Here is a 57,671-nt window from a genome sequence, read left to right on the forward strand (position 1 = left end):
AAGTTACTTTGGAAGTTGAGGCTTAAGAAGAAGTTCAAATGTTGAGATAAAAGCCATTAGTTATTTCCTTGAAGAGGTGTATCTTTTTACATTAACAACGAGTAAAAGAGTTATACAGCACATTATGGTATTTTTAGATAAAAAATACTATGAAAATTATTAATGTTAATGTAATAGCGGGTCACAATATCCATTCCGAAGAACGTTCGCCTAAATCTAAAGGAATGCTCACAGCTTTGCCGAGTCGGGGGCGATCGCGGGTTTGAGCAATAAATGTTTGTACCTGTGTTGATCCACCCAAGGCATGAAGATAATTGGCAATGCTATCGAGATGTTCTTGGTACTCCGCCTCGCTCAAGGGAAAAGAAGCTTGCTCCAAATATTTCCACATTACTTGCAAAAATATCTTTCCCTGTGTCCGCCGAAACTGGACATCGTAAGAATATCCCCACTTATCAAGCAATATCTGGCGTAATTCCTGTCCTGTCATAGCTTTTCTCAATCAGATTTTACATTTAGTTATGATGTTAAGTTCCGTGACTCCAGTATGATAAGGATATAAAGAAATGTAATGCTAACAGAAAAGATGCTTTTTATATCTTGGAACAAAGAATTATGGCATCGTTGTGAGCGCTAGCATTTCGACTTAGACAAGAGTTGCTCAAGTACTAGTACTTTTGTCAAAATGCTTAACAAAATACACAAAGAGCGCGTAGATTATGGCTCAATTTTCTGAATCAGCAGACGTGCCCGATATGGGGCGTCGTCAGTTCATGAATCTGCTCACTTTTGGGACTGTCACCGGAGTGGCTCTGGGTGCATTGTATCCCGTTGTCAAGTACTTTATTCCTCCCGCTGCTGGTGGTGCTGGTGGCGGTGTAACGGCAAAAGACGAGCTAGGTAACGATGTTAGTGTCACTAAATTTCTAGAAAACCGGAATGCAGGCGATCGCAACCTAGTCCAAGGACTAAAGGGAGATCCTACCTATATTGTGGTAGACAGCAAAGAGGCGATCAAAGATTATGGCATTAACGCCATCTGCACCCACTTAGGTTGTGTCGTCCCCTGGAACATTGCTGAGAACAAATTCAAATGTCCTTGTCACGGTTCCCAGTATGACGAAACTGGTAAAGTTGTTCGGGGCCCAGCACCTCTGTCTCTAGCTTTAGCCCACACCAACGTCAACGACGACAAAATCGTTTTAACCCCTTGGACTGAAACTGACTTCCGCACAGGTGATGCACCTTGGTGGGGTTAATAATTTTGTCCTTAGTCCTTAGTCATTCGTCCTTTGTTCAAGGCTTAATGACTAATGACCCTCACGGGTTCGCCAGTCACTCATGGGGGAAACCCCCAAGACCGCGCTGGCTCACTAATGACCAATGACTAATGACTAAATTCAATCGTCGCCCTTATTAGAGATGAGAAATGTTTTCCTAACAGCGAGGTTAACTCGCAGTGCTAGAGCGATTGTAAAAACATTGCTCATAGCGATCGCTACTGTGACATTTTACTTCACCAGCGATTTAGCACTTCCCCAATCAGCTGCCGCCTATCCTTTTTGGGCACAGCAAACCTATCCCGAAACCCCCCGCGAACCAACAGGGCGAATTGTTTGTGCCAACTGTCACCTAGCAGCCAAGCCGACAGAAGTGGAAGTTCCTCAATCGGTGCTACCTGACACTGTATTCAAAGCTGTAGTGAAAATCCCCTACGATCTGAGCGCCCAGCAAGTTGGTGCTGATGGTTCCAAGGTTGGCTTGAACGTCGGTGCTGTACTGATGCTACCTGAAGGCTTTAAGATTGCTCCCGAAGACCGTATTTCCGAGGAACTTAAAGAAGAAATTGGCGACACTGCCTTCCAACCCTACAGCGAAGATAAAGAAAATGTCGTCATCGTCGGCCCTTTACCTGGCGAACAGTATCAAGAAATCATCTTCCCAGTTCTTTCTCCTAACCCCGCAACCGACAAAAACATCCACTTCGGTAAATATTCAGTTCACGTAGGTGGTAATCGGGGACGCGGACAAGTTTATCCCACTGGCGAAAAGAGCAATAACACCGTTTACAACGCTTCCGCTACTGGCACAATTACCAAGATTGCCAAAGAGGAAGATGAAGATGGCAACGTCAAATATCTAGTCAACATCCAACCTGAATCTGGTGATGTTGTCGTTGATACGATTCCTGTAGGGCCAGAATTGCTTGTTTCCGAAGGGCAAACAGTTAAAACTGGTGATGCTTTGACCAGCAATCCAAATGTTGGTGGATTCGGTCAAATAGATGCAGAAATCGTATTGCAAGACGCATCTAGAGTCAAATGGCTGATTGCGTTCATCGCTCTTGTCATGTTAGCTCAAGTTATGCTGGTGCTGAAGAAGAAGCAGGTTGAAAAAGTTCAAGCTGCTGAAATGAATTTCTAAATTCTTTGCTAAATCATTACTTATAGGACAGGCGAAATGCCTGTCTTTTTTATATGTTATTTGTACTAAGCTTGGAAATTTGGGGCTTAGGATATAGAAAATTTCCCTACTGGAGACACAACATGGATGGGACAGCCTTAGTTGTAGGCGCGAGCGGCATCATCGGCAGCAATCTTGCGAGAGAACTGATCGCGAATGGATGGACGACCTATGGGTTGGCCCGAAATCTTAAAAAAGGGGCGGAAGGGTTACGCCCTGTTGCTGCCGATCTGCTCGATCTAGCTAGCCTTAAAACTGCGCTGTCAGACATCGCCCCGACGCACATCTTCATCACGACGTGGATGCGTAATGCGACCGAGGCTGAGAATATCAGAGTCAACGGCACGATGGTTCGCAATCTGCTGGATGTTCTGTCACCGAAGGACTCAGTGCAGCACGTCGCCCTCGTCACCGGCCTCAAGCACTATCTCGGCCCATTCGATGCATACGCCAGAGGTGGATCGCTGCCAGAAACTCCATTGCGCGAGGAGCATCCCCGGCTCGATGTCGAAAATTTCTATTATGCTCAGGAAGATGAGGTCTATGCCGCCGCCGCCCGTGACGGTTTCACCTGGAGCATTCATCGCCCTCACACTGTCATTGGAAAGGCGGTCGGCAATTTGATGAACCTCGGCACGACGCTGGCCGTGTATGCCGCGATCTGCAAGGAAACCGATCGCCCCTTCCGCTGGCCGGGTTCGGAAGCGCAGTGGAAGGGCATCTCCGACATGACCGACGCGCGGGTGCTGGCAAAGCACCTAGTCTGGGCGGCAAAGACCGAAGCAGCCCACAACCAGGCGTTTAACGTCGTCAATGGCGACATCTTTCGCTGGATATGGTTGTGGGGGCGGCTAGCTGACTGGTTCGGCATCGATCCCATCGGCTTCGACGGCACAATCCACCCGCTCGAAGCCGAAATGGCGAATGAAGGTGCTGTCTGGCGCGAGATCGCAAAGCAGCATGGCCTCGCCGAGCCGGATCTGAGCCGTCTATCGTCTGCATGGCACACCGATCTCGATCTTGGGCGTCCGATTGAGGTTATGACCGATATGTCAAAGAGCCGCAAACTCGGCTTCTCCATATACCAGAAAACGGACGAGTCGTTTTTTGACCTGTTCGAGCAACTACGTGCAGATCGGTTGATTCCGTAGAACCTCGGTGGATGGCACTGGTAGTAGAGACGTAGGTTGGCTGGAGCGGAGCGGAACCCAACAAACATATATCAGTCTGTTGGCTTTGGCAAAGCCTCCAACGCCACTTGCGACAACGCGGGAACCCGCGCAACGCAGTGCATTGGTGTCAACTTAAGCTGAAACTCCTTTAAAACCTCGTTTCTAGCCTCCGGCTGGAACATCCCCAACCTACAACTTTTTTGCTAGCTTCCCTCTCCTTTATAAGGCTACGGTGTACACACAAGTCGTGAAATTCCACCTGACACTTAGTTTCGTCCTCTAGCAATAGGATTGTGCGATCGCAATGACAATTTATGGGGTCTATAACGCCTGAAACCTTTTCATATAGTACTTGTATGTACACCGTAGCCTTTATAAGGAGAGAGATTGAGGGTGAGGTAAACCAGAGACATAAATTGTATGTTATTTAATTCTTATTTCTTAGTTACACAAAGCCTGTAAATTTAGGACTTATACTAATTGCTGTACCTCTACCAATGTATTTGTATCATTATTGAAAGTGAAACGGTATTAACTGCGAGTAAACTTTATGAACTTAATCATGGTTATTCATCCCTATAAATTCGGTGAGATGTGGGTGTTTGACGATGAAAATGTAAGTTTAGTTCGGGAGCCTTTTGTGGCAGGAGCAGATGAAATTATTGAAAGAATGGTGGCACACATTCCAGATGCAGAATTAGGGTTCAGTTTGATATTTTCTGCATTTCCCTTTCCTGGCTATCAACTCAAGTTTGACTGGCGGCGTGAAGAATATCGAGGTAACTGGTATTATAGTGCAGATTTAGATCGGGAAGGATGGCTCTGCCCTGCTCTCTTTAAGTATTTTGATCAGGCTCCTAAAGAGTTTTACACTCAGTTTAAAGCGAAGATAAACCGATAATGTTAATGAAGCTTTTTCTCTATTGATTTAGATTAGGGTAACATTTGTCAATATTTTTCTCTTCTATCGACTAATGTAGCTAAACAAACTAGGCTGTGATTGGTTTATTATTCTCAGCTTTAGTTCTAATCATGATCAAAAAGACTACTCTAGATCCTTTAGTGAGCGATGTTCGGTGTGCAGAAATTTGTCAGATTTTGGGAGAGACTTACAACCAGGAACGCTGGAACGATTGGCGCTGGCAAATGCGGCATCGGTTGACTAAGCTGGAACACTTTCAGCGGTTACTAAGGCTGAGTGCTACTGAAGAACAGGGACTTTTAATCGCACCAGAAAAGTTTGCTGTCGCCGTAACACCATACTTTGCATCACTACTCGATCCAGAAGATCCCCTGTGCCCACTACGGTTACAAGTGATACCACGGCAAGAAGAACTAATCGTCAGTACAGCAGACATGGTAGATCCATGCGGTGAAGACAATGACACCCCAGTACCAGGACTTGTACACCGTTACCCCGATCGCGTGTTGCTCCTTGCTTTAGATACATGTGCTGCTTATTGCCGCTACTGCACCCGCTCTCGTTTGGTGAGCCAAGGTGAGATGTACCCAGTAACGCGGCGGTTGGATGCGATCGCCACTTACTTAGAAGAACACACCGAAATCCGTGATGTGCTAATTTCCGGTGGCGATCCTTTGTTGATGTCTGATGAACCTTTAGACAATTTGCTAGGGCGGCTGCGTGCTATTAAGCACATTGAATTTATCAGAATTGGTTCTCGTGTGCCGAGTTTTTTGCCGCAGCGAATTACACCAGAACTGGTTGCCTTGCTTCGGAAACATCGTGTGTGGCTGTCTTTGCATTTTTGTCATGTGCGGGAACTTACCCCAGAAGTGGCACAAGCTTGCGATCACCTCGCTGATGGTGGCATTCCTCTAGGTAGTCAAACCGTGCTGTTAAAAGGTGTGAATGATTCTGAAAAAGCCCTCAAAAATCTATTTCACGGTCTTCTCAAGCTGCGTGTGCGTCCCTATTATCTTTACCAATGCGACCCAGTTGTTGGCACTGCACATCTGCGAACAAGTGTTCAAACTGGACTGGATTTAATTTCTAAATTGCGCGGTCATACTACTGGGTACGCTGTACCAACCTATGTAATTGATGCTCCTGGTGGTGGTGGCAAAGTCCCCATTCAAGCCGAGACTCTACTTGCTTATGAGAAAGGCACAGCTACAGTGCAAAATTGGGCAGGTAAGAAGTACACATATATAGATCCAGTAGAGCAGGGATAACACTATATATTTGTATATGAGTTGATCGCCATGATCTAAAAGAGACAGTTGTAATGATTTTTTTAGATTATGGCAAACTAAAAAACTAAATAATCTCAGGAGATTAGTTGGAATGTTGATTGTTGCTAATACAAACATCAAAGGTCGAGGTGTCTTCGCACAAAAGCGCTTTTTAAAAGGAGAACTCATTGAAAGAGCGCCAGTTGTGGTTATACCCACAGAAGAGGTTAAATTGCTCGATCAAACAGTTTTGGGTAACTATTACTATGATTGGGAAGATAAAGCAGCAGCATTTGCCTTCGGTTTAGTCTCCCTGATTAATCATTCTTACTATCCCAATACTTATTATGTGAAAAAATTTGCTGAACGAGAAGTGGAGTATATTGCCTACCGAGATATCGAAGTAGGAGAAGAAATGACTGCCAACTACAACGGTTCTCCTGACGATAAATCTCCTATATGGTTTGATGTTATTGATGAGCTATCTTCAACTCAATTGAAGAATTAGTAGTTGAAATTATTTCAATTAAGATACCTGATTGGTACGTAGGTTGGGTGGAACGGAGCGCACCCCAACATATATCAATAGGGTGTGTTGTCGCAGAGCGCAACGCACCGTCAACAATCTCAGGTGCGTTAACCTACGGCATAACACGCCCTACGGGTGTGACAAGATTAAAATAGTGCATTAAATCTAGACGTAGGTTGGGTGGAGCGCAACCCAACATATATCAGGATGTTGGCTTTGGCAAAGCCTCCAACGCCACTTGCTACAACGAGGGGAACCCGCAAAGGCGCTGTGGCTCCCCAACCTACAATTTTTTTGCACCATTTTAGCCTTGATACGCCAGTAGGATGCACTCATTTGATAGTGAAGATGCGTCTATTTATTGAGTGTAAATCAGTTTTAAATCCATAATAAAGTTACCCAAGTTTTTATACCAACAATTCCATCAGCCTGCAATTTCTTAGATGTTTGAAAACTAACAACTGCATTTTTAACCGACTCAGAAAAATGCCCATCAATAGCATCAGTATATAATCCAATATCTTTTAATTGCTGTTGTAATTGTTTGACTCTTAGTCCAGAATCTCCTAGCTGCAATCCATTGAATCTATTCAAATCGGCTCGACCACTAACACCACTAACACCAGATATATCACCTTCATATTGATGAATTAAGTATTGCCCCTGCCAAGCACTAGGAATACTTGGATTTTTGACTCCATAGTGGGCAATCCATAACGGATAACTAGCAAAATCTGATGGATTACCTATTTCTGACCAGAAACTAGGGAAGGTATAAATAATTGGTTTGATTGGTTTTTTTGTTTGTTGTAAAAGGGCTTTTTCTACCTCTGCTAACCACAGCTTTGCTGCACTAATTACTGCTTGGCTACTTACTTTATCAGTTATCTCTACATCCAGAACTGGTGGTAAGTCTCCTGGTTCTAATTTTCCCAGCGTTTTTAAGAATTCCTTCGCTTGCTGAACTGGGTCAGATGTATGGGGGTGAAAGAAATGATAAGCACCCCGAATAATACCGGCAGCTTTCGTGGTTTGCCAGTGATGAGCAAAAGCAGAATCTTTAACGCTAACTCCTTCTGTAGCTTTGACAAAGGCAAAGGTTTTACCAGAGTTTTTTACTGCTGTCCAATCTACTCTGCCGTCTTGATCGGCAACATCAATTCCTTCCATAGAATTTCTTAACCTTTGTGATTAGTACAATAATGAACTTATCAGAGGCTTTGATTAAATTTATGCTTTTTCTGGGTATTTGAGTAAATTACAGAAATCTATTAGGGTTGAGTGTCAACAGAACGTACTGGAGTCACTCTAACTTTGCCTGTACAAGGCTTGATTTCTTCTGTAAGGGTAAGGTTTTGGGAGGTATTCGGAGGCGTGATTTCAATCTTACTCGATATTAGGCAGCGTTCCTGTGGGGAACTAACATGGTTATATGCTATCTGAAATGAGGCTTGTTTTCCAGGAGCTAGAGTTACTTGTTGTCGAGGTTGCTTACTCGAAAAGTAAGTGCCCTTGGAGCGAATAACTTTAATCCCCTGTAAAGGCTGATCTTTTGCATCCAGTAGTGCCAATCCCGGATAACCGTTGAGAGTGCAAGGGGATGAGCCGTTATTAGTGAAGGCGTAGGTGAGTGCAACATTCCCAACGCCAGCATCTTTAGAGACTTGGCGCACTGACAATTGGCTAGTTTCACAGCGCGTCGGATTCGTGGCAATAGTGGCTTCAGGGGTAGAATGCTCTATAGGTTTTGCAGTCGGTGTAGGTGTTGAAGACAACACAGCTTCTTTTGTCGGTTGTTCGGTGCTTGCTGGCAAGGCTTGCGGCTGTTTTGTAACAGAGGAAGAACCGACACAGCCAGTTGTCATTGCAGTTAGGAGCAACAACATACTGCTTTCCACAATTAGTATTCGCATATCTTCTTTTTTTGTAGTGAACTACTTACACTGATGCTTCATATACAGTATAAGTTTCCAATTTCACAAGGGTTATGTACGTCCGCTCCAATCACTTGTTCTGCTGCGTCATTACATAACGAATTCAACAGCTTATCCATCTTTTCGGGCAACGTGAACAGCAGAAAGAAACGAGAGGTTTACGCTGTCTCCAAAGTTCCTCAGCTTTTCCCGCAATCCTGCAAATAGCAACTCCTTCGCCTTTGGCTCCAGTCTGCTCATAGTACTTAATAGCTTAAGGTAGTCATCGATGCTGTATGTCACCTCACATACAACTTGCTCAGTCACCAACTCCTTAAAGTAACCAGAGTCTAGAATGTCTTGCTCAAACCCTCTCAAAATTTCCGCTTGAGTTTCTGCACCTTCATACCGGACAAGTGAGGGAGCATAGGCTTGATACACTTCAAAGATCCTTTGGTAAACTTCGTATTTCGGTTCAGGTCTCAGATTCCATAGCAGGATGAGAAACCCGTTCTCGTGTAATGCCGTCGCTGCCTTGGCATACCGAATTTCTGACGGTATCCAGTGAAAGGCATTAGCAGATAGAACGGCATTGAACTGTTTTGCTTCCAGTTCCCACTCCTCAAATGAAGTGTTATGGATTGCAACGTTTGAATAGGTCGTACAGTTGCGTTGTGCTAAACAATAAAAATCCTGGTTTGGCTCAATACACGTCATTGAAAAACCAAATTGAGCAAAAGCTACCGTCGCATTTCCTGGACCACAACCGACTTCAAGAATCGATGCATCTGAGTCAAGTTGGGCTAAAACGACAGACCGCTCGATCAGTTGCTTTGGATATTGTGGTCTGGCGTTGTAATAAATATCAGCAACGGGAGAATACCAATTTTTTCGCTGTTCTAAATCTATAGAACCTCTGGCATTTATTTCTTGTTTAGAGTCTTGCATAAGCTAGTTTTATCAGCTTTTGAGTCCAACTTCGTTTTTATGTTAAACCGAATTAAATATTATCTGTTGCTTCAATCAAAGCACTACGAATTCCTGGTTCACTCATCGAATGTCCGGCATCAGGAACTACTATAAATTCCGCTTCTGGCCAAGCCCGGTGTAATTCCCAAGCTGATATCATTGGGCAGACTACATCATAGCGTCCCTGAACAATTACAGCCGGAATATGGCGGATACGGTCTACATTTAAGAGTAATTGATCTTCTGTTTCCAAAAATCCCTTATTCATAAAGTAATGGCATTCAATCCGAGCAAAAGCTGAAGCAAATTCGCTTTCACCAAACTTTTGCATCAGTTCTGGGTCTAAGAACAGTCTACTGGTACTACCTTCCCAAATTGACCAAGCACGCGCTGCTGTTAATTGAATTTCTAAATCTGGACTAGTCAAGCGTTTGTAATATGCTGCAATCAGATTGTCACGTTCATCTATGGGAATTGGTTTGAGATATTCTTCCCAAGCATCAGGAAAAATATAGCTAGTACCCTCTTGGTAAAACCAGCGCAACTCTTTTTGCCTCAGCATGAAGATTCCACGGAGGATTAATGCCGTGCAGCGAGAGGGATGGGTTTGACTGTAGGCTAATGATAAAGTGCTACCCCAACTTCCACCGAAGACCGCCCACTTTTCTATACCTAAATGTTGGCGGAGTTTTTCGATATCACTGACTAAATCCCAAGTGGTGTTTTCTCGTAATTCTGCATGGGGCGTACTTTGACCACAACCACGCTGGTCAAACATCACTATCCGCCATTTTTCGGGGTGGAAATATTGCCGATAAAAAGCTGGACATCCACCACCAGGGCCCCCATGCAGCAAAACGATGGGTTGACCTTGGGGGTTTCCTGACTCTTCAAAATGAATGGTATGAAGGTCGGAAACCTGTAAGCTACCTTCTAAATAAGGCTCGATCGCTGGGTAAAGTTCTCGCATTTTGGATATTCTATCAGTAATATGTTGTCATGGCGATCGCTTGTCTTTGTGAAACAACTTCAGTCTTTTCACTTCAACACCTGGGTGCAGGTTCTAAGTTTTGCCTAATACTCTTTTCCACGCTTTTTTTGGGGCTGTTTCGGAAAAAGCTGGACTACCTCTGTTTTTGGCAAAGGTATGGGAATCTTAAGTGCAGGATTTAGATATTGATAGTATAGGACAGTAATTCAATGGCGTACTATTCTAATTCAGCCCCCTTCCGCTTGCGGATATATCTGAAACAGAATCGTAATTCTCAAGTTTTTATTGGTTATCCTTTAGCAAACCCTACCGAATGGATACAAATTTTCAATTTTAATAACACAGAATTAATTTGTGGAAAACAGAGATTTGATATAAATGATGTCCGTTCGTTTATTATTGCTTATCCTAGTGGTGAAATATTAGATGGAGAACTAGTATTTTACCCACTTCCTCAAGGAATGTATTATATTGAAAATGAAAAAAATATCAAATCAGAAATTCTTATTCCAGAAAATCTCAAGGAAGGAAACCAACTTTTAAAAGTAGTACATAAAAAATCAGTAGATGAAAAAAGAAATAATTATTATTCAACTAAATTAATAAATATATCTCCAGAAAAAATTAGAGTCATCAAATTTGCTGGCTATACACAATACCACGGAATGTATATTCTTAGTACTATTACTGGTGGTTATTTCAGCGAACAAAATTTTCGAGAGTGGTATGGTGTTGATGAAGACGGTTGGATAAAACCTGGACAAACAGTAGTAGACCCAAATAATTATGGTGGCTGCAAGGGTTATTGGGTTTACTTTTGTGTAAATGAGAGTGGTAAAGAATTCATTGCAGGAGCGCAATTTCAAGGAGTAAGTTTCTGGTGGAAGCTATGGTAATTATAGCTATTTTCAATAAATAGACATCTGGTGAAAACAGGGTATTCTTGATTTTGAGATGCCTACGGCTAGTAATTTGTCCCATTAATTATGACGGTTAGAGAGACGCGATAAATCGCCGTCTCTACAGGTAATTTATCCATCAATTATTTACAGGACTTAGGCAAACAATAGCCGAAAAGAGTGATTTTCTGGTAGGGGCAATTCATGAATTGCCCCTATACCGTGTGGTTTTGCATAAGTCCTAATTTATTGACAGACCACTAGCTACACCTACGCATTTTTGTAAAATTTTGAAGAGAGTATGTAGTTTTGCTGTAGTCGAAGATTCCAGCGATCAACTAAGGATACAATCACTATACAGATTTATTAGTGCTATTACTAGCACACAATTGTTATTTTGTAAAGTATTTAACTCAGAATAATTACGAATTATTTCAGAGGAGTCGTTGATGAGTACACAACAGCTAGAGCAAGTAAAGCAATTGCAAGCCATTGTGAACAAGATGGAAGTAACGCTGGGTGCGATCGCTGATGCTGTAGTCTGGGTAGGAGAAGACCGACTCATTCAATGGTGTAATTCTAGCTTTGAGTCTCTGGTAAACCAACCTCACAGCAATGTTTGTGGTGTAAAGTTAACTGACTTACTATCTCTCACACAAGTAGGACAACCAGTTGCTTTACCCTGTTATCCTGATGTACAGGTATTCAAGGGAGAGTATGAAACAACAAATTATCAGTTACAGCAAGATGGGCAGACTTTAACACTACAAATTTCCGGTAGCTGTACTGGATTGACTGGCGATCGCTGTGCAATACTAGTAATTCGGGATATTACACTGACTCAACGAACTCAAGAATCCTTACAAGAAATTGAGGAGCGGTTGCAGACATTAATTAACGCTACACCCGATATTATCTGTTTAAAAGACGGCGAGGGAAAATGGCTGCTGTCAAACCAGGCTAACCTAGAATTTTTAGAGCTACAAGGCGTTGATTATCAAGGCAAAACAGACTCAGAATTAGCAGAATTTAGCAATTTTTATCATGATGCTTTGGTCAACTGCAATCAAACAGATGAACAAGCTTGGCAATTGGGATGTGTGCATCGGGTAGAAGAGGCTGTTCCTCGCCCTGATGGGACACTAAGCAGTTTAGATATGATTAAAGCTCCCCTATTTCACCAAGATGGTAAACGCAAAGCTTTGGTAGTTTTAGGAAGGGATCTGAGTGAACGTAAACAAACTCAAGTAGCTTTAGAAAATTCTCTATCTTTGTTAAGCGCGATCTTTGAATCGATTCAAGATGGTATCTTAGTAGTCGATAGCTCAAGTAATATCACTAGTTATAACCAAAAGTTCTTAGAAATGTGGTCAATTCCACCAGAACTTTTGACAGAACCAGATCATCCTCAGCGACTAGCATATCTGGCAAACCAGCTAAAAGATCCTGATGTTTTTTTGCAACGAGTCCGAGAATTATATTCACAGCCGGAATTAGTTAGTTACGACTGGTTAGAACTAGAAGATGGCAGAGTATTTGAGCGCTACTCTTGTCCTCAGCGCATCGGCGAACAGATAATTGGTAGAGTGTGGAGTTTCCGCGACATCACCCAGCGCCAAAGGGCAGAAGCAGCACTACGACAAAGCGAATTACAATACCGCAGTATTTTTGAAGCAATTAATGATGGACTATTTATTACTGAAATAGAGACTGAAAAAGTCGCCGAAATTAATCCGGCGGCTTGTCAAATGCACGGTTACTCTTATGAAGAATTTCTGAGTTTACATCCATCTGTTTATATTCATCCAGACTCACATTCTGTTTTTCTAGAGTTTGTCGAGAAAACACGAGCCGGTGAGCAATTTTATGGGCAAGCAGTTGATATCTGCAAAGATGGCACTTTAATAGATGTGGAAGTCAAAGGAACAACCTGCATCTACAATGGCAAGCGACACATTTTAGCAATAGTGCGGGATATTACGGCTCGCAAACGCACCGAGGAAGCCTTACGCCAAAGCGAAGCCCAGTACCGCGATTTGGTGCAAACAGCCAACTGTATAATTTTGCGTTGGGATGGCAATGGTGACATCATATTTTTAAATGACTACGGTCAAAGGCTTTTTGGTTTCGATTTAGATGAAATTATCGAACGTAATGTTATTGGCACAATTGTTCCAGAAACCGAAACTTCCGGGCGCGATTTGCAGACATTAATGGTTGATATTTGTCAGCACCCAGAAAACTATCTATTTAACGAAAACGAAAATTTATGTAAAAATGGCGATCGCGTCTGGATAGTCTGGGCGAATAAACCCATTTTAGATGCCCAAGGAAACTTAATCGAAATACTTTCAGTTGGCACTGATGCCACAGAACGCAAACGCGCCGAAGCAGCCCTCCAAGAAAGCGAGTTAAAATTCCGTAGCATTGTTGAAAATGCCAACGATCTGATATTCATCCTCTCGCCAGAGGGAATTTTTACTTATCACTCGCCAAATGTGACTGCACTGATGGGTTACAGCTTGGAAGAAATCGAAGGTCATTCTGTGGTGGAGTTTACCAAACCTGAAGACTTAGCAACTAGTGCCGCCGCTTTACAAAGGGCGATAACTGGTGAAAAACTGACTAATATTGAAGTGCGATTGCGCCATCAAGATGGTGGCTGGCGATGGTTCAACTTTAATACTTCCACTATTAATACTCCCAACGGTGAAATTGCGATCGCCGGTGTAGGACGCGACATTACAGAACGCAAGCAAGCAGAAGAAGCCTTGCGTCGTAGTGAAATGAAATACCGCAACATCTTTGAAAATTCCCAAGTCGGGATTTTTCGCACCTGGCGAAAAGATGGATTGATTATCGATGCAAATCAACGTGGTGCTGAAATATTAGGTTTTACCTCTGCTGCTGACTTAATTGGCAAGTATTTCACAACTGATTTATACGTCAATCCAGAAGATCGGGTGCAAATGTTAGCAGAGTTAGAAGAGTCTGGTGAAGTTCGCAATTTTGAAGTCGCACTGCGACGCTTGGATGGATCTGTTGTTTGGGTACTGTTGTCACTCCGTCTCAACGCAGACGAATCCTGTTTGGATTGCGTCTTTACAGAGATTAGCGATCGCAAACAGCAAGAGCAAGCTTTACGCTTAATTGTTGAGGGTACAGCAGCCAAAACAGGCAATGAATTTTTCAATTCCTGCGTTCGTTACCTTGCTGAAGTATTACAAGTTCAATATGCCTTAGTGACTGAGTTTAATGATGACTCAAGAACGAAGGTCCGCACTTTGGCATTTTGGTCTTGTGGGGCTATTAACGAGAACTTGGAATATGAGTTGCAGGGTACTCCTTGCGAATACACCTTGCAAGGTAAAATGTGTCACTACCCGCAAGCAGTACAAACAACTTTCCCAGAAGATGCCGATTTAGTGAGGATGAATGCCGAAAGCTTTTTTGGCGTTCCTCTCATCAGTTCATCCGGCGAAATCATTGGACATCTAGCAGTGATTGATGTCAAACCAATGAAGACCGATCCGGGACGAGAACTGATTGTGAAAATTTTTGCCGCCCGTGCCGGTGCTGAATTAGAACGGAAACAAGCAGAAGCCGCCTTACAGCAAAGCGAGTTAAAGTTTCGCACTATCGTGGAAAAGGTTAACGATGTGCTGTTTGCGATCACACCTGATGGGGTATTTAACTATATTTCTCCTAATATCTTGAATACCACCGGATATGCCCCCAGCGAAATGGAAGGTAATTCCTTGGCATTATTTACTCATCCTGATGATGTGTCGAAATGTCAAGAAGTCGCCCAAACTATTCTGACAACAGGTGAGGGAATTTCGGGGACTGAATACCGCGCGAAACATCGTAGTCGAGGCTGGGTTTGGCTAACTAGTAACGCAGTCCGCACACAAGATGCCCAGGGTAATTTTCAGATTGTCGGTGTAGCTCGTGATATTAGCGATCGCAAACAAGCAGAAGCAGCCTTGCAACGTCGGACTCAAGCTGAAAGTTTAATCAGCAGCATTTCTCGGCAATTTATTGACCAAGATTTAGCAACAGCAATTAATTTTACACTGCAAGCGATCGCTCAATTTATTGATGCTGAACACAGTTGCATTTTTGAATGTTCCCACGATCAACGTGAATTCAACCTGATCCATGAATGGTTTGGCGAAGGTGTTTCACCATTAATTGATATTGCTAAAGGTTCGCCTATAGAAGTTTTCCCTTATTTTTACGAGCCGATTCTCTGTGGTAAGCATCGACAAATCTCTTCTGTGGAAGATTTACCCCTGCATCTACCTGAGCGACAACTTTTTGAAAGTATGTCGTTTCAGTCTATACTCGCTGTGCCAATGGTTCATGCTGGCAAAGTAGTTGGGTTTGTTGGTGTAGCGATGATTCACTACTCAAAAACCTGGAACCAAGAAGATATTAATCTATTGAAACTGGTAGGTGAAATAATTGCGATCGGTCGAGCTAGACACCAGGCAGAAGAAGCGCTGAGAATTGCCAAAGAAGCCGCCGAAACTGCCAACCGAGCCAAAAGTGCTTTCCTCGCTAACATGAGCCACGAACTGCGTACCCCTTTAAATGCGATTCTGGGTTTTTCCCAATTAATGGAGCGAGACACTAGCCTCAACTCAAATCAGCGTGAATCATTAACTACCATTAATCGCAGTGGAGAACACTTACTCAACTTAATTAACGATGTCTTGGAAATGTCCAAAATTGAAGCTGGACAAATGATTTTCAACCCCGAAGACTTTGACCTATATCTGCTGTTGCAAACATTACAAGAAATGTTCAAAGTGCGGACACAAGCAAAGCAATTGTTTCTCAAATTTGAAATGGCTCCCAACCTCCCGCGCTACATCCAAACAGATGAAGGTAAACTCCGCCAAGTCTTAATCAATCTTTTGGGTAACGCCGTCAAGTTTACTCAGACTGGCGGAGTAACGTTGCGGGTAAGCTTGGGGACTGGGGAGCAGGGGAGCAGGGGAGCAGGGGAGCAGGGGAGCAGGGGAGAAGTTTCAGTAAATCTTTCCCCTCTGCCCCTCTGCCCCTCTGCCCCTCTGCCTCTTGTACCCAATCCCCAATTCCTACACTTTGAAATCCAAGACACTGGACGGGGAATAGCAGCAGAAGAAATGAATAACCTGTTTCAGCCTTTTGTTCAGACAACAAGTGGTATCCAAACTAAGGAAGGAACTGGACTCGGATTGACTATCAGCCGTCAATTTGTGCGGTTGCTGGGAGGCGATATTCACTTGACAAGTAGCCTTGGGCAAGGATCTACTTTTAGTTTTGATATCCAAGTGAATTTAGCCGCAGCTTTGAAAGCTGTACCCAAATTGAATAAAGGACGCGTACTCAAGCTGGCAGCAAACCAGCCATCTTACCGTATTCTCGTAGTTGATGACCGTAAAGAAAACCGCGATCTCATAGTGCAACTTCTTGGTAGTATTGGTTTTGAAATTCAGGCTGCGAATAATGGACAAGAAGCGATCGCTATTTGGCATACCTGGCAACCTCACTTAATTTGGATGGATATGCGAATGCCTGTAATGAATGGCTACGATGCAACCAAAGAGATTAGAGCCAGGGAAAAAAATACAACTACAAATTTCCGCACCGTAATTATTGCCCTAACTGCCAGTGCTTTTGAAGAACAACAGGCAAGCATCTTAGCCGCAGGTTGCGACGACTTGGTTCGTAAGCCATTTCGTGAGCAAGTGATTTTTGAAAAAATCGCTGAATATTTGCAGGTGCGTTATATATATGCAGAAGAGAATAGTGAAAATCCAACAAACAACAACCTAGATAATATTCAATCTTCGATCTTCGATCTTCGCTCTACAATTGCCCTTATGCCTACCCAATGGGTAACAGAACTTAATCAAGCAGCTATTGAAGTCGATGCTGAAAGAATTTTCCAACTAATTGAGCAAATTCCACAAGCTCATTCTGTTTTGGCAGAAAAATTGGCAAATTTAGTCCGTAGCTTCTGCTTTGATGAAATTATCGACCTAACAGAGGAAAATATCCAATTATGAACAGCAAAATTAAATTCTTGACTTTTGCCACCGTAATACTAACAATTTCTTCTCAAACTATCAGCATAGTTGTAGCACAAGCGAAACTAACAAATCAATCAAAGCTGTTTATCAACGGCATCGGCGCAGTACAAATCGGCATGACTGTCCCGCAAGCAACAAAGGCTGCTGGTATTAAACTAGTAGGTGATTCACCCAATAACAATTGCTATTATGTTAAGCCACAAAATGAACCGAAAAATCTTTCGTTCATGGTGACAAAAGGTCGTATTTCTAGAGTAGATGTACGGCAAAATACTCAGATTACAACCCTCAAAGGTGCAAAGATTGGCGACACTGAAGCGCGAATCAAGTCCCTTTACCCAGGACAAATTAAAGTCACACCTCATAAATACGTCCAAAACGGACATTACCTAACTTTCATCCCCAAAGATCGCGCCGATCAGAACTACCGTGTAGTCTTTGAAACTGATGGTAAGCTTGTCACTCAGTTCAGATCGGGTAAATTGCCAGAAGTTGAATATGTTGAAGGCTGTTCTTAATTTAACTATTTCAGTTTTTTAAAGCCAATTAGACAATCTTGAACCCAACGTCTATATAAAACAAGCTGCTGCGCCCCATTTTCAGTAAATAATCTGGTAAATAAAATGGCAAAAGAAATAGAGCGGAAATATTTAGTGAGAGGAGATAGCTGGAGAGAATTAGCTGAAGGTAGTGTATATCGTCAAGGATACATTGCCACACAAGATAAAGCGACTGTACGTATACGTATAGCCGGGGAAAAAAGTTATTTGACCATTAAAGGCCCTAATATTAAATATTCAAGATTAGAGTTTGAGTATCCTATTCCTGTTGAAGATGCTCAAGAAATACTTGAGACATTATGCGAACGTCCCTTTATCGAAAAAATCAGATATAAAATAGAGTCGGGTGGTTTAATTTGGGAAATAGATGAGTTTGATGGTGTTAATAAAGGATTGATATTAGCAGAAGTTGAACTCAGTGATGAACAGCAACAAATTGAACTACCAACCTGGATTGGACAAGAAGTTTCTGATGATTCCAGATATTTCAACAGCAATTTAGTAAAACACCCTTTTTCACAATGGTAACGGCTGAAATATCGAGAACATCCCGATTTTCCAAAAATATCTAAAATGGGTTGACCGAAAACGTAAAGGATACAAGCCCCTGAATTTATTTATGGACAATGAGCATCTTCTGGTTTATCCTGTCAAAACAGTCTTTGTAACCAATCTATGACTGTAATCTTCCTGGAATTCTGCCATCAAGTTTACTAGAACAGATACTCGGATTCGCTCATAAATAACAAGCCGTCGGATGCTTGTTTTAACTGTTCTAGAATTTCTGAATTAGTTTTCATAAGCACTTAATAGAGCTTAGTTTACCGCCGCAGGCAGGCATCGCACATAAAATAGTATCATCTCGCTAGGCATCCACCACACCCGTAAGCCGCATTTATTAACCGAGGCGATGGCGTAACCGCCCACCGCAGGCATCGCCTCATACACTGTGCAAAATATTGGGGTAGCAGGTATTGTATTATCCTTTGTATAATAGAGCCATTATTTTTGAATTTCCTCCAGCCAACCCTAGTAAGGGAAAAAGTTGTTATATGAAACTAATTAAAAAAGTTTTAGCAATCTGTTTTCTATTATTTGGCATTCCCTTTTCTGCTGTGATGATTCTAGAAATTATGAATCCCAGAACTCCCGCTCAAGAAAAACAAAATGATGTGGCTGCTTTAACTATTCTTACTATTCCGTCAACTATTCTAGGAGGTTGGTTGAGTTGGTCTTTAGTGCAACAGAATCAAAAACAACAAGCATTACTTTTTGAATCAGAACAACAGCGTCTTCAGTTCGTGTTCTTAGAATTAATTGAGCAAAATGCTGGCAGAATAACGGTATTGCAACTGGCGAAAAATGCTGGAATATCAACCCAGTTAGCTAAAGAATATTTAGATGAAAAAGCTAAGGAACTTAATGCTGTTTTTGAAGTAAATGAAGAGGGAAATGTTTTGTATCATTTCTCTTGACACACTTTTCGGGACTTAATTATAAATAGAATTACTTATCAAAAGCGAAATTATGATTAAAATTGTCTTTTGGAATGTGATTTGGGGATTTTTGGCTGTACTAATTGCCATACTTGTTTCGGGTACAGTCCAGGCTTGGGCAACAAACCCCAATTTAGATGGCGACTCACAGCCCACACGACTCAAGCTGAATGAGTGTATTGCAGATGTGAAAGAAGTCACGGCTTGGGAGGAGAAAGAAACATTAACAGCAGCTCGTAATATTTGTGAGAAACGCCAGTCACACACCAAACAAAAGGCGCGGTTTTTAGCATCTTTGAAGAAACTACGAGAGCAATATCAAAATTATACAAATCATGGATTTGACAAACAGTTACCCACAGCTATTGCAGATTCATGGACAATTGTAAAAAGTTGCATTGATTTCAAAGAGGGATTTACCTCTCCCCATAATGTAGCTGTGTTGTCAGTACCAGAGGATGTTCGTAGCGGTTGTTACTCGTTAGGTGCTTCTTTGGTAGAATCCGCCCTGTTTAATCAAACGCAGTGAGTAGACGAACGCAAGCCACACTCGGAATTTTGACAATCCTAATGCACCCTTAATGCACCCGTGCTGTGTAGTCGAGGTCAAACTCATATCCGCGTAAAACAATTGGAGAATGGGAGAAAATGATTTATAAAACAACCATCGAAAAGTAAAAACTATGCCAGACTTCAGTAATGAACCGATACCTGAATTAAAAAATCCGAAAGATTTCTTTCATTCTGGTGACTTGACCTTGAGAATTGAGGGAGAAATAGTGCCTGTAGTTGATGTCCATCTAGGGCAACAGCAATCGATTTACTTTGAGCATCATATTTTACTGTGGAAACATCCGAATGTTCGCCTTGGTGTCAAAGGTTTAAAAGGGGCAGCGAAGCGTTTCTTTGCCGGACTGCAAATTTTTATCAGTGAAGCACATGGGCCAGGGAATATTGCTTTCTCTCGTGAGGCTCCAGGACAGATTGTGGTGCTGCAATTAGAGCGTGGACAGACAGTGGATGTGCGCGAACATCAGTTTTTACTCGCTACCAGTAATATTGAGTACAGTTTCTTTTTCCAGCGAGGGTTAGCAAACCTTTTTTTTAGTCGCAGTGGTGGTTTATTTATTGACCGCTTCATTGGTCAGCAACAGGGAGGGCTGCTTTTAATCCACGGTTACGGTAATGTCTTTGAAAAGTACCTTGCTCCTGGGGAAGTACTCGATGTTGAGCCAGGAGCATGGTTATGGAAAGACTCATCAGTGAAGATGGAGACAGTAACAGCGCTGCAATCTAGTGGCGGCATCTTCGGAGCAATTGGAGTAATGCTTGGCGGTATTTCATTCACTCTCAACCGTTTTATTGGCCCTGGTCGTTTGGGGTTACAATCTATGACTTACCACCCACCAGCATCAGAGGGAGCAGCCCAAGTAGGTGGCAGCAGTAATTTGAGTTAAAGTAGCAGCAATTAAACCAAAAACTATTAACTAATCTGGTTCAATTTCAGCAATTAAATTCTGAAGGGATTCACGCGCTTCTAACAAAGTTAAATAGCGGAAGTTTTCAAAGAGGTAAACAAAATAAATGAATAAGATGGGATTGGTAGTTGCAGCAGTTGTTATCATGTCACCTTTGACCTTAGCTGTAAACAATGTGCAAGCTGTGAACGAGCAAATAAAAGCAACTAAAAGTAATCAACCAGAACAGTCTGTGCAAAAAACTTTTACAAGCCTCATAAATGCTATTGAACAAAACAACTACACTCAGTTTATATCTCAAGGAAATGCTGCTTTCAAAGAAGGTATTACAAAACAAACATTTACACAAGTTAGTGGACAGTTAGCTCCTCGCATCAAAAAAGGGTATTCAGCGGTTTTCTTGGCAAATCTGAAGCAGCAAGGATATCAAGTTTATTTATGGAAACTGACATTTTTTGATGGTGGTGATGATGTCTTAGCTAGACTTAGCCTCAAAGATGGAAAAATAGGTGGATTTTGGCTGAATTAGGCGATCGCTGTTTGGTGTAACTTTGACTCTAAGAATTTTTTAAGGGCGATCGCCCTTAAGGCAACTTGTAAACGTTGTCGCAAATAAAACAATAGCGCCTACCTATATTTAGGTAAGCGCTATTGTTTTATTTCAATTCAGGGAGAAAATATAGTGAAATGAGTTCCCTGCATTTTTACTATTAATTAATTCCAATTTGATTGATTACAAAGCACTGCGATTAGTTAACGCGTTCCACAAGAAGACTGCAACAATTGCACCAAGAACTGCTACCGCGATACCAGGAATGCTAAGAGTTGAAGCTGCTAGAGTAAAGGTTCCTGTATTGAAAAATACACCCAGACTGCCACCAACAAAAGCACCGATAATTCCTAATAAGATTGTTCCTAGAATTCCGCCGCCTTGATGACCGGGGTAGATAGCCTTTGCAATAGCACCAGCAATTAGACCTAAAACAATCCAAGCAAGAATATTCATTGTTTTAATTTGAGCAACGTTTTGTACTGACAAATACACAATACCAATCCCAACATTGACATTCCATCTACCAACAGAACCAATTATTAATAGCCTTGAGGATGAACGCTGTTACTTCTTGTGATATACCCCCTAATTGAGATGGATAATAAATAAAAAGCTCCTAGTGATCATCTATTTCCTAATTTCACTTTTTCCTCCCTCAACCGCTAGATACGCCCTTTTCAGGGGAGCCACTGCGTTGGGCGGGCAATGCCAGATTAAACAAGCACAAAGTTGTTTTCGGTTAGTGTAACACCACCTAAAATCTGTGCAAATTTTATCTGAGTAAACCCAGATGCACTACCATCTTGGTCAAAATACAGTCCACCTGTACTTAAGTCATAGATAAATCGCTGATTGCTTGTCGTTGCAGATATTCCGATGGTAAACTGATTCGCTGAGAGTAAACCTGGTGATAACCCGCCACCAAAACCAGCAGCCGATACCTCAATCAATTCATTAGTGGCGTTGAAGTCATAAAGACTATCAATACCTTCATTGAAACTATTGAAAGCAAAGGTATCAATACCATTCCCTCCATAAAGGGTATCATTAGCGTTGCCGCCTATGAGGATATCGTTACCATTCCCTCCATAAAGGGTGTTCTTGCCTAATGCACCAGAGGCGGAGAGAGTATCATTGCCATCGCCACCATTCAGTAGATTATTGCCTGATGAACTGTCAGTACTCAAGTTATCATCACCAGCGCCACCATCGAGGAGGTTATCGCCTGTTGAATAGTCAACATTTAAGGTATCGTTACCAGCGCCACCGTTGAGAGTATTCTTTCCAGAGGCAGCGAAGAATCCTCCGTAGTAGTCAAAAGAGCCGGAGGCTGTGAGAGAATCATTGTCATCCCCACCATTAAGTAGATTATTGCCTGTTGAAAAGTTAATATTAAAGGTATCGTTACCAGCACCACCGTTGAGGGTGTTATTGCCTAAAGAGGAAACAATGCCGTATCTGGTAGTATTGCCAGAGGCAAATAAATAATCATTGCCATCGCCACCATTGAGTAGGTTATCGCCTTTTGAAGCTTCAACATCTAAAGTATCGCTACCAACGCCACCAGAGAGTAAGTTATTGCCTGTTGAATAGTTAGCAGTCAAGTAATCATTACCAACTCCACCGTTAAGAGTATTATTGCCTGAGGCATCAAAGTAACTGAAGTAATCGAAGCCAGAGAGGACAAGAGAATCATTGCCATCGTCACCATTGAGTAGGTTATTGCCTGTTGAATAATCAATATTCAAGGAATCATTACCAGCACCACCATTGAGGGTGTTATTGCCTGAGGTGGTAGCGGCACTTAGAGAATCATTGCCATCGCCACCATCGAGCAGGTTATCGCCTGATGAATAATCAACATTCAAGCGATCGTTATCAGTACCACCAAACAGGAAATTATTGCCTTCACCATCTTTGAGGGTGTCATTCCCCGCACCACCGATGAGAGTATCATTCCCCGCACCACCTCTCAGGATGTCGTTGCCACTTAAGCCTTTAATGATGTCATCACCCCCCTGACCATTGATGACATCATCTGAGTTGTCAAAGCCGTTAACATTATTGTTTAGGTCGTTAAGGAAGGTGACTGTATTCAAGTTGAAGATAGTGCTTTGGGTGGAGTTGGCATTGAAGACATCAAAGCTATCTGTGATGCTAGTTTGCCCATAAAACAGGATATTGCCGGAGTTGACAGTGGCTCCTGTAGATGAGCTTAGATTATCCAGGTTTTCCAGAGCAAAGTTTTGCAGAATAACTGGGGCACTACTGACTTCTTCAAAGGTGATTTCCAGATTGCTGCCATTCTGGGTGAGCAGCAAATTTTGAGCAGTGAAGCCATATTCTTGGAATTTTAGGGTGTCCACTTCGGCAATGATTGCTGCTGACGGGTTTGTTCCTTTACCTACGCCACCAAAATCGGTGATGATATTAGTGTCGTTACTACCGTAGTTGAAAATAAATTTATCATTGCCGCCTCCACCAGTCAAAGTGTCTTTGCCAAAGGAGTTTGTGATGGTGTCGTTGCCTGCAAGACCGTTAATCGTGTCGGACTCGTAAGTGCCTACTAGAGAATCGTTGCCGTTGCTTCCAATGATATTTGCCATGACTTTTACCTAAAATCGATTTTTTGGTAACTTCAGTTCTCAATCTGCTGTTTGTGCTGTTTTTTAACACAAATAACTCACCGGAATTTGAGGTTTTAGACGGATTTTTTAAGCGCAATCACTCGTTGCGTACAGATTACTTATGACCGCAACACCAGTGCTGCTATCCGCGATCTCAAAACTTCGCTTAGACAAGACTTTCTTCCTCAATAACCGACCTAGCCCTAACTCTTCATTCGCCATCTTGAGTTCACTCTTCTTCATCAATATTTAAACGCCAAAAGCGCATGAACCGACTCAATAAAGAAGACTTAGTACAAATCAAGCAGAACTACTTTCAATCTCACAGACATTCAGAAATTGGTGGAAGTTGCGGAAAATCTTCATTCTCTAGCAGTCAGCCAACTAGAAAAATTAGAGCATCAAAGGATTGTTGAGGAAGTTTCCGCAGTGGAAGATAGTTTGTGTGGATGGGGCATTAGTTGATTGGAATGGGTAGACATCGTTACCCTCTCACAAATGAGCCAATGTTTATGAATTTACCTACAAGATTATCCACCTTGATAAACTTAGTTGAATCTTCAAGTGCTGTGTCAAAGTTACAAGCGATGAGACTGTAGTCTAGTCTGGCAGTACCATCGAGAATATTGTAAATGCCGGCAGCTTCACCAGACTCTTTTTGACCAGAACTGAGTTCGATGCCGAAAGCTCTATTGTGTTTGATAACGCTATTGCCTACTGTTAAGGTGCCATCATTGTAAATGCCACCGCCAAAGTGTGCTTGATTGTTACTAAGGGTGCTGTTGCCTACTGTTAAGGTGCCATCATTGTAAATGCCACCGCCAGACTGTGCTTTATTGTTACTAATAGTGCTTTTGGCTAATGTTAAGGTACCATCATTGTAAACGGCAGCGCCAATGCCTGCTTGATTGTTACTAAGGGTGCTATCACTCACGACTATATGATCATTAAAACCCAGATCACTATCTGAATAAATAAGCCCGCTATAAAATATCCCTCCACCCGCATCTTTAGCCGTGTTACCACTGATTATACTGTGATTTACTAATCCACCACCATTGGTTACGTAGATGCCGCCGCCATAATCTGCTGTGTTGTCAGTGATGCTGCTGTAATTTACTGTGAAACCACCAATGCCTACAATGCCGCCGCCAGATGGGGACGAATTGCCACTGATACTGCTGTAATTTACTGTACCTTGACCTGATATACCGCCGCCGATGTCACCTGCCGAATTGCCACTGATACTGCTGTAATTTACTGTACCTTGACTTAATGAGATACCACCGCCGCTGCTACCTGCCGAATTGTTAGTGATAATGCTGTAATTTACCTGAGCTTCGGATAAAACCATACCGCCGCCGTCTTCACCTGCCGAATTATTGGTGACGGTGTTGTGATTGAGCGTGCCATAATGTAAATAGATACCGCCCCCTTCACCTGCCGAACTATTGTGACTGATGGTACTATAATTCACCGATACCGAGTTAGGCTTGATATCAGTTTTTAAGTCTTGGTCACTATAGATACCACCACCATAACCTGTTGTGTTACCAGTGATGTTGCTATAGTTGACTGTGAGGCTGCCAGTATTATAAATACCACCACCATCACCGTTGGCAGATAAAACATCACCAGCCGAATTGTTACTAATAGTACTGTAGTTGACTGTGAGGCTGCCAGTATTATAAATACCACCACCCGCACTGATGGTGTTTCCGTAGAAGTCTATTGCATTAGAGTATGCTGTATTGCCAGTGATGGTGCTGTTATTTAATGTAAGAGTGCCTTCATTGTAAATAGCACCACCCCCTGGTGTGCCATTGTAGCCATTATATGTATTGGTAATAGTCAGCCCGTTGATTGTAGATGTTACACCACTGGCAATATCAAAAACACGATCAGCAGTATCATCCTTAATAGTTAGTTTGCTCGGATTTGTACCTTCAATAGTCAGGTTGTCTGTGATATTTAGACCACTACCAGTCAGACTGATGGTATGAGCCAGCCCATCTGTAAACAGTCCACCAAAATTGATGATATCTTTTCCTGAAAGAGCATTGGCATTTAGAACTGCCTGCCGCAGTGAACCTGCACCACTGTTGTTAGTATTAGTGACGGTAAATGTAGACATTCAGATTACTCCAATTCTTTAAAATTGTATAAAATTTGACATTAGAGATGAGATTGATACTACTATTGAGTCTGCAACCATTTTTCTGCTGTTCACCTGTAGTGAGAGATCAAAGTTAATTTGAAAAACTGCGATCGCCCTACTGGTCTGCCAACCCCAAAATGCGCTTTTTCAGATTGGGGTGCATACTAGAGGTTAAAACAATTTCCCAAATTGCTAAGTTTACTCTCGTGAACTACTGAGAGCATTTTGAGATTTAAGTCTTAATTTTTTGACTTAATTGTGATGAATGTAAGTAGATTAATTCATTAACCAGCACTTCTTCTTTTTTAAAGATTTTATTTATATATATGTCAATACTGTGTCATTGATATGTCAAATATGTATAAAAAAGTTTCACTAAAAATCTTTCTAAGGATAGATGAATTTCTCAAGAAAAGAGTTTGTTGATACTCGTTAAAGAATTAGAAATTGTTGAAGCTAACACAATCTTGACGATAGATTTAGTCAGGTCAAGGGCTGTATCTTAACTTAGTGCCATTCGCTCAAGACCTTGTAGGGGCAAACTTTAGCTATGCAGATATTAGAGGGGCTGACTTCAGTGAGGCTAATTTAAGAGGTGCAAACTTCAGCTACGCTAAAGCTGGATTACAACCTTATCAGCAAAAAAAAATTACTATTAATTGTATTTGTATTTCACCAGTATCAGGAATTATTTCAGCGATTATTGCTTATTCGATGATAAGAATTGAATATTGGAGTATTCAATCTTTTATCGCTGATTTGATTTCTTTAATTATACTTATATTATTTTTCTATATTACTATTAATCAAGGGTTTGTACTAAGATTGTCTAAGTCTATTTTATTAGCCCAAATTTTTGCCAAGCTCACTTCTTTGGAACGTATCCATCCTCTTTCCACAGGCATTGAACCCTCGTAAATTGGCTAAGGTATTGTAAGATGCGTTCGCCGTACACTTTCATCAGAGTTCCACCTGTTTTTGCAATCCAAGCTGATGCTTTTTGCGCCAAGCTTGGGGGGGTAAACCGTGATGTTGGCGAAACTGACGAGAGAAATGAGACACATCCTGATAGCCCAATGCTTTCGCTATCTTTTCGACTGTCTGATTATTATTTTGGAGTAAAAAACGCGCTCCCGCCATTCGGCGTTTGACAATCCAACAATTTACAGTCTCTCCTGTCTGCCTTGCTACTCGATTAGTTAAGTAAGCAGGTGAGTAACCAACAGCAAGAGCCACATCACACAAAGTAATTCCTTGATGATAATAGGCTTCGATAAAGTCAAAAACTCCCTTCAATTGGGGAATGGAGGGAAAAATAGACTTAGAAGGAATGTTGGCTTCGCTATCAGAGGCTACGGCAACACCTTCAGTGATCGCTGTAGTATCATCTGTAAATACTGATTTTGGAGCTTTCTCAAATTTCATTGCACACCAGTATTGAAGAGTAGCTTGCTTTTCCAAGCGAGTAGCGATCGCTCTGAGCAATTCATCTAGTGTCGAGGGTTTGGTAAGATAGTCATCTGCTCCCAATTCCATAGCTTTGCGAACATCTGCTCTGGTGCTACTGCCAGTTAGAAAAATGAAAGGAATAATTGCTGTCACAGGATCTTGGCGTAACGTATTTAAAACGCTATAACCATCCATATCGGGCATCGTAATATCGCAAATCACTAAGTCGGGTGTATCCCTTTGTGCTTGTTGGATACCAATACGACCGTTTTGAGCGCCTATCATATCAAACCCTTTAGCCTCAAGACCTTGTACATAAAGATTGCGCGTAACACTATCATCTTCAATAACGAGAATTTTCTTCGACGATTCGGACATCATTTTCTATTACTATAATTTTTTACAGAAGCTAATTACTACACTCTTTAGTGAATATCTAAATAGTCATGAAATTAATTACCTCGTTTTGAGAGTTATGATTTTTTAGTTTTTAATGAATAACTATGCTTTATTTAGACACTCATAACTCGGAACAAGTAAACTCTGATTTCATTAATGGCAGCGTTACAGTAAACTTAGTGCCAACACCAACTTCACTTTCTACATAAACTTGACCATGATGTAAATCTACAAGGGTTTTAAGAATAGATAGTCCTAGTCCAGTACCAGGGATATGATCGATGTTACTACCACGGTAAAATGGCTCAAATATTCGTTGTTGATCTACTACTGAAATACCAATACCTTTATCTTGTACTTGGAAAATTAATTTTTCATCTTCGCAAGACAGTTCAAAATTAATTCCCATATTTTGGGGAGAATACTTAATTGCATTGTCAAGCAAATTCTTCAAAATAGGCTCTAACAATTTTTTATCTGTATAAGCTGTTAGAGAATTATCTGAAGTTACAAAAATGATTGGGTTTTGGTTAACACTCATCTGCATTTGTGCAACTAAATTCTGACAAAACTCAACTAACTCAAGCGGTTTTGGTTCAAAGTTTAATTTTGCGGCTTCTGCTTTAGAGAAGAACAAAATATCATCCAACATCAGGCTCAGTTGTTCAGTAGCTTTTTGAATGTGATCGAGTAATGGTTGGATTTTTTTCTGTGTACGTTTGTCTACTTCTTCTTTTAATAAACTATTAGAAAATGAAACAATATTCAGCGGAGTTCGGAATTGATGGCAAACCATAGAAAGAAAACGCGCTCTAAGTTCGCTAAGTTGTTTGGCTTGTTCTAAAGCTTGGTTAAGACCTAATTCTGCATATTTGTAATCAGTAATATCGATGCCTGCAATCATTTCTACTGGTTTTCCACCAAAATCCAGCCCTCCATCAAGTTTGGCAACCGCACAGGCTAGCCAGCGCTCCGTGCCGTTTTTCGTCAAAAGATTCATCTCCTGGTATTCAAAGTTAGCTGCTTCATTCGGCTTACGTACCTGCCTGCGTTTCTTGCTCTTAATCAGTCGGTGAAGATCAAAACCTGTTAGCAGTTCCTCTTTTGTGTAGCCAGTGAGTTGCTCTACTGCCGGATTTACATAGCAAAGCCGCGTGCCTTGAATCAGAAAAGTGCTGGTATCTGTTGTTTCGGCTATTGTCCGAAATCTAGTTGCGTTTAATCGTAATGCTTCTTCAGTCTGTTTGGATTCAGTAATATCCCAAATACTCCATACTCTCCCAATAATTTTGCCCTCAAGCAACTGAGGTTTAGAGTAGTGTGCAAAAACTCTCCCATCATTTAACTCTAGAATGTCGTAGCTCTCAAAATCAGACTGGCTAGACACTTCCCAAATCAGCCGATTAAAGGCTTGTGGATCTTTAAGTTGGTTCTCAAAAAACGCTTTACATCGGGGACATTTCTTAGATAGTATTAGCGAATCTGGAATCTGCCACATATCCACAAATTTCTGATTCAAGCTCAGAATATCTCCCTCAAAATTAACTGCAACAATACCAATGGCAGTAGATTCAAGAGTAGAACGAAGCAAAGAAAGAGATGTTTCTAGTTCTACTTCTTTTGCCTTGAGTTGAGAAAATTCCTGTTGTAAATTGTCTTTGGTATCCCTTAATTCATCAGTCCATTTTTGTACGCTTAATTCTACTATTTCATCAGTTTTTTCACGAGCAAAGGCACAGCCAAATTCCATATCTTGGTGTTTAACATAGTTCATGGATATTTCTACCAAAAATATCCGACCTCCTTTTGTCTGATAGCGAGATTTAAAGGTAAGGGAACCTCGTGAGCTAATATCTGACCAATTGTGTAGAGAAAAGTCTATATCTATATCATCTAGCCTCATGGAAAGTAATTCCTCACGGGAATACTCAGTCATCAGACAAGTGGCATCATTGACGTAAAGAAACTGCGAGTTTGCTCCTAAACAGAAGGCAGCATCTACAGCCTGATTTATTAGAAAGTGAGCAAACTTCATCTCTATTTCTGGCTGTAGTGCCCATTGATTGTTTGATCTAGCTAGTGCATATTCGCCAGAATTCATATTTCTACTTCCCCTGGTAATCAATCAGCAGCATAGGTATTGATGAGTTAACGGTCATAACTTACTAAAATATTTGGTGCATTCTTTAGCTGTTAAAAGATCAAATTACCTAGTAAATTAACAAATGTTACTGACTAACTTAATAAAACTTATTGTACCAACAAAATGCAAATTATTGAACCAAATTTTTCCAAGAAATCTAAATATTTAAAAAAATGTCGATTATTTAAATAGGTTTTGATAGCAGCATAAAATTTAGACAAATCCAATTCAGATTAGTCAAGAAATCTTGTTAGATAAGAGTTAATAACTGCTATCTAAGTAAATTGAAAAACATTTTAAATTTCAATTAGCCTTCTACCAAAACTAACTAAATGGTTCACCAACCTAAAATTACTGGGTTTCTACTGGGAAAAGTTAAAGGATAAAAATCTTTATCCTTTAATTTTTCCTTCGCCAAGGACTTTAGCGAACTACTAGTACACTGTGGCAGAAGTTTACCTGCCTTTAACCAGTTGCTTGAATAGAGACAATTCATAAATTGCGCCTATCTGTCTGGTTAATTAAGATGGCAGTTGGATTTACGCCATGCTGTACTAGTGTAGAGTCGTTTGATTTTCAACATAAAACAGGAGTCAGAATACAGAATTCAGAATTCAGAATACTCTACCCATAAAGGGATAGAGTTTTCAGGCGAGAATATTTTAATTTTTTTCGCCCACCTCTTACGTGCTTTTAACCAATATTCAGACGCGACTCGAAAATACTCGCTTGCCGCCAGCGCTATCGCGGACTCGCTAACGCTACGCTATCACCCACTCGTACAGAATTCATACTGAATTCTGACTCCTGAGTTCTGAATTCTTCTTATAAACGTCATGTGCAATGCTAGACCTGGCTTAAATGAACAAATTTCACTCATTAACTTATTTGCTTAATCTATCTTAACTTACTCTCTGATGTATCTAACTATATAAGAATATGCTTAAACATCTGTCCTAAGAAGTACAATAGTACCGAAATTATACGAATATGCTTACGTATAACTTCGTGTTTGTTTTATCATAATGAAACACGAAGTTATACTAAGTATGTATAACTAAATTTATGTCAAAAAAATATATCTTATCAATTAATTACGTAGTCAACGCTTAGTCATCTCTCAAAAGAAATATAAAACAGAATTCAGAATTCAGAATTCAGAATACTCGACCCATAAAGGGATTGAGTTTTCAGGCGAGAATATTTTAATTTTTTTCGCCCACCTCTTACGTGCTTTTAACCAATATTCATTATCCACTCGTACAGAATTCATACTGTTAGCGGATAGCTAAGGTTTAGCCCATTCTGACCGGAGGCGGAGCGTCTCCGGCTCCGCTCCTGAGTTCTGAATTCTTCTTATAAAAAGTTAATAAGTGATGTCTTTCTCCTTACATATAATTGACCCAAAGAGTTCTAAATCGGCTCATGCTTTAATTCGGATAAAAATTTGTATAAGTTCTAAAACAAAAGAATTGACACCCATATCAAAAGATTTTCTATTGCAAATTTGGTAATGTACCGCTTCTGCGTTCTCAAAATATTATCTTTCCGGGTGACTAAGTTGCAAATGTCACAATCACGATCAAAGCGAAAGAATTGACAACCAGATCAAAAGATTTTTCATTGCAAATTAGGTTTTCATCATAATAACTACCACAATCTAAGAACCTCGCCAGACGCTTCAGTAAGTAGTAGGCGTAGCCCGCCGCAGGCATCGGTGCTATTAAAGCTAGCTGTATTAAGCTTTGTAAAGATTATGAGATGTGTTTGAGTTCAGGCTAGTTGCTACTTTATACACCTTTATATGATTTAGTTTTTCCCCGCTAATCTACTCAAATACTGTAGTTATCACCATAGAAGCGAAAGAATTGACACCCACATCAAAAGATTTTTGATTGTACAACGGTCTTGCTCTGCTTTATTCTGATCACAAGAAGCACAGATCCAACTCTTGTATACTTTGTGGTAAAAATTTTTTGGTACTGCGCTCACGAGCATCAATCAGCAGCGATCAACCATTTCTACTATCGCCCAAGCTAGGTCATAGCTGTAGTAAACAACAGAGTTGTTTGTATTAAGTATTTCTCGCGCTGCAATTGTAAATTAAAAGTCTTTGTGTAAATTTCTGTAATTACGTGAAACCAATGAGTCAAAACTATACTGGTTCAAACTCTCCTCCCATCACCACTGAGCCATACAAGGAACTTCCAGAAAACAGATATGTAGAATCTGTGTCTGACTCCCGTCAGCTTGATGAATCGGAGAAGAATGGGGAAATTCAGCCTTTTTTAAACGATGAAACAACCCCAACGCTCTCAGTTGCCGATGCGATCGCTCAAATGTTGGAAAATTTGGGAGTAAGCTACGCTTTTGGTGTCGCTGGTGGCGCGATGGCCAGCCTTTGGGGTGCGCTATCCAACAGCACTATAGAGGTATTGAACTTCCGCCATGAAGCCGGAGCCGCATTTGCAGCCACCGAAGCTTACTTTGCGAATAACCGCCCCACTGTAGTTTTTACCACAGCCGGGCCGGGGATCACCAACGCCCTCACCGGATTATTTGCGGCTCGTGGGGAGGGTGCTAAGGTAATTTTACTGTCGGCTTGCACCTCAGCACCGCAGCGTGGACGTTGGGCAATTCAAGAAACCAGCACTTATACCTTGCCAAGTGGAGGAATTTTTACCCCAGGAGCGCTATTCAACTATGCAATCACGATTGAATCTGCGGCTCAATTACCGCAGATTTTTCGTAAATTGGCTTTAGCTTTAGCGCAACCAGGCGGATTTGTTGCCCATTTGAGCATTCCCACTGCTGTGCAAACAAGTTTAGCTGAGGATATAGCCTTACCCCAACTAGATGTTTCGCCATTTCCGATGACTGCTTCCAAAGAAGCGATCGCTAAATCGGTAGAGTTATTATCATCCGGCCCCTTTGCTATCTGGGTTGGTTTCGGTGCGCGTGATGCAGCAGCCGAAATCCTTGAACTCGCTGAAAAAACCGGAGCCGCCGTTATCTGCTCACCCCGTGGTAAAGGTATTTTCCCCGAAGATCATCCCCAGTTTGTGGGTGTCACAGGTTTAGGTGGTCATGCTTCCGTCTTAACTTATATGGAAGAACATCCCCCACTACGCACACTCGTACTAGGAACCCGCCTTGGCGAACCGACTTCTTTCTGGAGTTCGGCGCTAGTTCCCAAAGGAGGCTTTGTCCATATCGATATTGATCCAGAAGTACCAGGTGTAGCCTATCCTCACGTTGAAACTTTCGGGGTTCGGTCTGATATCAAAGCTTTTGTGAAAGAGTTATTGCAGCAATTACCAGATGCTCCTCATTCCACAATATCGCTACCTCGTCCAGAACATAAAGCAATTGAACCTGCACCAGATGTAGATTATCCAGTGCGGCCAGAAGTATTGATGGCAGCAATTCAAAAGCTCGTTGTTGAAGGTAGCAATGCGGTAGTTATGGCAGAGTGCGGTAATTCCTTTACTTGGTCAACTCATTTACTGCAATTTGCCGAAGCCAATCGTTACCGAGTCAGCACCGGAGTCGGCGCAATGGGTCATGCTGTCACCGGAGTGTTGGGTGCAGCGCTGGCGAACAATAGTAAAGCTGTAGGGATTGTTGGCGATGGAGCAATGCTGATGAATAACGAAATCAGCACAGCCGTGAAATACAAAATTCCTGCAATCTGGATTGTACTCAACGATGCACGTTACAACATGTGCCATCAAGGGATGAAAATCTTGGGATTAAAGGGTGCAGATGCAACACTTCCACCCACAAACTTCGCCATGATTGCTCGTGGGATGGGAGCAGAAGCGATCGTAGTCGTCAGAGAGTCGGATATTGAACCAGCATTAGAACAAGCGATCGCATCAAATGTTCCCTTTCTGATCGATGTCGTGATTGATGCCGATCGACCTGCACCCTCTGGTGGACGTAATAAGAGTTTGGCCGCACAAGGAGTCAGATCAAGTTCGGCTAAAAATGCTGCCAAGCAAGTTTCATTTCCCATGATTTGACTTTAAAAGCTTGCAATCTCATTCAATTCTTATAGACATTAAAACACTCCAAGAAAGCGGAATTTACAACGCTGTTTGGATTCGTCTATTCAGCATAATGATGAATTTAGATGTGGCAAAAACTTTACTCCAGCCAAAAACATCCTCAGAAAACTGGAACTTTTGATTTTTGAACACCAAGCTTTTTTCTAACTTCATCCCATCTTAATCTTTGAGAGTGTTTTTATGTCTATATATTTACATTTTGTAATGGTCATTACTTTCTCTAACCAATTCCAAACAATATCGAGAGGTAAAAATGCTGCTATTTGAAACTGTTAGAGAAATGGGTCACGAACAAGTTCTCTTTTGTCATGGTAAAAATCCTGAAATTAAGGCAATTATTGCCATCCATGATACGACCTTGGGCCCAGCGATGGGAGCTACAAGACTCATGCCTTATGTCAATGAAGAAGCTGCTTTAAAAGATGCACTTCGTTTAAGTCGGGGAATGACATATAAAGCCGCCTGTGCAAATATTCCGGCTGGTGGCGGTAAAGCAGTCATCATTGCTAATCCTGAAAATAAAACAGATGATCTGTTGAGAGCTTACGGACGTTTTGTTGATAGTTTGAATGGGCGTTTTATTACCGGGCAAGATGTTAATATTACCCCTGACGATGTACGGACAATTAGTCAAGAAACTCAACATGTTGTTGGAGTATCAGAAAAATCTGGTGGGCCTGCTCCCATAACATCACTAGGAGTTTTTCTCGGAATAAAAGCTGCTGTTGAGTCTCGTTGGCAGAGCAAAAGACTTGATGGTATGAAAGTTGCAGTTCAAGGCTTAGGAAATGTTGGTAAAAATCTTTGTCGGCATTTACATGAGCATGATGTCCAGCTTTTTGTTAGCGATGTAGATCCAGCAAAAGCAGAAGAGGTAAAACGGCTTTTTGGGGCAACTGTTGTTGAACCAAACGAAATTTATGCTGTTGATGTAGATATTTTTTCTCCTTGCGCTTTAGGAGGAATCCTTAACAGTCATACAATTCCTTTTCTGCAAGCTTCGATTATTGCTGGTGCAGCGAATAATCAATTGGAGAATGAGCAACTACATAGTCAAATGCTTGCCAAAAAAGGGATTCTTTACAGCCCTGATTATGTAATTAATGCTGGAGGTTTAATCAATGTTTATAACGAAATGATTGGTTATGACGAAGAAAAAGCTTTCAAGCAAGTGCATAACATTTATGACACGCTATTAGCAATTTTTGATATTGCTAAAGCCCAGGAAGTTAGTACTAACGATGCTGCCAGGCGATTAGCAGAAGACCGAATCAACAATAGTAAGCGAAACAAAACTCAAGCGATCGCAGCTTAATTATTATTATCTTCAGGAGTAAAAAGTGGAAAGAAATACTTTTGCAACATCAGCTTATATTGCGACTTCACCAGAGAGCGCCTTTGACTACCTTTGTAGTTTAAAGAACTTGGACGAATGGACACTTTATAGCCGGATGAAAGAACAAATTGATGAAGATACCTGGCTCGGAACTGCATCCGGTTATCACAAAAATCTTTATTATCATGTTAAAAAACTAGAAAATCCGCTTTTCTACGGTATTGAGTGGCATTGTGGATTAGAGTATCAGAAATATTTTCAGGTTTACCCGGTTTTGCTATTTCCTACAGACTACATTGAGCCGGGAACAGATGAAAAAGGTGTGTACTTTCATTGGTTGAGCTTTGTCGATCCCAAACGGCAGACTCAGATGATTATGCAGGGAATTCACACAGTACATACTTCTGAATGTCGTTCTCTCAAAGGTAACTTAGAACGCAAGGCCGGTCTGACTTCCGCAGCCAAAGGAAGCCACTTTATCGATACAGACACCATTTATGTTGATGCCCCTATTGAAATCGGCGTTGAATACTTAAAAGACTTACAAAACGTAGATGAATGGGCGCATTTACTACGACCAAATGGTGATATTAGTTCTGAATCAGGTGAATTCAAAGATGAATATGACCAGAAAGTAAAAGTTTCTGTGCGAGTTCATAGTCTGAGTAAATACTACTTGCTTGAACAAGAATATTTTTATCCAAATTACGACTATTATCAGCGTTCTGTAGCGTTACTTATCCCAACTGCCTACGCTTTCGCTGACCCCGAAGCTTCTGGTTTTATCTTGCATAGAATCACATTCTGGAAAACAGATGGAACTGTTACTCATGGCAAACTTCAAATTGAAGACTATGGCGCTGAGAGCATGAACATTAAACGTTTACTCGAAGCCAAAGCTGGCAACCTCAAATCATTTGACCGAGGAATGAGCTACCTCCCAAAAACTCAAGAATCCCTAGTTACTAACTAAAACCTCAGCGTTCCTCTGCGCTTCCCTCAGCGTCCCTCTGCGTTTAAAATTCCTACCTCAATTCTCCGCAACACATGAAATTAAAACACCTTACTATTACCTTTCTAACTTTTTGTGTTGCCGCTTTTTCGGGAATGAAAGCTGCCTCAGCTGCATCATTTTCGGTAATCGCCGACGGTTTATATAATGCTGGTGGTTTGAGCTTTGGCCCTGATGGTAATCTCTATGTCACAGAGGCGGGAATCGGAGGAAATGGCGCTTGTGTTCCACCAGCAAGCGGTCAAGGTGATTCTTTATGCTATGGCACTAGTGGCGCAGTTACCAAAATTGAGAATGGTAAAACCGAGCGCATACTTACGGGACTTCCTTCTTTAGCATTACCAGATGGAACCGGAGCCGGTGGGCCTCGTGACATCCAATTTGATACTAAAGGTAAGCCTTATGTTCTGATTGGGTATGGGGCTAATCCAACCTTTCGCGATCGCAATTTAGGTTACACTGACCTCGGTAAAATCATTGCTCCCGACTTTAATACCAATTCCTGGACGAGTGTTGCTGATTTAGCTAACTATGAACTCGTCAACAATCCTGATGGTGGTGATGTCGGTAGCAATCCTTTGGGTTTTGTCATAGATGGCAATAAGTTAGTTGCAGTTGATGCAGGTGCAAATGACCTACTCAGTGTTAATACTGATGGTAGAAATTTGCAGTCGATAGTTGCGTTTCCCCAAGACATATTAACTAATCCCGTCTTTCCACCTTCAGGTACACCATCTAATGAACCTGGACAAGTGCCATCTATTGATGAAGAGGTGCGATCGCAGTTTGCAACTCAACCAGTACCCTCCAGTGTGACAAAAGGCCCTGATGGTGCTTATTACATCAGCCAATTTACTGGTTTTCCCTTCCCTGAAGGAGGGGCAAAAATCTATCGAGTTGGTGCTGATGGCAAGTCAACAGTATATGCAGATGGTTTTACCCAACTCACAGACTTGCAATTTGATCCTGAAGGCAATTTGTATGCTTTGCAGTACGCCAATCAGTCAGCCTGGAAGGGTAATTTTGATGGTTCTGTGATCAAAATAGCTACCGATGGTACACGCACCACTCTTCTGAGTGGCAATGGATTAGAGTCACCTAGCGCCCTGACTATCGGTGCTGATGGTGCAGTATACGTCACCAACCGGAGCGATCGCCCAGGACTTGGACAAGTTCTCAGAATTGAGAATACCAAATCTATTCCTGAACCTGATTCTGTTTTAGGCGTATTTGCGATCGCTGCTTTAGGCATTGGTTGGTTGCACAAAAAGAGAAACCATCCAGAATTCTGACTCTTGTAGAGACGCGATGAATCGCGTCTCTACAAGAGTGCAGACGTGATTTATCGCGTTTCCTGAATTCTTCTTAATAAAAATTTCCCCAAACAAATTATTTAATTCTCAATCTCCAAAGGTATGAAACTCAAGTCATTTGCTCTTACATCTCTGACATTTTGTTTTGCTGCTATTTGTGGAACACCAGATGTAAAAGCTGCAACGCTAACGACAGTTGTCGATGGAATCAGTAATGCACGGGGTGTTAGCTTTGGCCCTGATGGGAGTCTCTACGTAGCAGAGCCAGGTATCGGAGGTAATGGAAATTGTCAACCATCTCCGAGTACTCTGTTTCAGCCGATCTGTGCTGGTAATACTAGTTCACTGGTCAAAGTTTCACCAAACGGCACCAAACAGCGTCTACTTAATAACTTTCAGTCTCTTGCAGAACAACCTACTGGCAACCAAGGCGCTGGTATTGAAGACATACAATTCGATTCTCAAGGGACTGCTTATCTTCTGACAGGATTTGCTGGTTATCCAGGAAACCGCGATCTAGCAACACTTAACCTTGGTTCCCAATCCCCCCTCCCACAAAATCAACTTGCTACTTTCCCGCCATCAACACCCGATAAAGTTTTGAATACACCGCTACTAGGACAACTGTACAAAGTTGACTTGAATACGGGATCTCTCACCAGTATTTTTGACTTTGCCAAGTATGAAATCACCAAAAATCCAGACGGTGGGGATGTAGTTACCAATCCCTATGATCTGACTATTAATGGTGATAGTGCTTATGTCGTTGACGGGGGTGGGAACGCTGCTTACAAAATTAAACTTGATGGAAGTAAGTCAGAGGCGATCGCAATTCCTAAAACCATCATTAATAAGTCAGATTTGCCACCAGGATTACAACTACCTCCTGGGCTATTAGATGAGCTTCCGGGAGGAAAAATAGCAATTCAATCAGTACCCACAGGTGGCACAATTGGCCCCGATGGAGCTTTATACGTTGGTGAATATACGGGTTTTCCTTATCCAGCAGGTAAGTCGAAGATTTTCCGCATTGGCGAAGATCAAAAACCAGAAGTTTTTCTAGATGGCTTTACGCACATCACCGACCTAACCTTTGATCAGAAAGGCGATTTGCTGGTTTTACAATTCAGCGATACCTCTCAATTAGGGGGTGACATCACAAATTTACCTGGTTCTCTGATCCAAGTTGCTCCTGACGGCACTCGCACAACGCTTGTTGCCGCAGGTCAAGGGCTAGATTCGGCTGATGGAATTGATATTGGCCCTGATGGCAAGATTTATATTACCAATCGCGGTGTCGGCCCAGGACTAGGGGAGGTTGTTCGGGTGGATGGTATCGTTGCAGAAAAAGTCCCCGAACCTGGTTCATTAGTTGGCTTATTAGCACTCGCTGGTGTAGGCGCAACTGCTGCTAACAGCAAGCGCAAACGCCAAGAAAAGTTGGGTTTGCTAGCTAAAGCAGAAACTATCTAATTCCTCAAAACCTTGGCTTTGTCAGGGAATGCTTACAGAATAGGCTGTTGCCTCACATAGAAAATTGCATTTCCAACAAGAGGCAGCAGCCCAAATTTTAGGATTCCCAAACTAGGACTGGGAACGAAATTAGTCTAGGAACGAGTATAACTCATACAACCAGGACTTAAAATTCATGGGATTAGTCAAAAATTTCTCGATCGGCATTCTCGGTACTGGATTTATGGTGTTGGCAGCAGCAGCGCAAGCCAAAGCCATAACATTAACTTATGACAGAAGTATTGGTAGTCCTGGCTTTGCTCCTGGGCAGTTGTTTGTTCCCCAAGGCATAACAGTAGATAGCTCCGGGAACACCCTTATAAGTAACGGTCGCGGTCTTAACCCGGACGGCACTTTTAACCCAAACATTGGTAACAAGGTTGAAGTATTTAATCCTCAAGGTAATTATATTGGAGCGATCGGCGAGGGCGGCAAAGGGCCTGGACAATTCGACGAACCATCGGCTTTAGAAATCGATCCGCAAACTGGGAATCTGTATGTAGGAGATGTTTTCAACAACCGCGTTAATGTCTTCAATCCCCAGGGTAACTTTATTAAATCATTTGGTGAGTTTGGCGGTCTCATACCGGGTAGAGCTTTTTTTGGCCCATCTGGTGTGACATTTGACAAAACTGGGAATGTCTATATAGGTGATTTTAGCGGCGACAAGATCAATAAATACACTAAAGATGGCGAACTAATTAGCAGCATTGGCACTTCTGGCACTCAACTTGGTCAGTTTCAAGGCCCAGCAGGTTTAAGAATTTCCCCAGTCAGTGGCAATTTTTATGTTAGTGACCAGTTTAACAACCGCGTTCAAGTACTCGATCCTGAAGGTAATCCTCTGTTCACATTTGGCAAACAAGGCATTGGAGATGGGGAATTTAATCAGCCCATCGGCCTAGAAGTGGACGAGTTTGAGAATATTTATGTGGCAGATTCTATCAACAGCCGCATCCAAGTATTCGATAAAAACGGTAACTTCCTGACAGCTTATGGTAAGGCTGCCGCCGCAACACCTCCCCAACTGGGTCAGCCTCCCTTTGGCGATCCCCTTGACCTCACACCAGGCACATTTAACTGGACGGGTGGCACAAGCTATAAAGATGGCAAGCTTTATCTAGGCGATTTCTTCCAAGGTCGCGTCCAAGTGTTAAACGTAGAAGGCAGAAGGCAAGTGCCAGAACCTAGTTCAGCATTGGGTTTAGTATTGCTTGGGTTTGGGGCTGCTACCGTCACACTGCGGAAACGTGGGCAACAAAAGCCAATCTTTAATTTAAAGAATTACTAATTCGTAACTCGTAATTAAAGAGTTTTGTAGTTTCGTAGTGGCGTGACAAGGCTGAAATGTTGCAATAAATTTTCTTGTGGGGTGGACATCTTGTCCGCCCCGGACGGGCGAGACGCCCATCCCACAAGAGTTAGGTAATGCACTATTTTAGTCTTGCCATGCCAGTAGGGTGCGTTAGCCAAGAGCATAACGCACCATCTCCATAATTTAGGTGCGTTACGCTTTGCTACTGGCTAACTGTAATTATGAATTACAAAATTAAGGTGCTTTCAGGAAATTAACAGTTCATGCACATTCTGATTTATTCATACAACTATCATCCAGAACCAATTGGTATTGCACCTTTGATGACTGAACTAGCCGAAGGGCTGGTGAAGCGAGGGCATCAAGTGCGCGTAATCACAGGTATGCCTAACTATCCTCAGCGTCAGATTTACGATCGCTATCGAGGTAAGTTATACGTTACTGAACAAATAAATGGTGTCACCATTCAACGTAGTTACCTGCGGATTAAGTCTAAACCTAATCTGGTAGATCGGCTGCTGTTAGAGTTGAGCTTTGTCTTTACAAGTTTGCCACAAGCTCTTAGAGGTGAGCGACCTGATTTAATTCTCTTAACAGTGCCGCCGTTACTAGTTTGTTTACCTGCAACCTTAATAAGTTGGTTATATAACTGCCCAGTCGTGCTGAATGTGCAAGATATCCTCCCGGAAGCGGCTGTGCGGATTGGGCTAATTAAAAATAAGTTGATGATTCTCGCTCTGGAAGCTTTAGAAAAATTTGCCTACCGAACTGCACATACTATTAGCGTCATTGCCGATGGCTTTGTAGATAATTTAATCAATAAAGATGTCCCTGTTAATAAAATTGCTTGCATTCCCAATTGGGTAAATCTAAACTTTATTCGCCCTTTACCAAAGCAGAATAACTCTTGGAGAGCTATCCATGAACTCGATGATAAATTTGTAGTGCTTTATTCAGGTAATATTGCTCTCACCCAAGGTTTGGAGACAGTTATAGAAGCAGCAGTTCGGTTGCGTCATCTCAAAGAAATTGTCTTTGTCATCGCTGGCGAATCCCAAGCCCTCGAAAGGTTACAAAAACATTGTCTTACTTGTGGTGCAGATAACGTTTTGCTTTTGCCACTGCAACCGCGAGAAAAACTACCGCAAATGTTAGCGGCTGCTGATATTGGGTTGATTGTGCAAAAGTGCAATGTGATTTCCTTCAATATGCCTTCTAAAATACCACTATTGTTAGCCAGTGGTCGCCCAATTGTGGCTTCAGTTCCCGCAGTTGGGACTGCTGCGAAAGCTATCAAGGAAAGTGGCGGCAGTATTATCGTTAAGCCAGAGTCAGCAGATGCTTTAGCCACTGCGGTATTGGATTTATATAATCAGCCAGAATTAGCAGCAAAATTAGGGCGTGAAGGAAGAAAGTTTGCGGTAGAAAACTATTCCTTTGAGCAAGCACTAAATCGGTATGAAGAGTTATTTTCTAATATGATTGCCAAAAGAGCAAGAACTTTGGATATGTTGCCTAAATTGAGTTCTAAGGAATCACTTGTTGATATTTGAAAATTGGGGACTGAAAAATGCCTTTGAAATCCTCTTATTCAGATCATCTGAAAAAAACTGACCAACGCTTGATCGCCTTACTGAGCGATCGCATATCATTATTAGCAGCTTCAGATGCTAGCTACAGAAGAAAGGTGTGATGCAATTAGCTTTTTAGCTGATACTTACAGTCGTTTGGCAAAACTAGTAGCGATGAAAGACAGAGACGCATTAATTCAGGAATTTGAAAAGGCTCAAAGCTTTTTTGAAGAAAAAATTAATACTTTTATGCAGCCTTTAAATGCAATGGCTATCCAACGAGATTTTAAACCAAAGATACACACAAATATTAGTCTTTAAAGAGCAAACTTATGGTAGTTGACATCAAGCAAAAAAGTAAGTTAATTCATCAGCGTGTTTCGGTTACTTTCAACTACGAGGTTTACTTCACCCAAAATTTATTTGAGTTGAAAAACCCCATCTTAGCCCAAGTGATTGGTGCAGATGAAGAGGCAAAGCCGAAGAAATTAGTTGTAGTGGTAGATGCAGGAATATTAAAGCATCAACCGGAATTGGTAAAGCAATTAGTCGCGTATACCAAGTTTTATGCACAGGTACTAGCGATCGCAGCTGAACCGATGATAATTTCGGGAGGAGAGGCTGCCAAAAACGATCGCACTCTATTAGAGCAAATCCAGCAAAAGATTGAAGCCGCCGGATTATGTCGCCACTCTTACATATTAGCGATCGGGGGCGGGGCGCTATTGGATTTGGTAGGATATGCAGCCGCAACTGCTCACCGGGGAATCCGTCTCATTCGGATTCCGACAACGGTGTTAGCGCAAAATGATTCTGGGGTTGGCGTTAAAAACGGCATCAATGCCTTTGGTAAAAAGAACTTTCTCGGCACATTTGCGCCACCTTATGCAGTTATAAATGACTCTGCGTTCTTGACAACTCTAGACGATCGCGATTGGCGTTCTGGAATCGCAGAAGCAGTAAAAGTGGCGCTGATTAAAGATGCTAGCTTTTTTGATTTTATCCACTCTCACACCGCAGCTTTGAGGGGGCGAGATATGGATACTATGCAACAGGTTATTTACCGTTGCGCTCAGTTGCATTTAGAACATATTGCCAATGGCGGCGATCCTTTTGAAATGGGTTCGTCTCGTCCCCTAGATTTTGGACATTGGGCGGCTCATAAACTGGAGCATTTGACAAATTATCGCTTGCGTCATGGCGAAGCAGTTGCGATCGGTATTGCTTTGGATAGCACTTATTCTTATTTGGCAGGATTGCTCGATTGTTCGGAGTGGCAACGGATATTAAATACTTTATCGGCGTTGGGTTTCACGTTGTATGTGCCTGAACTTGCTGATAAGTTATCACAATTGGAAGATCCTAATTGTTTGTTTCGGGGTTTGACTGAATTCCGCGAACATTTGGGGGGAGAGTTGACTTTGACGCTGTTGAAAGGGATTGGAAAAAGGATTGAGGTTCATGAGGTGGATTTGTTTTTGTATGGGGAAGCAATATCGCTGTTGGGGGAAGTGAGGGGAGAGTTTTAAACGCAGAGGTTTTATGAGGTTATTTACTACTTTTGGGGGAGGCGAAAATTTTTAAATGAGGTTGTTGGAAAATGTACTAGGAAAGCAGTGTAAAAAGCGAATAAATTGACACCTAATCGAAAAATTATTCAATGTATTATTTGCTTGATCTCTAGTATTATTAAATGAGAGGCGAAAGGTTTTTGATTACATCTTTTAAAAAGAATATGTTGGCTTAGATTGACAGAAAGTTGTCTAAGTCTGTTCTAGATTTGAAAATAACTACTAATAATGATTGATGATTGACTAACAAATATTCAAGAGAAATTACTCATGGTTTTTGATTCACGTTCCTACAAAACCCTTGGTGATGTCAGTGTTTCTCGCTCCATAACCGAAGTGAAGATAGACACTGCCCTCGATGATATTCTGTTCCATTTAAATTCTCAGCGTGGAGGGTTGCTAAGAAGTAGCTATGAATATCCAGGCAGATACAAAAGATGGGCAATTGGATTTGTCAATCCACCGTTAGAGTTGACTACACAGGATAATGCTTTTACTTTGATAGCGTTGAATGAACGCGGTCAAGTACTTTTGCCATTCCTTTTAGAAAGACTATTTCAGTCAGAACAACTTGAGAATGTCACTCAAGAAAATAACATTGTTATAGGCTTTATTAAACCTTCAGAAAAATTATTTACTGAAGAAGAACGTAGTAAACAGCCTTCGTCATTTACCGTTGTCCGCGAAGTTCTAGATACTTTCTCTAGTCAAGAAGACGAGCATTTAGGCTTGTATGGGGCGTTTGGTTATGACTTAGTTTTTCAGTTTGAACCAATTACCCAACATCTAGAACGTCCTACAGATCAGCGCGATTTAGTGCTTTATTTACCAGATGAATTGATTGTTGTTGACTACTATCAGCAACGTGCCTTTCGTCTACAATATGATTTTAAAACAGCGCACGGTAACACCAAGAATCTTCCGAGAACAGGAGAGTCTGTAGATTATCGCGGCAAACATCTTTTACCAAATCAAACTGCTGACCATAAAATAGGGGAATATGCGAAAAAAGTTGAGGTTGCACTCGATTATTTCCGCAGAGGCGATTTGTTTGAAGTTGTTCCTAGTCAAAACTTTTTTGAAGGTTATGAAGATGAACCCAGCAAACTATTTAATACTTTAAAGGATATAAATCCTAGTCCTTATGGATTTATTTTTAATTTAGGTGGCGAATATCTGATTGGCGCATCTCCAGAAATGTTTGTGCGGGTTGAGGGTAGGCGGGTAGAAACTTGTCCCATTAGTGGCACTATTAACCGGGGACAAGATGCTCTTGATGATGCGGTGCAAATTCGTCATTTACTCAACTCTCACAAAGATGAAGCTGAGTTGACCATGTGTACTGATGTCGATCGCAATGACAAATCCCGAATCTGCGAACCTGGTTCAGTACGAGTCATTGGTCGTCGCCAAATTGAATTATACAGCCACCTGATACATACAGTAGATCATGTTGAGGGTACTCTGCGATCGCAATTTGATGCTTTAGATGCCTTTCTCTCGCATACATGGGCAGTTACAGTCACCGGCGCACCCAAAAGGGCAGCAATAAATTTTATTGAACAGCACGAAAAGAGCGCCCGACGTTGGTATGGTGGAGCAGTCGGCTATTTAAATTTCAACGGGAATTTAAATACTGGCTTAATTCTGCGGACAATTCGATTAAAAGATTGCATTGCGGAAGTGCGAGTCGGTGCTACTGTTCTTTATGACTCCATACCTCAAGCAGAAGAACAAGAAACAATTACCAAAGCCGCCGCGTTATTTGAAACAATTCGCCGTGTGAAGCAAACGAGTCAGAAAATTGATGAGTCCAGTTCTCTAAAATTAACGAAACTTCTCCCAAGTGCGGCAACTGGCAAACGTATCTTATTAATAGACTACGAAGACTCATTTGTTCATACCCTAGCCAATTACATTCGCCAAATTGGTGCAAGCGTTACTACACTGCGTCATGGTTTCTCAGAATCGCTATTCGATACAGAGCGCCCTGACTTAGTTGTATTATCCCCTGGCCCTGGTAGACCAAGTGATTTTGGGGTTTCACAGACTGTTGGCGCCCTTCTGCATCGCCAAATTCCGATTTTCGGAGTTTGTCTAGGATTGCAAGGCATCGTTGAAGCTTTTGATGGCGAATTGGGAGTTCTCAACTATCCTCAACATGGTAAATCTTCACGGATTTTCGTCACTGATGCCAATTCTGTCACCTTCAAAAACTTACCAGAATCCTTTGCAGTCGGTAGATATCACTCATTGTTTGCCCTACCGCAACGTTTGCCAAAAGAACTCAAAGTAACAGCAATTTCTGATGACGACGTAATTATGGGCATTGAACATCAAACACTTCCCATCGCCGCCGTTCAGTTTCACCCTGAATCAATCATGACTTTAGGTGGAGAAGTCGGTTTGGAAATCATTAAAAATGTAGTGCGTGCATATACGCAAGCCAAAGAGTCATTAGTCATTGGTCATTAGTCATTGGGCATTGGTTATTAATTATTTTCCCCTGCTCCCCTGCTCCTCTGCTCCTCTGCCCCCCTGCTCCTCTGCCCCCTGCTCCTCTGCCCCCCTGCTCCCCACTCCCCCTAGCATTTCATGACTAATCAAGTTGCTACTTCCCGCCATATTCTTGAAGACATTGTGTCGCATAAAAGGCAAGAAGTTGCACAAATGCAGCAAGAACTGCCTTTAGGTTCATTGCGACAACAGTTAAATGCAGCCCCGACTGTGCGAAATTTCTTGACTGCTTTGCAGGAAAATTCTAACCAACCGAGCTTAATTGCCGAGGTAAAAAAAGCATCACCTAGCCGGGGAATTATCCGCGCAGATTTTGATGCAATAGCTGTTGCTCAAGCTTATGAACGAGGTGGTGCAGCTTGTTTATCAATTCTGACTGACCAAAAGTTCTTTCAAGGTAGTTTTGATAATCTGCGAAGGGTACGATCGCAAGTTGCATTACCTTTACTGTGCAAGGAGTTTATCATCAACTCCTATCAAATTTATTTAGCACGAACAGCAGGTGCAGATGCAGTCTTGTTAATTGCGGCTATTTTATCAGATCGAGAACTCCAAGATTTTTTGCAAGTAATTCATGATTTAGGCATGAATGCACTGGTAGAAGTCCATACCTTGGCTGAACTGGATCGAGTGCTAAAGCTTGATAACCTAAGTTTAGTAGGAATCAACAATCGCAATTTAGCAGATTTTACCCTTGATTTAGGAACAACTCAGCAACTTTTAGCAGAGCGTCAACAACAATTACAAAGCTTAGATATCACCGTCGTCAGCGAGTCTGGATTGTATACACCTGCTGATTTATCTCTTGTCGCTGAAGCTGGTGCGCGTGCGGTTTTGATTGGAGAGTCTTTAGTTAAACAAAGCGATGTAGAACAAGCTGTGCGTGAGATTTTGAGTGCTGAATACTAAGGTAAAGGAACTCCAAGAAATAAATTATTCAATATTGTGGGGTGGGCGTCTCGCCCGCCCAGTCTATAGGGCGGGCGAGACGCCCACCCCACAAGAGTTAATTGAATATTTTTATTATTTGGAATTCTCTAAATCTAAAAAACGAAGCTTTGATACTCATTAACGGAGCTAAAAGACTCATTTGCGAGGATCAAAGACTCATTAACAAAAAATTTAGCGTGGATATCGCTAATTGCTAAGTCTTAATTATTTCAAAACTATTAACCAATCATTAACTATTTTTCAGCATGACTTCTATCTCCGATTCCTTTCAAACTTTACGCGATCGCCAACAGTGTGCTTTAATCCCTTTTATCACAGCAGGCGATCCTAACTTAGAAACCACTGCCAAGGCTTTACGTATCTTAGATCGCAATGGTGCTGACTTTATCGAGTTGGGCATTCCTTACTCCGATCCTCTCGCAGATGGCCCTGTGATTCAAGCAGCAGCAACCCGCGCTTTGCAAAAAGGCACGAAATTAGAGCAAGTGCTAGAGATGTTACACGTAGTGATTCCTAGCCTAAAAGCGCCGATAATTTTATTTACTTACTACAATCCCATTTTGTACCGGGGTATTAAGTCGTTTTTAGCGCAAATTGCTGCTGCTGGGGTGCAAGGGTTGGTAGTGCCAGATTTACCCTTAGAAGAAGCAGAAGAATTAATCCAGACTGCTGCATCTTTTGGAATTGAAGTAATTTTACTCGTAGCTCCTACCAGTTCTCAAGATAGAATTGTTGCGATCGCTCGTCAATCTCAGGGTTTTATCTATCTAGTTAGTGTGACAGGCGTTACAGGTATCCGCACTCAAATCCAAAACCGCGTAGAGCATTTAATTACCGAGTTGCGAAGCGTCACCAATAAACCCATCGGCGTTGGTTTTGGCATCTCAGAAGCAAAACAAGCACATCAAGTCATGGAATGGGGTGCAGATGCAGTGATTGTTGGCAGCGCCTTTGTCAAACGTTTAGCTGAAGGTAGCCCCACAGAAGGATTGCAAGCCGTGGAAGAATTTTGTCGAGAACTTAAAGCCGCAATTACAGAAACTCGGCGCGAAAGTCCATCTCTTCAAAAGGTGGGATAAATTCACCCGCAGATTTAGGGAGTAGAGAATTATCGGCTATACCTACTTAACGTAAAACCGCTTGTCCGCCGGGAATTAAAATTCCCGTCTCATAGCTAAAGTCATCTGAAGATGACTAAATATCGCCAAAAATCTCCAGTCTACTTCAGTAGACTTAAGCTAAAAGCCAAAGAAATTTATTTTTGAAGTAATGAGTAATGGGTATTACTTATTACTTATTACTCATTACTCATTACTCGTTTATTTATTTCCGGGCGGGCATGGAAGCCAACAGTTAAGCTATTTCCACCTTAAGTAGTTAGAACGAAAGTAAAAAATACTTGAACACGAAAGGATTTTAAACAATGGTAAGCATACAAGACATCAACACGACCATTTCACCTACAACCGTGCTACCTGACTTTTTAGGCAGGTTTGGAAAGTTCGGCGGTAAATATGTTCCTGAAACCTTAATGCCTGCATTAAGTGAATTGGAAGCAGCATTTTATCAATATCGCAACGAGCCGAGTTTCCAAGCCCAACTGCAAAACTTACTGCGCGACTATGTGGGACGACCCAGCCCATTATATTTTGCGGAACGCTTGACAACAAACTACGCTAGACCAGATGGCACGGGAGCGCAAATTTATTTAAAGCGTGAGGATTTAAATCATACAGGCGCTCACAAAATTAATAATGCTTTAGCTCAGGTGTTACTCGCTAAACGCATGGGCAAGCAACGGATTATCGCAGAGACAGGTGCAGGACAACACGGCGTAGCGACTGCAACTGTATGTGCGCGGTTTGGTTTGAGATGTGTGGTTTACATGGGCGTCCAGGATATGGAACGGCAAGCCCTCAACGTGTTCCGCATGAAGTTGATGGGGGCAGAAGTTCATCCAGTGAAGGCAGGTACGGGAACTCTCAAGGATGCAACTTCTGAAGCAATTCGCGATTGGGTGACGAATGTAGAAACAACCCATTACATCCTGGGTTCCGTTGCCGGGCCCCATCCCTACCCGATGATCGTGCGTGATTTCCATGCTGTAATTGGTATAGAAACTCGCGCTCAATCCCAGGAGAAATGGCAAGGATTACCAGATATTCTACTGGCTTGCGTGGGTGGAGGTTCCAATGCAATCGGCTTGTTCTATGAGTTTCTGAATGAACCTTCAGTTCGCCTAATTGGAGTAGAGGCGGCGGGTGAAGGTGTGAACACAGAAAAACACGCTGCTACCTTGACAAAAGGAAAAATAGGTGTGTTGCACGGAGCAATGAGCTATTTACTGCAAGATGATGATGGTCAAGTCATAGAAGCCCATTCAATTAGCGCGGGACTGGATTATCCTGGCGTTGGGCCTGAGCATAGTTATTTAAAGGATCTTGGTCGCGCTGAGTATTACAGCGTTACCGATCAGCAGGCGTTAGATGCATTTCAAAGACTTTCGCAACTAGAAGGGATTATTCCAGCCTTAGAAACTGCTCATGCGATCGCATATCTAGAAACCCTTTGTCCTCAGTTAGAAGGCAGCCCTCGCATCGTTATCAATTGTTCCGGTAGAGGTGACAAGGATGTGCAAACTGTTGCTAAAGTCTTGATTCCTTAATTTTCTTTTCTTGTTGTCATTTATCATTTGTCCTTCGTGAATGACCAATAACCAATATGATAGCTCTAACTCTAATTCCATCTGAGGACATCTCCATCCCTTCTGAGTTGTACAACTGGCCAGCTTTATTGCAACAGTTGTTAAATCGGCAATCGTTAACGGTTTCCCAAGCTGCGGATTTGATGCATGGTTGGCTCACAGATGCCATTCCTCATGTTCTATCAGGAGCGATTTTTGCCGCAATTCAAGCTAAAGGCGTATCTGCACAAGAATTAGTTGGCATGGCCACCGTCTTGCAATCCCAATCCCCAGTACCCAGTACCCAATCCCCAGTCCCCCTAATTGACACCTGTGGAACTGGTGGAGATGGCGCTTCAACCTTTAATATTTCTACTGCTGTCGCCTTTGTTGCAGCCACCGCCGGAGTAAAAGTTGCCAAACATGGCAATCGTTCGGCATCTAGCAAAGCTGGTTCAGCTGATGTGTTGGAAGCTTTGGGTATAAATCTCAACGCCACTCCTGAAAAAGTGCAAGCCGCAGTAGGTGAAGTTGGCATCACCTTTTTGTTTGCTCCCGGTTGGCATCCTGCATTGAAAGCGATCGCAACTTTGCGAAAAACTTTGAAAGTGCGGACTGTTTTTAACTTGCTCGGCCCGCTAGTAAATCCGATGCGGCCGACAGGGCAAATTATTGGTGTGAATGACCCGCTTTTACTAGAAGAGATTGTTCAAGCTTTATCCCAATTAGGATGTCAGCAAGCGATCGCCCTTCACGGACGCGAACGTTTAGATGAAGCTGGTTTAGCAGATGTCACTGATTTAGCTGTACTCCAAGATAAAAAAGTGCGTTCCCTAACGCTCAATCCTCAAGAACTTGGTTTGAGTTTTGCACCAACTGCGGCGCTGGGCGGTGGAGATATCCCAGAAAATGCCGAAATCTTAAAGGCAGTTCTCCAAGGTAAAGGGACGCAAGCGCAGCAAGATATAGTCGCTTTAAATACAGCCTTAGCCCTGCAAGTTGGTGAAGCCATTGATAGGGAGACTGATATTTTAGCAGGTTGTGTTAAAGGTATTGCCCTTGCTAAAGAAATTCTGCAAAGTGGCGCAGCTTGGACAAAACTAGAACAACTTGCAGAATTTTTACGCTAAACAAACTTCTCCTACAAAAAGCTACGGTGTACACGCAAATTTTCTAAAGCTGCCCTACATCTTGACCTGCAATGCCAATGCATCGACTTGCAATGTCAATGCATCGACTCGCAATGCCAATGCATTGACTCGCAATGCCAATGCATCAACTCGCAATGCCAATGCATCAACCTGCAATGCCAATGCATCAACCTGCAATACCAATGCATCGACTCGCAATGCCAATGCATCAACCTGCAATGCTAATGCATCGACTTGTAAAGATTAATCCACCCAAACTATACACAAAGAAAAACACATGATTATCATACTTAAAAGCGGTACACCTGTTGAGGAAATTACTCGGATTAGCCAAGAACTGAGTGACACTTGGGGAGTCACGGTAGAAAAAAGCATTGGCACTCATAAAGTTGTGCTGGGATTAATTGGTGATACTACTAGCATCGATAAATTACAAGTTCAGGAATTTAGCCCTTGGATTGAGCGAGTATTACGAGTGCAACAACCTTTCAAGCGGGTAAGTCGAGAATTCCGAGATGGACAAGCTAGCGAAGTTGTTGTATCTACACCTAATGGTCATGTGTATTTCGGCGAACATCATCCGATCGTAGTGGTAGCTGGGCCTTGTTCTGTTGAAAATGAAGCGATGATTGTCGAAACGGCAAAGCGAGTGAAGGCAGCAGGAGCAAAGTTTCTGCGTGGCGGAGCTTACAAACCTCGCACTTCACCTTATGCGTTTCAAGGTTATGGTGAAAGCGCTTTAGATTTATTAGCAGCAGCGCGAGAAGCTACTGGTTTGGGCATCGTCACAGAATTGATGGATGCTGCCGATTTATCAGCAGTGGCGAGAGTCGCTGACATCATCCAAATCGGAGCTAGGAATATGCACAACTTCTCGTTGCTGAAAAAGGTAGGCGCTCAAGATAAACCTGTGCTACTGAAGCGGGGAATGTCTGCCACAATTGACGAGTGGCTGATGGCGGCAGAATATATTATGGCATCAGGAAATCCTAATGTGATTCTTTGCGAACGGGGAATCAGAACCTTTGATGGTAAATATGCCCGCAATACTTTAGATTTATCAGTGCTTCCGGTATTGCGATCGCTTACCCATTTACCGATTATGATTGATCCCAGTCATGGTACTGGTAGGTCTGAATATGTGCCATCGATGGCAATGGCTGCGATCGCCGCCGGTACAGATGCCTTGATGATTGAAGTTCACCCCAATCCTGCAAAAGCTTTATCCGATGGGCCTCAATCTCTCACTCCTGATAAATTTGACCGCTTAGTTCAAGAAATGTCAATTCTAGGCAAAGTAGTCGAACGGTGGTCTACACCTGCATTTGATCGCATTGGCGAAAGCCACATTCTCCTCACGCCAGAACTTTCAAAATAGTAACCCAAGTTGCTAGTTACTCTTATGGGCAATGGCTTAGGGACAATTAAGTAATAAAATGCCCTCCAAGAAGAAAATGAGGAGGGCTGCTATCACAGACGACCTGTTGAAGGCGATCGGGCATAATGAAGATTGTCGTCGAGTCATGAACGACGCAGAAATTATTGCCTTCGGCTATCTGCGCCGCGATGTTCTTTAATGGGAATCAAGGCATCGCCCTTAAATTTACTGCCTGGTAGCGAAGTCTATTGTGATTCCGCTTACACAAGTACGTCGCTCAATTTGATGATCTTGAGCGCGATCCTCCTTAATTAAGCTTAACCCGGCATCTGATGTTACCGTCCCACCCTGGAAATTAACTACCACTGGACGTGATTTTTCAACGGAGAATTATTGTTTTGGTATACGAGCATCTGAAGTCGGGGTCATACTTTATAACTGCTGAAATGCTTATCTTACATACATTTTTGCAGTTCTAGCCCCATTTTTTATCTCTTTGTGAGAAATCGAGTCTATCTGTTATTATCAGTTCTATTCGAGTCAGACAGAAATTATTCTCGGAGATAAACAATGGGCAATAAATATGATGTTTATGGTGTCGGTAATGCCTTAGTAGATATAGAATACGAAGTATCTCCAGAGTTACTACAAGAGTTAAATATTGATAAAGGTGTAATGACACTCCTAGATGAAGATAGTCAAAATCATATTTTGGAAAATCTCAAAAATCTTCATTGCCATAAGAGTTGTGGAGGATCAGCCGCTAACACAATGGTGGCAATTAGTCAACTAGGAGGAAAAGCTTTTTATTCCTGTAAAGTGGCTAATGATGAATTTGGAGACTTTTACATCGAAGATTTACTCAACTCTCAGGTAGATACCAACTTAAAAAATGGCGATCGCCAATCAGGAATTACAGGTAAATGTTTGGTGTTAGTAACTCCCGATGCAGATCGTACCATGAATACGTTTTTGGGAATTACTGGAGAATTTTCTACACAAGAATTAGTCTCATCAGCGATTGCTGATTCAGAATATGTATATATCGAAGGATATTTAGTGACTTCTCCCACAGCAAAAGAAGCAGCTATAAAGGCTAGAGAAATAGCTGAGAAAGCGGGAGTAAAAACTACCATGTCCCTATCTGATTACAACATGGTGAAGTTTTTTAAAGATGGTATATTAGAAATCATTGGGTCTGGTTTAGACTTGATTTTTGCTAATGAAAGTGAAGCATTAGAACTAGCAGATACACAAGATTTTAAAGTAGCTGTAGACAAACTAAAAACCCTGAGTAAGAAATTTGCCATTACTCGCGGTGCCAAGGGTTCAGTAGTATTTGATGGTCAGAAATTAATCGAAATCACTGCACCTCAAGTAAAAGCTGTAGATACAGTGGGAGCAGGAGATATGTATGCAGGAGCTTTTCTCTATGGAATTACCCAAGGTATGAGCTATGAAGAAGCCGGAAAATTAGCATCGTCCGCGGCTTCTAAGATTGTTACATCCTATGGGCCTAGATTAAAAACTGAGGAATTAAGGGCATTAGTTACTGCTTAGAGGGTGTTTGAAAAGTTTCGATGATTCAAAATCTGCTCGATGCTAGTCGGCTGCGGGCAGGGCAGAGCTTAAAGTTTGAATTTGAAGAATGCAATTTAGACAACCTTGTTCAGGACGTAGTAGAGGATTTGAACTTTGCTTATGGAGAGCGGTTCATTGTAGTTTCTGTATACTGCTATCAGGAGCAATTGCAGCCGTAAAGAGATACGACGGGTAATTGAAAACTTAGCTAATTAACGCCGTGAAGTATGGTGCTGCTAATATAGCCGGAAGTGCTGTAAGTCACAGGCCGTGAACTATACCGTGTCCTTTTTGTCCAAGTTTTGGGTAAAAGCACAATAATTGGTGGCTACGCTACGAGCAGAATCAGTACCTCTGGTAATTGATAGCAATTGTTCATAATCTTTTGGTGTGTCAATATCGATATTCCCTAGAGAAAACGGAATAGAAAACACTTCATTCAGGTTATTATTAATAACTATTTTGGCTCCTGAAGCATTTTTTAAAGTAGCAAGCTCTGTAAAAAATCTCTGACCAAATAGAGCGGGTACACCTAATGTACCGGCATATTCACAAGCAATGATCTGTTTTTTTGTTGAATAATATGTATCAACAAGTTGATTAATAATTTGCTGAGAAACAAATGGCTGGTCGCAAAGTGTAATAACTACTGCTTCTAATTTTTGCGGAAGATTATTTAACAATTCAATACCGCTCTTGATTGAAGCACTCATTCCCCAAGCCCAATCCAAGTTTTTAACTACTTTAACGGGAAGTTGTTTAATTTGGGGATGAATCTGTTCTGCATTGGCTCCAAGTACTACTACCACAGGTTGACAAACTGAAGCGATCGCCATTTCTGTAATGTATTGTAAAAAGCTACGTCCTTGGTAAAGCAATAGTTGTTTCGGTGTACCCATCCGTGTAGATGCACCAGCAGCAAGAATCATAATTGCTATGGTTGATTTGTCGTTGTCTATTTCCTCAGTCATAAAAATTATGTGGTAAGTAGCAATTTTGAGTTGCTTTCACAACATTGGTGAATTGGTTGATTGCGATTTCTTAAAAAATTACCACTGCGGTTTGTTAGCACTGCTTGAATTTCCGCAATAATGGCGATCGCTATTGCTTCTGGTGTATCTGCTCCAATGTCAATCCCAATTGGACTATGTAATCTTTTTAATTCTTCAGTAGTATAATCTATTCCTTGCAGACGTAAATCTTCCAGCAATCTTTCAGTACGCAGCTTTGGGCCTAAAACCCCTATATAGGGTGCAGGAGATGGCAGCAACATTTTCAAAATTTCTAGGTCGTCAAGATAATTATGCGTCATCACTACAGCAACTATGTGGGCATTTATAAATACCTGTTTATGTACAATTTCTCGGCGACTAAGAATAACATCATAAGGCATAGGGAATCGTGCTTTAGTTGCCTCATTAGCTCGACAATCAACTATAGTAACGTTCCAACCTAATGCTTGAGCAAACTGGGCTACGGGTACAGCATCATAACCTGCACCAAATATTATTAAAGATGTAGGTGGTTGGATGACTTCAATGAAAACTTCTACACTGCCTAAAGGTAACTGATAATTGTTTACCTTTGACTTTTGATCAGCAAAGGCTACTTGGCTATCTGCAATCAAAAATTCAATTAAATTTGGATCTTTGATATCAGTGATAATTTTACCATTTGGATACAGCAAGAAGCGCGATCCAAGTTTTACCTTGACTGCACCTTCAAAAGCAAAGACTGTAGCAATAATACCCAAATGTTTTTGATGAAAGCACTCTTGTGTAAAAGCGATCGCATTTGGTGTGCTTTCTCTCTCAAGACGTTCGATCAGAACTTGCACTATCCCATTGCATCCCAAACCAAAGCCCCACAGAATATCTTCCGAGGCGGTGTTATCGTAAGTAACAACAATTGGTTTGCCGTCTAACATTCGTTGTTGAGTATGCTCAAATACGTCGTTTTCTAAGCAACCAGCGCTGATTGTTCCGACTATCCGACCTGTATTTGTCATCAACATTTTAGCACCCGGTCGGCGATAGGTTGAACCTTGAGTTTTAACTACAGTCGCCAGAAAAGTGATTTCACCATTTTTTTGACTTGACTCGAAGCTTTCTAAGATTGCTTGTAATTCACTCATTTGATTGTTTGTTTTTCTGTTGCTAGCACTTTGTCAGTTTGAGCAAATAGTCCCAATGAAAACAATGGTTTTTTCTCAGTTCGCGCTTCTTAAGATTGGTAAGCATAAATCATGTGAGAAATAACTGGAGGTTCATCGCCTTGATGAAAGGCAAAAACCTATTCGCGAATCTCTCAATCTGCCACTGTAAAGCGTTCATACTGACGTAAATGATTCACCCAAGACTCGACGATAAATCTCTCTAAGTAGCGATTCGGCTCAGATGTATCATGAAAGATGCCCCAGCGAATCGCACCATCTCGTAACCGCACCACTTGCAGAACACAGTACTTCACCAATGACCATAACTACAGCAGCTTGTCTAATGTAATTGGCAAATCACGGACGCGCTTACCTGTGGCATGATACACAGCATTAGCGATCGCTGCCGCAGTGCCGGTAATGCCAATTTCACCAACTCCCTTGACACCAAGCGGGTTGATATGTGGATCGTGTTCATCGACAAACAACACCTGAATATCGGGAACGTCTGCATTTACTGGTACGTGATATTCAGCTAAATCATGGTTGACAACGCGTCCTAGATTCGGGTCTATTATCGTATGTTCCATTAACGCCATACCAATACCATAAATAATCCCACCAATTAGTTGACTGTTGGCTGTTTTAGCATTAAGGATGCGTCCCACCCCAAAAGTTCCCACCCAACGCGATACTCGCACTTCACCCAAATCAGGTTCAACGCGCACTTCGGCAAACTGCGCTCCAAATGCGTGCATTGAGAACTTTTTTTGTTCTTCTCCAGGCTTGGCATCTGCACGCGCTTCGATCATTTTCATTCCATGCCGTGCCAAGATAGCCTGATATGTTTCGGTTGCAGAGGATTTATTTTTTAAGAAAAAGCTGCCATCTTGGGCAATCACATCCTCAGCCTTTGAACTATAAAGCGGCGATTTTTGATCGGCAAGTGCTAGTTGCAAAAGCTGACTCCGAGCTTGATTTCCCGCTAAATGCACCGCCGAACTGACGCTGGCGGCAGTTTGCGAACCACCAGAAACAGGGGTTTCTGGCATCTTCGTATCGCCTAATTCAAAGCGGACTTTGTTAACTGGTAGACCAAGTGCTTCAGCTGCAACTTGAGTCATTACAGTATAAGTCCCTGTGCCAATATCTTGCGAACCGCTTTGTACAACGGCTGTACCGTCTGCCATAATCTGAGCGATCGCTGATGCCGGAGAACGGTTGGTAGGATAAGTTGCTGTCGCCATACCCCAACCAATCAAATAATTGCCATCGCGCATCGAACGGGGCTTGGGATTGCGCTTTTGCCAGCCAAACTTTTCTGCCCCTAATTTGTAACACTCTCTCAATGATTTGCTCGACCAAGGGAGTTTTTTAGTAGGATCAACTTCAGCATAGTTACGCAAACGCAGCTCGATGGGATCGATATTGAGCGTATAAGCTAGTTCATCCATTGCCGATTCTAGGGCAAATGACCCAG

The 57,671-nt window shown here is 42.0% G+C and carries 51 protein-coding genes and 1 pseudogene (1 of these 52 cut by a window edge); 35 read left to right on the forward strand and 17 right to left on the reverse strand.

The features are described 5' to 3' along the window. Window positions 1–181: 181 nt before the first annotated feature. Window positions 182–490 (reverse strand): DUF3067 family protein, encoded by a 309-nt coding sequence (locus V7L31_RS16190; RefSeq protein ID WP_334697172.1) that lies wholly within the window; start codon window positions 488–490, stop codon window positions 182–184. Between the two features lie 229 nt (window positions 491–719). Between V7L31_RS16190 and petC the strand changes: the two genes are divergently transcribed. From petC to V7L31_RS16220, 6 genes are all read left to right on the forward strand, one after another. Beyond that, entirely contained in the window at window positions 720–1,259 is a 540-nt protein-coding gene (petC, locus tag V7L31_RS16195; protein WP_179063612.1) for a cytochrome b6-f complex iron-sulfur subunit, read from the forward strand. 163 nt (window positions 1,260–1,422) lie between these two features. Then, a complete protein-coding gene (petA, locus tag V7L31_RS16200; RefSeq protein WP_334697173.1) occupies window positions 1,423–2,424 on the forward strand; it encodes a cytochrome f in 1,002 nt (333 codons plus the stop codon). A 122-nt stretch (window positions 2,425–2,546) separates the two neighbouring features. Then, complete coding sequence (locus V7L31_RS16205; RefSeq protein WP_334697174.1) at window positions 2,547–3,614, forward strand: SDR family oxidoreductase; 1,068 nt, start codon at window positions 2,547–2,549, stop codon at window positions 3,612–3,614. Window positions 3,615–4,185: 571 nt separating this feature from the next. Next, the gene (locus V7L31_RS16210; protein WP_334697175.1) at window positions 4,186–4,536 is read left to right on the forward strand and encodes a DUF6717 family protein; all 351 of its coding nucleotides are present in this window, start codon (window positions 4,186–4,188) and stop codon (window positions 4,534–4,536) included. 131 nt (window positions 4,537–4,667) lie between these two features. Next, window positions 4,668–5,828, forward strand: a complete 1,161-nt coding sequence (locus tag V7L31_RS16215) for a KamA family radical SAM protein (RefSeq protein ID WP_334697176.1) — start codon at window positions 4,668–4,670, stop codon at window positions 5,826–5,828. Window positions 5,829–5,940: 112 nt separating this feature from the next. Then, window positions 5,941–6,336 carry an SET domain-containing protein gene (locus V7L31_RS16220; RefSeq protein WP_334697177.1) on the forward strand — a complete coding sequence of 132 codons (396 nt, stop codon included), beginning with the start codon at window positions 5,941–5,943 and terminating at the stop codon, window positions 6,334–6,336. 399 nt (window positions 6,337–6,735) lie between these two features. Here the strand turns inward: V7L31_RS16220 and V7L31_RS16225 are convergent, their stop codons facing one another. The 4 genes from V7L31_RS16225 to pip all read right to left on the reverse strand — a co-directional run bounded on the left by V7L31_RS16225 (window position 6,736) and on the right by pip (window position 10,209). Beyond that, complete coding sequence (locus V7L31_RS16225) at window positions 6,736–7,527, reverse strand: GH25 family lysozyme (RefSeq protein ID WP_334697178.1); 792 nt, start codon at window positions 7,525–7,527, stop codon at window positions 6,736–6,738. Window positions 7,528–7,628: 101 nt separating this feature from the next. Continuing rightward, complete coding sequence (locus V7L31_RS16230) at window positions 7,629–8,270, reverse strand: DUF4232 domain-containing protein (RefSeq protein WP_334697179.1); 642 nt, start codon at window positions 8,268–8,270, stop codon at window positions 7,629–7,631. Between the two features lie 132 nt (window positions 8,271–8,402). Further along, window positions 8,403–9,218: a class I SAM-dependent methyltransferase gene (locus tag V7L31_RS16235; protein ID WP_334697180.1), complete on the reverse strand. Its 816-nt coding sequence runs from the start codon at window positions 9,216–9,218 to the stop codon at window positions 8,403–8,405. 52 nt (window positions 9,219–9,270) lie between these two features. Then, window positions 9,271–10,209, reverse strand: a complete 939-nt coding sequence (pip, locus tag V7L31_RS16240; protein WP_334697181.1) for a prolyl aminopeptidase — start codon at window positions 10,207–10,209, stop codon at window positions 9,271–9,273. 230 nt (window positions 10,210–10,439) lie between these two features. Here pip and V7L31_RS16245 point away from each other — a divergent pair, with 230 nt between their 5' ends. The 4 genes from V7L31_RS16245 (at window position 10,440) to V7L31_RS16260 (ending at window position 18,300) form a co-directional block, all read left to right on the forward strand. Then, a complete protein-coding gene (locus tag V7L31_RS16245; RefSeq protein WP_334697182.1) occupies window positions 10,440–11,126 on the forward strand; it encodes a hypothetical protein in 687 nt (228 codons plus the stop codon). A gap of 452 nt (window positions 11,127–11,578) precedes the next feature. Beyond that, window positions 11,579–17,188, forward strand: a complete 5,610-nt coding sequence (locus V7L31_RS16250) for a PAS domain S-box protein (protein WP_334697183.1) — start codon at window positions 11,579–11,581, stop codon at window positions 17,186–17,188. Further along, the gene (locus tag V7L31_RS16255; RefSeq protein ID WP_334697184.1) at window positions 17,185–17,730 is read left to right on the forward strand and encodes a hypothetical protein; all 546 of its coding nucleotides are present in this window, start codon (window positions 17,185–17,187) and stop codon (window positions 17,728–17,730) included. Before V7L31_RS16250 ends, V7L31_RS16255 begins: the two co-directional genes overlap by 4 nt. A gap of 105 nt (window positions 17,731–17,835) precedes the next feature. Then, window positions 17,836–18,300: a CYTH domain-containing protein gene (locus tag V7L31_RS16260; protein WP_334697185.1), complete on the forward strand. Its 465-nt coding sequence runs from the start codon at window positions 17,836–17,838 to the stop codon at window positions 18,298–18,300. 185 nt (window positions 18,301–18,485) lie between these two features. Here the strand turns inward: V7L31_RS16260 and V7L31_RS32650 are convergent, their stop codons facing one another. Beyond that, window positions 18,486–18,572: a nuclease A inhibitor family protein gene (locus V7L31_RS32650; RefSeq protein WP_442944437.1), complete on the reverse strand. Its 87-nt coding sequence runs from the start codon at window positions 18,570–18,572 to the stop codon at window positions 18,486–18,488. Window positions 18,573–18,824: 252 nt separating this feature from the next. On the opposite strand from V7L31_RS32650, the gene V7L31_RS16265 reads away from it, so the two are divergent. From V7L31_RS16265 to V7L31_RS16280, 4 genes are all read left to right on the forward strand, one after another. After that, window positions 18,825–19,247 (forward strand): hypothetical protein, encoded by a 423-nt coding sequence (locus tag V7L31_RS16265; RefSeq protein WP_334697186.1) that lies wholly within the window; start codon window positions 18,825–18,827, stop codon window positions 19,245–19,247. 52 nt (window positions 19,248–19,299) lie between these two features. After that, window positions 19,300–19,797, forward strand: a complete 498-nt coding sequence (locus V7L31_RS16270; protein ID WP_334697187.1) for a hypothetical protein — start codon at window positions 19,300–19,302, stop codon at window positions 19,795–19,797. 154 nt (window positions 19,798–19,951) lie between these two features. Next, window positions 19,952–20,725 (forward strand): AIM24 family protein, encoded by a 774-nt coding sequence (locus V7L31_RS16275; protein WP_334697188.1) that lies wholly within the window; start codon window positions 19,952–19,954, stop codon window positions 20,723–20,725. A gap of 127 nt (window positions 20,726–20,852) precedes the next feature. Further along, on the forward strand, window positions 20,853–21,275 hold the full coding sequence (locus V7L31_RS16280; RefSeq protein WP_334697189.1) for a hypothetical protein: 423 nt from the start codon (window positions 20,853–20,855) through the stop codon (window positions 21,273–21,275). A 204-nt stretch (window positions 21,276–21,479) separates the two neighbouring features. On the opposite strand, the gene V7L31_RS16285 is transcribed toward V7L31_RS16280, so the two are convergent. Both V7L31_RS16285 and V7L31_RS16290 read right to left on the reverse strand, forming a co-directional pair. Next, a complete protein-coding gene (locus V7L31_RS16285) occupies window positions 21,480–21,752 on the reverse strand; it encodes a GlsB/YeaQ/YmgE family stress response membrane protein (protein ID WP_334697190.1) in 273 nt (90 codons plus the stop codon). 260 nt (window positions 21,753–22,012) lie between these two features. Further along, on the reverse strand, window positions 22,013–23,905 hold the full coding sequence (locus tag V7L31_RS16290; RefSeq protein WP_334697191.1) for a beta strand repeat-containing protein: 1,893 nt from the start codon (window positions 23,903–23,905) through the stop codon (window positions 22,013–22,015). Between the two features lie 360 nt (window positions 23,906–24,265). Here V7L31_RS16290 and V7L31_RS16295 point away from each other — a divergent pair, with 360 nt between their 5' ends. After that, complete coding sequence (locus V7L31_RS16295; protein WP_334697192.1) at window positions 24,266–24,391, forward strand: hypothetical protein; 126 nt, start codon at window positions 24,266–24,268, stop codon at window positions 24,389–24,391. 19 nt (window positions 24,392–24,410) lie between these two features. Here V7L31_RS16295 and V7L31_RS16300 read toward each other — a convergent pair whose 3' ends face one another. Then, complete coding sequence (locus V7L31_RS16300; RefSeq protein WP_334697193.1) at window positions 24,411–26,060, reverse strand: beta strand repeat-containing protein; 1,650 nt, start codon at window positions 26,058–26,060, stop codon at window positions 24,411–24,413. Between the two features lie 534 nt (window positions 26,061–26,594). Here V7L31_RS16300 and V7L31_RS16305 point away from each other — a divergent pair. Next, window positions 26,595–27,002 carry a pentapeptide repeat-containing protein gene (locus tag V7L31_RS16305; RefSeq protein WP_334697194.1) on the forward strand — a complete coding sequence of 136 codons (408 nt, stop codon included), beginning with the start codon at window positions 26,595–26,597 and terminating at the stop codon, window positions 27,000–27,002. 42 nt (window positions 27,003–27,044) lie between these two features. Here the strand turns inward: V7L31_RS16305 and V7L31_RS16310 are convergent, their stop codons facing one another. Together V7L31_RS16310 and V7L31_RS16315 are read right to left on the reverse strand one after the other, a co-directional pair. Further along, the gene (locus V7L31_RS16310; protein WP_334697195.1) at window positions 27,045–27,914 is read right to left on the reverse strand and encodes a response regulator transcription factor; all 870 of its coding nucleotides are present in this window, start codon (window positions 27,912–27,914) and stop codon (window positions 27,045–27,047) included. A 139-nt stretch (window positions 27,915–28,053) separates the two neighbouring features. Next, window positions 28,054–30,033, reverse strand: a complete 1,980-nt coding sequence (locus tag V7L31_RS16315; protein WP_334697196.1) for a scytonemin biosynthesis sensor histidine kinase — start codon at window positions 30,031–30,033, stop codon at window positions 28,054–28,056. A 2,186-nt stretch (window positions 30,034–32,219) separates the two neighbouring features. On the opposite strand from V7L31_RS16315, the gene scyA reads away from it, so the two are divergent. The 15 genes from scyA (at window position 32,220) to trpD (ending at window position 51,056) form a co-directional block, all read left to right on the forward strand. After that, window positions 32,220–34,100 carry a scytonemin biosynthesis protein ScyA gene (scyA, locus tag V7L31_RS16320; RefSeq protein ID WP_334697197.1) on the forward strand — a complete coding sequence of 627 codons (1,881 nt, stop codon included), beginning with the start codon at window positions 32,220–32,222 and terminating at the stop codon, window positions 34,098–34,100. Between the two features lie 298 nt (window positions 34,101–34,398). Next, window positions 34,399–35,460, forward strand: coding sequence for a tryptophan dehydrogenase ScyB (gene scyB, locus V7L31_RS16325; RefSeq protein ID WP_334697198.1), 1,062 nt, complete (start codon window positions 34,399–34,401; stop codon window positions 35,458–35,460). 25 nt (window positions 35,461–35,485) lie between these two features. Then, window positions 35,486–36,454 carry a scytonemin biosynthesis cyclase/decarboxylase ScyC gene (gene scyC / locus V7L31_RS16330; RefSeq protein WP_334697199.1) on the forward strand — a complete coding sequence of 323 codons (969 nt, stop codon included), beginning with the start codon at window positions 35,486–35,488 and terminating at the stop codon, window positions 36,452–36,454. A 74-nt stretch (window positions 36,455–36,528) separates the two neighbouring features. Then, window positions 36,529–37,785, forward strand: coding sequence for a ScyD/ScyE family protein (locus V7L31_RS16335; protein WP_334697200.1), 1,257 nt, complete (start codon window positions 36,529–36,531; stop codon window positions 37,783–37,785). A 123-nt stretch (window positions 37,786–37,908) separates the two neighbouring features. Then, the gene (locus tag V7L31_RS16340; RefSeq protein ID WP_334697201.1) at window positions 37,909–39,279 is read left to right on the forward strand and encodes a ScyD/ScyE family protein; all 1,371 of its coding nucleotides are present in this window, start codon (window positions 37,909–37,911) and stop codon (window positions 39,277–39,279) included. 175 nt (window positions 39,280–39,454) lie between these two features. Further along, window positions 39,455–40,609, forward strand: a complete 1,155-nt coding sequence (scyF, locus tag V7L31_RS16345; protein WP_334697202.1) for a scytonemin biosynthesis PEP-CTERM protein ScyF — start codon at window positions 39,455–39,457, stop codon at window positions 40,607–40,609. A 287-nt stretch (window positions 40,610–40,896) separates the two neighbouring features. After that, window positions 40,897–42,186 (forward strand): glycosyltransferase family 4 protein, encoded by a 1,290-nt coding sequence (locus V7L31_RS16350; protein WP_334697203.1) that lies wholly within the window; start codon window positions 40,897–40,899, stop codon window positions 42,184–42,186. A gap of 17 nt (window positions 42,187–42,203) precedes the next feature. Next, window positions 42,204–42,326 (forward strand): hypothetical protein, encoded by a 123-nt coding sequence (locus tag V7L31_RS16355; RefSeq protein WP_334697204.1) that lies wholly within the window; start codon window positions 42,204–42,206, stop codon window positions 42,324–42,326. After that, window positions 42,301–42,525 (forward strand): hypothetical protein, encoded by a 225-nt coding sequence (locus tag V7L31_RS16360; protein WP_334697205.1) that lies wholly within the window; start codon window positions 42,301–42,303, stop codon window positions 42,523–42,525. The genes V7L31_RS16355 and V7L31_RS16360 overlap by 26 nt, the downstream gene beginning before the upstream one ends. A gap of 11 nt (window positions 42,526–42,536) precedes the next feature. After that, window positions 42,537–43,733, forward strand: a complete 1,197-nt coding sequence (locus tag V7L31_RS16365) for a 3-dehydroquinate synthase (protein WP_334697206.1) — start codon at window positions 42,537–42,539, stop codon at window positions 43,731–43,733. A 312-nt stretch (window positions 43,734–44,045) separates the two neighbouring features. Then, window positions 44,046–46,250: an anthranilate synthase gene (locus V7L31_RS16370; RefSeq protein WP_334697207.1), complete on the forward strand. Its 2,205-nt coding sequence runs from the start codon at window positions 44,046–44,048 to the stop codon at window positions 46,248–46,250. A gap of 120 nt (window positions 46,251–46,370) precedes the next feature. After that, window positions 46,371–47,201: an indole-3-glycerol phosphate synthase TrpC gene (gene trpC / locus V7L31_RS16375; RefSeq protein ID WP_334697208.1), complete on the forward strand. Its 831-nt coding sequence runs from the start codon at window positions 46,371–46,373 to the stop codon at window positions 47,199–47,201. A 287-nt stretch (window positions 47,202–47,488) separates the two neighbouring features. After that, window positions 47,489–48,322 carry a tryptophan synthase subunit alpha gene (gene trpA, locus V7L31_RS16380; RefSeq protein WP_334697209.1) on the forward strand — a complete coding sequence of 278 codons (834 nt, stop codon included), beginning with the start codon at window positions 47,489–47,491 and terminating at the stop codon, window positions 48,320–48,322. Window positions 48,323–48,666: 344 nt separating this feature from the next. Beyond that, window positions 48,667–49,908 carry a tryptophan synthase subunit beta gene (trpB, locus tag V7L31_RS16385; protein WP_334697210.1) on the forward strand — a complete coding sequence of 414 codons (1,242 nt, stop codon included), beginning with the start codon at window positions 48,667–48,669 and terminating at the stop codon, window positions 49,906–49,908. A 56-nt stretch (window positions 49,909–49,964) separates the two neighbouring features. Next, complete coding sequence (gene trpD / locus V7L31_RS16390; RefSeq protein ID WP_334697211.1) at window positions 49,965–51,056, forward strand: anthranilate phosphoribosyltransferase; 1,092 nt, start codon at window positions 49,965–49,967, stop codon at window positions 51,054–51,056. A 54-nt stretch (window positions 51,057–51,110) separates the two neighbouring features. Here the strand turns inward: trpD and V7L31_RS16395 are convergent, their stop codons facing one another. Next, a complete protein-coding gene (locus V7L31_RS16395) occupies window positions 51,111–51,296 on the reverse strand; it encodes a hypothetical protein (RefSeq protein ID WP_334697212.1) in 186 nt (61 codons plus the stop codon). A gap of 58 nt (window positions 51,297–51,354) precedes the next feature. On the opposite strand from V7L31_RS16395, the gene aroF reads away from it, so the two are divergent. Next, the gene (gene aroF / locus V7L31_RS16400; RefSeq protein ID WP_334697213.1) at window positions 51,355–52,455 is read left to right on the forward strand and encodes a 3-deoxy-7-phosphoheptulonate synthase; all 1,101 of its coding nucleotides are present in this window, start codon (window positions 51,355–51,357) and stop codon (window positions 52,453–52,455) included. 76 nt (window positions 52,456–52,531) lie between these two features. After that, window positions 52,532–52,682, forward strand: a pseudogene (locus V7L31_RS16405) (IS982 family transposase); the annotation flags it as partial. Here the strand turns inward: V7L31_RS16405 and V7L31_RS16410 are convergent. Next, the gene (locus V7L31_RS16410) at window positions 52,681–52,821 is read right to left on the reverse strand and encodes a hypothetical protein (RefSeq protein WP_334697215.1); all 141 of its coding nucleotides are present in this window, start codon (window positions 52,819–52,821) and stop codon (window positions 52,681–52,683) included. The pseudogene V7L31_RS16405 and the gene V7L31_RS16410 sit on opposite strands and share 2 nt — an antisense overlap. Before the next feature lie 204 nt (window positions 52,822–53,025). On the opposite strand from V7L31_RS16410, the gene V7L31_RS16415 reads away from it, so the two are divergent. Then, window positions 53,026–54,015, forward strand: coding sequence for an adenosine kinase (locus tag V7L31_RS16415; protein WP_334697216.1), 990 nt, complete (start codon window positions 53,026–53,028; stop codon window positions 54,013–54,015). A 20-nt stretch (window positions 54,016–54,035) separates the two neighbouring features. Next, window positions 54,036–54,215, forward strand: coding sequence for a hypothetical protein (locus tag V7L31_RS16420; RefSeq protein ID WP_334697217.1), 180 nt, complete (start codon window positions 54,036–54,038; stop codon window positions 54,213–54,215). A gap of 96 nt (window positions 54,216–54,311) precedes the next feature. Here V7L31_RS16420 and V7L31_RS16425 read toward each other — a convergent pair whose 3' ends face one another. From V7L31_RS16425 to V7L31_RS16440, 4 genes are all read right to left on the reverse strand, one after another. After that, entirely contained in the window at window positions 54,312–55,007 is a 696-nt protein-coding gene (locus tag V7L31_RS16425) for a nucleotidyltransferase family protein (RefSeq protein ID WP_334697218.1), read from the reverse strand. Window positions 55,008–55,012: 5 nt separating this feature from the next. Beyond that, a complete protein-coding gene (locus V7L31_RS16430) occupies window positions 55,013–56,170 on the reverse strand; it encodes an XdhC family protein (protein WP_334697219.1) in 1,158 nt (385 codons plus the stop codon). A 173-nt stretch (window positions 56,171–56,343) separates the two neighbouring features. Further along, window positions 56,344–56,505, reverse strand: coding sequence for an MFS transporter (locus V7L31_RS16435; protein ID WP_334697220.1), 162 nt, complete (start codon window positions 56,503–56,505; stop codon window positions 56,344–56,346). 12 nt (window positions 56,506–56,517) lie between these two features. Then, window positions 56,518–57,671 carry the 3' portion of a xanthine dehydrogenase family protein molybdopterin-binding subunit gene (locus V7L31_RS16440; protein ID WP_334697221.1) on the reverse strand. The gene runs 1,060 nt beyond the window's last position, so only the last 1,154 of its 2,214 coding nucleotides appear in the window; the start codon falls outside the window, past its right edge; it ends in the stop codon at window positions 56,518–56,520.

Source organism: Nostoc sp., assembly GCF_036916655.1.
Classification (GTDB): Bacteria; Cyanobacteriota; Cyanobacteriia; order Cyanobacteriales; family Nostocaceae; genus Nostoc.

What these genes read in the sequence shown, in the direction of transcription:
- V7L31_RS16335 (WP_334697200.1), top strand. Translation starts at nt 36,529, where the DNA reads ATGAAATTAAAACACCTTACTATTACCTTTCTAACTTTTTGTGTTGCC.
- V7L31_RS16235 (WP_334697180.1), bottom strand. Translation starts at nt 9,218, where the DNA reads ATGCAAGACTCTAAACAAGAAATAAATGCCAGAGGTTCTATAGATTTA.
- V7L31_RS16225 (WP_334697178.1), bottom strand. Translation starts at nt 7,527, where the DNA reads ATGGAAGGAATTGATGTTGCCGATCAAGACGGCAGAGTAGATTGGACA.
- V7L31_RS16285 (WP_334697190.1), bottom strand. Translation starts at nt 21,752, where the DNA reads ATGAATATTCTTGCTTGGATTGTTTTAGGTCTAATTGCTGGTGCTATT.
- scyF (WP_334697202.1), top strand. Translation starts at nt 39,455, where the DNA reads ATGGGATTAGTCAAAAATTTCTCGATCGGCATTCTCGGTACTGGATTT.
- V7L31_RS16420 (WP_334697217.1), top strand. Translation starts at nt 54,036, where the DNA reads ATGATTCAAAATCTGCTCGATGCTAGTCGGCTGCGGGCAGGGCAGAGC.
- scyB (WP_334697198.1), top strand. Translation starts at nt 34,399, where the DNA reads ATGCTGCTATTTGAAACTGTTAGAGAAATGGGTCACGAACAAGTTCTC.
- V7L31_RS16260 (WP_334697185.1), top strand. Translation starts at nt 17,836, where the DNA reads ATGGCAAAAGAAATAGAGCGGAAATATTTAGTGAGAGGAGATAGCTGG.
- trpB (WP_334697210.1), top strand. Translation starts at nt 48,667, where the DNA reads ATGGTAAGCATACAAGACATCAACACGACCATTTCACCTACAACCGTG.
- V7L31_RS16210 (WP_334697175.1), top strand. Translation starts at nt 4,186, where the DNA reads ATGAACTTAATCATGGTTATTCATCCCTATAAATTCGGTGAGATGTGG.
- trpD (WP_334697211.1), top strand. Translation starts at nt 49,965, where the DNA reads ATGATAGCTCTAACTCTAATTCCATCTGAGGACATCTCCATCCCTTCT.
- trpA (WP_334697209.1), top strand. Translation starts at nt 47,489, where the DNA reads ATGACTTCTATCTCCGATTCCTTTCAAACTTTACGCGATCGCCAACAG.
- V7L31_RS16315 (WP_334697196.1), bottom strand. Translation starts at nt 30,033, where the DNA reads ATGAATTCTGGCGAATATGCACTAGCTAGATCAAACAATCAATGGGCA.
- V7L31_RS16370 (WP_334697207.1), top strand. Translation starts at nt 44,046, where the DNA reads ATGGTTTTTGATTCACGTTCCTACAAAACCCTTGGTGATGTCAGTGTT.
- V7L31_RS16280 (WP_334697189.1), top strand. Translation starts at nt 20,853, where the DNA reads ATGAATAAGATGGGATTGGTAGTTGCAGCAGTTGTTATCATGTCACCT.
- V7L31_RS16290 (WP_334697191.1), bottom strand. Translation starts at nt 23,905, where the DNA reads ATGGCAAATATCATTGGAAGCAACGGCAACGATTCTCTAGTAGGCACT.
- V7L31_RS32650 (WP_442944437.1), bottom strand. Translation starts at nt 18,572, where the DNA reads ATGAAAACTAATTCAGAAATTCTAGAACAGTTAAAACAAGCATCCGAC.
- trpC (WP_334697208.1), top strand. Translation starts at nt 46,371, where the DNA reads ATGACTAATCAAGTTGCTACTTCCCGCCATATTCTTGAAGACATTGTG.
- V7L31_RS16220 (WP_334697177.1), top strand. Translation starts at nt 5,941, where the DNA reads ATGTTGATTGTTGCTAATACAAACATCAAAGGTCGAGGTGTCTTCGCA.
- V7L31_RS16365 (WP_334697206.1), top strand. Translation starts at nt 42,537, where the DNA reads ATGGTAGTTGACATCAAGCAAAAAAGTAAGTTAATTCATCAGCGTGTT.
- V7L31_RS16425 (WP_334697218.1), bottom strand. Translation starts at nt 55,007, where the DNA reads ATGACTGAGGAAATAGACAACGACAAATCAACCATAGCAATTATGATT.
- V7L31_RS16340 (WP_334697201.1), top strand. Translation starts at nt 37,909, where the DNA reads ATGAAACTCAAGTCATTTGCTCTTACATCTCTGACATTTTGTTTTGCT.
- V7L31_RS16310 (WP_334697195.1), bottom strand. Translation starts at nt 27,914, where the DNA reads ATGATGTCCGAATCGTCGAAGAAAATTCTCGTTATTGAAGATGATAGT.
- scyA (WP_334697197.1), top strand. Translation starts at nt 32,220, where the DNA reads ATGAGTCAAAACTATACTGGTTCAAACTCTCCTCCCATCACCACTGAG.
- V7L31_RS16245 (WP_334697182.1), top strand. Translation starts at nt 10,440, where the DNA reads ATGGCGTACTATTCTAATTCAGCCCCCTTCCGCTTGCGGATATATCTG.
- V7L31_RS16355 (WP_334697204.1), top strand. Translation starts at nt 42,204, where the DNA reads ATGCCTTTGAAATCCTCTTATTCAGATCATCTGAAAAAAACTGACCAA.
- V7L31_RS16270 (WP_334697187.1), top strand. Translation starts at nt 19,300, where the DNA reads ATGATTAAAATTGTCTTTTGGAATGTGATTTGGGGATTTTTGGCTGTA.
- V7L31_RS16265 (WP_334697186.1), top strand. Translation starts at nt 18,825, where the DNA reads ATGAAACTAATTAAAAAAGTTTTAGCAATCTGTTTTCTATTATTTGGC.
- V7L31_RS16300 (WP_334697193.1), bottom strand. Translation starts at nt 26,060, where the DNA reads ATGTCTACATTTACCGTCACTAATACTAACAACAGTGGTGCAGGTTCA.
- V7L31_RS16215 (WP_334697176.1), top strand. Translation starts at nt 4,668, where the DNA reads ATGATCAAAAAGACTACTCTAGATCCTTTAGTGAGCGATGTTCGGTGT.
- V7L31_RS16275 (WP_334697188.1), top strand. Translation starts at nt 19,952, where the DNA reads ATGCCAGACTTCAGTAATGAACCGATACCTGAATTAAAAAATCCGAAA.
- V7L31_RS16250 (WP_334697183.1), top strand. Translation starts at nt 11,579, where the DNA reads ATGAGTACACAACAGCTAGAGCAAGTAAAGCAATTGCAAGCCATTGTG.
- V7L31_RS16205 (WP_334697174.1), top strand. Translation starts at nt 2,547, where the DNA reads ATGGATGGGACAGCCTTAGTTGTAGGCGCGAGCGGCATCATCGGCAGC.
- V7L31_RS16255 (WP_334697184.1), top strand. Translation starts at nt 17,185, where the DNA reads ATGAACAGCAAAATTAAATTCTTGACTTTTGCCACCGTAATACTAACA.
- V7L31_RS16190 (WP_334697172.1), bottom strand. Translation starts at nt 490, where the DNA reads ATGACAGGACAGGAATTACGCCAGATATTGCTTGATAAGTGGGGATAT.
- V7L31_RS16430 (WP_334697219.1), bottom strand. Translation starts at nt 56,170, where the DNA reads ATGAGTGAATTACAAGCAATCTTAGAAAGCTTCGAGTCAAGTCAAAAA.
- V7L31_RS16415 (WP_334697216.1), top strand. Translation starts at nt 53,026, where the DNA reads ATGGGCAATAAATATGATGTTTATGGTGTCGGTAATGCCTTAGTAGAT.
- aroF (WP_334697213.1), top strand. Translation starts at nt 51,355, where the DNA reads ATGATTATCATACTTAAAAGCGGTACACCTGTTGAGGAAATTACTCGG.
- petC (WP_179063612.1), top strand. Translation starts at nt 720, where the DNA reads ATGGCTCAATTTTCTGAATCAGCAGACGTGCCCGATATGGGGCGTCGT.
- V7L31_RS16350 (WP_334697203.1), top strand. Translation starts at nt 40,897, where the DNA reads ATGCACATTCTGATTTATTCATACAACTATCATCCAGAACCAATTGGT.
- V7L31_RS16230 (WP_334697179.1), bottom strand. Translation starts at nt 8,270, where the DNA reads ATGCGAATACTAATTGTGGAAAGCAGTATGTTGTTGCTCCTAACTGCA.
- V7L31_RS16360 (WP_334697205.1), top strand. Translation starts at nt 42,301, where the DNA reads ATGCTAGCTACAGAAGAAAGGTGTGATGCAATTAGCTTTTTAGCTGAT.
- pip (WP_334697181.1), bottom strand. Translation starts at nt 10,209, where the DNA reads ATGCGAGAACTTTACCCAGCGATCGAGCCTTATTTAGAAGGTAGCTTA.
- petA (WP_334697173.1), top strand. Translation starts at nt 1,423, where the DNA reads ATGAGAAATGTTTTCCTAACAGCGAGGTTAACTCGCAGTGCTAGAGCG.